A 44508-nucleotide genomic window follows, 5' to 3' on the forward strand; every position below is an offset into this window, starting at 1 on the left:
GTCGTGGTGTTTCTTGTCGTCGTGGTCGTGGTGCTTGTCGTGGTGTTTCTTGTCGTCGTAGTCGTGGTGCTTGTCGTGGTGTTTTCGGTCTTTGTCGTGTTTATCGTCGTGCGCTGCCGCGACTCCCGCAAAGCCGCTGAAAAGGAGTGTGGCAACGACGAACACGACGAGCACCTGTCTTGCAAATTTTCTTGACATTGTCATTCTCAGTCGGCTGTTGTCCGACAGACAGAAAATCGGGGATATCCTCCTTAGTTACTCGTCATATTCCTGTAATTAAAAACAGATTTCGACGTAATATCGGCGAGCGGGGAATCTCACGTCAGATAGTCTGTCTGACGCGGACGTTGTTGAGCGACGACACCGATCCGACCGTCCTCGGGCGATTAAACTCCAGTTTAACCGTACATTTCGTATCGAGCGAATCGGAGACGCGGCAGAAACAGTCGTTCTGTCCGGACAGAACGGATTGGAAACGAAACCCGGCGGGCTACTCGTCGCTACCGTTCAGCGTGATGCGTTTGACGTCTGTGATACGATCGTCGCCGAGCAGTTGTTCGACCACCTCGTCGGAGACGGGCGCGTCGAGGTTGTAGACGGTCAACGCCTCGCCGGCACTCTCGGTGCCGGAGCGGCGGGCGTTGAACATCCCCGCGATGTTGACGCCGTGGTCGCCGAGTACCGTTCCGATGAGACCGATGACGCCCGGTTTGTCGTAGTTGCGGGCGACGAGCATGTGACCGTGGGGAATCGCGTCGACGCGGTAGCCGTCGAGGCGGACGATACGCGGGTCCTCACCCGCGAACAGCGTCCCGCAGACGCCGAGGGACCCCTCGTCGTTGCCGACGCGGACGGTGATGAGACTCTGGAAGTCCTCCGCCTGATGGGTCTTCGTCTCGCTGACTTCGATGCCACGTTCCTCGGCAATGCGCGGCGCGTTGACCGAGTTGACCTGCCACTCCAGCGGTTCGAAGACGCCCTTCAGGGCGCTGGCGGTGACGAGGTCGATCTCCTCGCCGGCGATGTCGCCCTCGTAGAGCACTTCGACCTCGGAGATGCGGCCGTCGAACACCTGTGCGGCGATCTTCCCGGCCGTCTCGGCGAGGCCGATGTACGGACGGATACGCGGGAAGGCGCTCTCGTCGACCGAGGGCGCGTTCAGTGCGTTCATCACCGGCTCCTGGTTGAACGCGGCGACGATCTGGTCGGCGATGCTGGTCGCGACGTTCTCTTGGGCGGCAGACGTCGACGCGCCGAGATGCGGCGTGACGACGACGTCGTCGACCGAGAGCAGCGGGTTGTCGTCGGAGACTGGTTCGTCGGCGAACACGTCGACTGCGGCTCCGTCGAGGATTCCGGCGTCGACTGCCTCGGCGAGCGCGCCCTCGTCGACGACGCCGCCGCGGGCGCAGTTGACGAGGTAGCCGCCACCCATCAGTTCGAGCTCGTCCAGCGAGATCATCCCCTCCGTCTCCGGCGTCAGCGGCGTGTGGACGGTGAGGAAGTCGGCGCGTTCGAGACACTCCTCGAAGCCGACGAGTTCTGCGCCGAGCTGGTCGGCGCGATCCTCGCTGATGTAGGGGTCGAACGCGACGAGGTCCATCCCGAGGTTGCCGAGCTTCTTGGCGACCTCCTGGCCGACGCGACCGAGGCCGACGACGCCGAGCGTCTTCCCGTTGACCTCGGTGCCGAGGTAGTCCGACTTCGCCCACTCGCCGTTCTTGAGGCGGGTGTGCGCCTGCGGGATCGATCGGGCGGCGGCGAACGCCATCGCGACGGTGTGCTCGGCGGCGGCGCGGACGTTCCCCTCGGGGGCGTTGGCGACGATGACCCCGTGGTCGGTCGCGGCGTCGATGTCGATGTTGTCGACGCCGATGCCGGCGCGTCCGACGATGACGAGGTGGGGAGCGGCCTCGAAGACCTCCTCCGTGACTTCGGTCCCCGAACGAACGATGAGTGCGTTCGCGTCGGCGACGGCTTCCAGGAGCGCCTCACCCTCGACGTCGTAGGCTGTCTCTACCTCGTGGCCCGACTCGCGCAACCGGCCGAGGCCGGCGTCGGCGATGGGATCCGTGACGAGTACTTTCATATCTCGACTGAACCATGCCCGGCGGATAATGCTTTCTTCCTGTGCCGAACATGCCGCCTTCTCGGGTCTGTCACACAGGTTCTATACACTTCTATGTATATATTCTCTGCGACCACCGCCAAAACCGACGAACTCGTGTGGCTCCCCGAACTCGCGTCGCGGCCCCGTCGAGTGGCCGACGGGGACCAACATCTGACTGCTTCAGGTGGTTTGAAATCGGGCCACGACGAGTGTGAGATGTGAAACTCGTTGCCTTCGACTTCGACGGAACGCTCTCGGACTCGGAGATGACCGTCCTGCTCGGCGAGCGGATGGGCGTCGCCGACGAGATGGCCGACATCACCGAACGTGCGATGAACGACGAGATCAGCTACGCGGAGAGCCTCCGCGAGCGGGCCTCGCTCCTGGAGGGACTCGAAGAGGAACGCGCCGAGGAGGCCTACGGCGAGGTCGAACTCCGCCCCGGCGCGGCCGACCTCATCGAGCGACTGAACGACTACGGCCACCACACCGCCGTTCTCACCGGCGGGTTCGACCGCGGCGTCGAGCGTGCACTCGAAGCTGGGGGGGTCGAGGTCGACCACGTCGTCTCCAACAGCCTCCCCGTAAAGGACGGGCGACTCACCGGCGACGTCGAGGGACCGCTCATCGAGGGAACCAAGGACCGCGAACTGGAGCGTCTCGCCGCCGAACTCGACGTGAAGATGGACCACACGGTCGCCGTCGGCGACGGCGCGAACGACCTGCCGATGCTCGAAGTGGCCGGCTTCTCGGTCGGCTTCGCCCCGAAGGACGCCGTCCGTCCGGCCTGCGACGTCGTCGTCGCCTCGATGGACCGCCTCGGTCGCGTCTTCGAGGAGCGGAACCTGCTGCGAGCGCCCGACAGCTAACCCCTCGCGTCGACGTACGGCGGTCTGTACGGACACCGTCTCGTTCGGGTGACCGCTCTCGCCTTCGGAACGGCTTTCACCCCGGAACGTGCAACAGGACGTAATGAAGCTATTCGGGTCAAGCGGCACGCGCGGTGTCGCGGGTGAACAGCTCACCCCCGAGTTCGTTCTCCGCGTCGCGAAGGCCGCCGGCACGGTGTGGGACACCGACCGGGCAGTGGTGGCACGCGACACCCGGACGACCGGTGAGATGTTCACCAACGCGGCCGCCAGCGGACTGGCGAGCGTCGGGATCGACGTCGACCGACTCGGCGTCACCCCGACCCCCGCGGTGGTTCGGTACTGTGACGCCGAGAGCGTCCCGGCCGTGCTCATCACGGCTTCGCACAACCCGCCGGAGTACAACGGCGTCAAGCTCGTCGGAGCCGACGGGGTCGAACTCCCGGTTCACCGACTCGAACGCATCGAAGAGCACATCCTCGCCGAGGAGTTCGACGTCGCGCCGTGGGACCGCGTCGGTCGCACGCGCCGCGTCGAGTCGGCCAACCGCGACTACGTCGAGGAGATGCTCGCGACGGTCGACCGCGAGACGATCGCCGCCGCCGACCTGACGGTCGCACTTGACCCCGGCCACGGTGCGGGTGCGCTCACCAGCCCCGAGTTCTACCGCGAACTCGGCTGTCGGGTCGTCACCGTCAACGGCCAACCCGACGGCCACTTCCCCGGCCGCGAGCCCGAACCGGTCGAGAGCAACCTCGCCGACCTCGGCCGTCTCGTCCGCGCCGCAGACGCCGACGTCGGTATCGCCCACGACGGCGACGCCGACCGCGCCATCTTCTTCGACGAGAACGGCCAGTACGTCGAGGGCGACACGTCGTTGGCCGCGCTCGCAGCCGCTCAACTGGACGACGGCGACACCACCGTCGCCGCCGTCAACGTCTCACAACGGCTGGTCGACGTCTGCGACGAGGTCGGTGCGACGCTCGAACTCACGCCTATCGGGTCGACGAACATCATCACCCGCATCCGCGAACTGTGGGCCGAGGGCGCCACCATCCCCGTCGCCGGTGAGGGCAACGGCGGCATCTTCTTCCCCAACTATCGACTCGTCCGCGACGGCGCGTTCATCGGCGCGAAGTTCCTCGAACTCGTCGCCGAGCGCCCCACGAGCGACGTCGTCGCTCCGTACACCGACTACCACAACGTCCGGGTCAACCTGAGCTACGAGACGGAGGCCGAACTCGACGCGATGCTCGAGGCGGCCGCCGCCTACGCCGATGCTGCGGACGCCGACCCGAACACGAAAGACGGCTACCGACTCGACTACGGCGACGCGTGGGTGCTCGTCCGCCCCAGCGGGACCGAACCGAAAGTCCGAATCTACGCCGAGGCACACGACGCCGCCCGTGCGGAGGAACTCGCCGAAGACGCGCGCGCGGCGCTGGAAGCCGCCCGCTCGTAGCCCGCGAGCGTCCGTCGGTCACCGCCGTCCGTGATCGCCGTCGACATCCGACCGGCCAGTTCCTTTTTCGAGCCTGCAGTCCATCGCTCCGGTATGGACGTTCGTCCAGCGCAGAGCCACGCCGACGTCCGCGGCGCCATCGAGGTCAACCGCACCGCGTGGCGCGAGGCGTACGCCGACATCCTGCCCGAATCGACGCTCCCCGACCCCGAGGCACCGCTGTCGGCCGAGTCGGTCGAGGGACGCTTCGACGACATCGAGAACCGGGCGGAGACCACCTTCCTCGTCGCCTGCGACGGCGACGAGACGTCCGACATCTGCGGGTTCGCGGAGTTCGTCTGGGGAGACGGGACCAAGGAGTTCGTCTCCGAGGACGCCGTCGAACTTCGAGCCGTCTACGTCGACCCCACTTGCTGGGACGAGGGAGTCGGCACCGCGCTCCTCGCCGCCGCGGCCGACCATCTTCCCTCCGAGAAACGGTCGCTCGTCACCGAGACGTTCGCGGAGAACGAGGTTGCCAGACGGTTCTACGAGGCTCGCGGGTTCGACGCCGTCGACGAGCACGCCTTCGACATCGACGGCGAGTCGTATCCGACGGTCGTCTACGAGAAGTCGCTGTAGGGTCCGCTCACAGACTCGGATACGTCTCCAGCGCCTCGGCGAGTCGCTCGCGTTCTTCTCGCAGTTCGGCCAACTCCGTCGCGACGTCGCCGCTCGTCACCCGCTCGCGCTCCTCATCGCTCAGTTCCGTCCGGGCCGCCGCGGCCGTCCGCAGTCGCTCGTAGTCCGCACGGTCGGTCAACCCGCGAAGCTCCCGTGCCAGCGCCACCGTCTCCTCCGCGGCGAACCGTCCGACGACGGCGACGAGCTCCTCGCTCCGGTGCCGGAGTACGTCGGCCGGTTCGGGTGGCCACGCGACGGTCAACGGGTCGGCGTCCAGCCGCTCGAGGTAGGTACGGTGGACCGCGACGTTCGTCTGGAGCGCACTCGCGTCGTCGACGTAGTGTGAGAGCTTCGACACCGAGTAGTCGGCGTACTCGAGCAACTGCGCCACCGACTCCTCGCCTGCGGCGTGGTCGTCGACGTACTCGCGGAGGTCGCTCGGCGGCGTCTCGAAGGTGACGAGCGGGTAGTGGTCGGTTGTCTCGACGAGGTCGAAGAACTTCCGGGCGTTCGCCTCCCGACGGAACCGTCGGAACTCCGCTCGGACGGCCCGATTGTACGCCTCGATGGGGTCGCGGAGCTCCTCGACCGGCGCGTCGAGGTCGACCTCGCCGAGCCGTTGGAGGCGTTCGAGCTTGTCGAGTCGGTCGTCCACCTCGCCCAGTCGCCGCTTGACCGCCCGTCGGGCGTCGCGGTAGGCGCTCCGCGCGTCCTCGCGTTCCGAGAAAAGTCCGGCCGTCTCGGCCGCCGGTTCGAGTGTTTCTCGGGCGAACGCGAAGTCGCCGTCGTTGAGGCGGCGCTTGTCCATCCGGTCGCTGGCCGCCTCGAACGCCTCGTGGTGGGGGACGTCCTCGGGCAACTCGTCGACGAGACCGATGAACTCGTTTTGGAACTGGAGGTAGGCTTTGAAATCGCCGCTTCCGGTCGCCGAGTCGGCGTAGCGGTCGAGCAGACGGGTCGCCGCGCGGTAGGCCTCGACGACGGTCTCGATCCGGTCTTCGCCGACGTCGTCGATCTCGGACTCTACCGTCCGCAGTCGGTCGTGTGCCGTCTGGAGCTCCGATACGGGGTCGCTCATGGGTTCACTCGTAGACGTCGTCGGGGTCGAACACCTTCTCGCCCACCACCTCGCCGTCGACGGTGCGGTAGAAACACGAGCGGTGGCCGGTGTGACAGGCCCCGCCCTCCTGGTCGACGAGGTACAGCAGCGTGTCGGCGTCGCAGTCGACGCGGACCTCCCGAACCGGCTGGAGGTGACCGCTCGACCCGCCTTTCTTCCAGAGTTCGTCGCGACTGCGCGAGTAGTAGTGGGCGTAGCCCGTCTCGCGCGTGCGGTCCAGCGCCTCCGGGGAGACGTACGCGAGCATCAGCACCTCGCCCGTCTCGGCGTCCTGTGCGACGGCCGGCACGAGGCCGTCGTCGCCGAAGTCGACGTCGACTGTCATCGTCGGAACGAGGTGGCTCCGGCCGATAGGCTTTGTGTCTACGGACCGAGAAGCGCCAGCAGACCGAACAGGAGGTCGCCGTAGGCGAGCGCGACGACGAGACCGACGAACATCGGGACGACGAACGGGAGACCGGGTGAGATCCACACCCGGTCGCGCGCGACGATCAGTTCGAGTCCCTCGCGGAGCGACTCGGGGGAGGTGCCGTAGGCGCTGCCCTCGATGTCGTCGAGGAACCGCGCTGCGGCCCACGGGTCGTCGTGTTCGCGGTCGTGGTCGCTCGCCGTCGCTCGACGTTCGGTGGCGACGCCGCCGTCGGTCGTCGGCCCGTCGTGGACCGCGCCGTCGGTCGGGTCGAACGTGCGACCGACGCTCGCGGGGTCGCGGTAATCGGCCGGACGGGCGCGGAGCTCCGCGAGCGTGCTCCCGCGCCACCGGAGATACATCCGGAGGGCGTCGAGGTCGACGCCGCCGCGAGTGAACCCCTCGCGCGTCTCCAGCAGCCGTCCGTGCTCCGTCCGGAGGTCGTCGACGACCGTCCGTCGCCCGAGGAACATCACGGGGGCGACGTCGCCGGTCAGGAGATTCCGGACCAGCAGTCCGAGCGGGTAGGCGAGTGCGACGACGACGGTGTTGGTGAGCACCGTCATCGAGAAGACGCCGAGCAGCGGTTCGACGAGCGGCATCCGGAGCGTGCCGACGGTGTAGGTCGGGAAGGTGGGGAAGACGACCGCGAGCGTCATCAGCGCCTTCGCGTCGGCCCCGCCGAAGCCGCCGAGCCACCAGAAGGCGTAGCTCAGGGGGACGACGAAGCCGAGGCTGAACGCGACGCGGATCAGAAAGAGGCGGTCGGTGACGCCGGAGAGCGGCCAGCGGGCGGCGACGTCCCAGAGGAGCACCCCGACTCCGAGGAGGGCGAGCGGATACCACAGTGCGTTCGGGAGCCGCCTGGTCTGGACGTCACGGTAGGCAGCCCAGGCGAAGACGGGGACGACGAGGAGACGGAGGAGATCGGAGAGCGAACCGAACATACAGACGACGTGCGGGGGAATGTGTTCAACCTTTGGGATACCGGTGCTGCCGCTGGGAGCGTGGGCGCAAAAAAACTCGGGTGTACTCGACTTAGATGACGCGGTTCTGGAGGTAGTCGAGATGCTTCGCGTTGTAGACGATGCGGACGGTGTCGGCTGCCGGCGAACCGATGCAGGTCAGGCGCACGCCCTTGTCGTCGACTTCCTCGTCCGAGAGGATCTGCTGCATGTCCATCTCGATCTCGCCCTCCTTGAGGATGGCTGCGCAGTTCGCACAGGCACCAGCGCGGCACGAGAACGGCCAGTCGTAACCCTGTGCCTCCGCGGCTTCCAGGATGTACTCGCCTTCGTTGACGTCGAGAGTACCGTAGTCCTCTTCGTCGAGACCGGCGTCTGCGGCCGTGTCGAAGAGGTCGTCGTCGTTGATATCCCAACCCTGATCGTCGAGCACTTCGTAATTGAGGTATTCTACCGTGGGCATCACCTTCCGGTTCGATTCCCTCCTCATTAGGCTTTGCTGTTCGTTCGGAACTATCTCCTTCTCGTCCCGGCATCTGTCCCGCTGTCGACCACGGAAACGGCCGAACGTTTGATTAGAGGGGGGCGAACGCGAACAGGAGATAGGACGCCAACGCCGACAGCGACGGTGTCAGAATCCAGAAGAAGATGACGCGCCCGGTCGTCCCGGGGTCGAACAGGTCGTCCGCCAGCAGGTCGTCCTCGCGTTCGCCGACCGGCCGCACCTCGCGAGTTTCGGCGGCCAGCGCGTTGACGGAGATCTCGGGTCCCTCACCGCGAACGGCGTCGCCGATCTTGACCGTCCGCGTCGCCCGTCCCCACCCGAGACCGACGATGCACATGGTCGCGCTCACGGCGAGACTCGCCGGGATGCCGAGATACGACAGGAAGGTGATGATGCTCGCGCTGACGATCTCGACGATGAGCGCCGCGAGGATAGGGAGGTCGGTGAGGTCGTTGCCGACGGTGTCGAGTGTCCGTCGGGCGATCGTGAACGCGCCGACGCCGATGGCGGCGCTGGCGAGCAGCACCCCGGTCTCGACGTCGATCGCGCCGTTACCGACGAGCGGAGCGACTGCGTTCGCGGCGTTCGACGCCCCCGCGGAGAACGCCATGTAGCAGGCGATGACGACGACGAGGGTCATCCCGATCAGCTCTCGACGGTTCGTCGACTGCGCGATCCGTGGACGCGGGAACCCGCCGTCGGCACGGAGTTCCACCAGCGCCCCCTCCGAGCGGTCGATGGCGAACCGCGCGTCGAGGTAGGGGTAGATGTACCGACCGATGACCGCACACAGCCAGAACGCGAGGATGGGGGCGACGATCCACCACGAGACGATCTCGAGCATCACGCCTTCGTCGAGCGTTCCGGTGGCGACGCCGAGTCCCGCGATCGCGCCGACGGCGGTCATCGACGTCGAGGCGGGGACGCCGAACGTGTTCGAGACGAGGAGCGCGAGGCCGACGAAGAAGAGGACGCCGACGCTCGCGACGAGCGTGAACTCGCTCTTGGGGACGATGTCGCCACCCATCGTCTTGATGACGTTGCGTCCGACGGTCCACCCGCCGAGGAGGGCGAACGTCGTCATCAACACGGCGGCGGTGAGTTTGCTCACGACGTTACTCCCGACCGCTGGTCCGAACGCGACACCGGTCGACGATCCGCCGATGTTGAACCCGACGAACACCGCGACGAGAAGGCCGACGACGAGTAGAAGCGACAGCACGACTCCATCTCGGAGGTCGTCGCACTTATGTTGCTCTGTCTGTCGTCGCCGACGAGTTTGTCGTCGTCACTTCGACCGGCGTGACCTCGTCGGCGCGACCCGCTCCGGCGTCGCCCCGACGGTGTCGACTCGACGTTTCGACCGTCCCTCGCCAGACGTTATTCGGACGGCGGCGCCAGGACAAAAAGTACATAGGTGGCAACGATGTACCTCCGGGCAGATTCGGGCTCTGTCGCTCGAAACGAACACATGGAGCTGAGAACGTTTGGTCTCGTGTCTCTCCTGTTGCTCGCAGCCGTGAGCGGCGTGGTGATGGCGGACCACGGAGGCCTGCACGTAACACAGACGGAATACGGCGGAGACGCTCGCGTCCAGCCGAACGAGGAGACGAATACGATGTATCTCTGGACGACGGAGCGGTTCAACGCCACCGCCACCGTCGAGACGGGGAACGCGAGCGGGAACTACCGGGCCTGTCTGTTCGCTCACCCGACCGACAACAGCAGCGTCGAACCCAAAGAGTTGGCTTGCCAACCTGCGACGTTCGAACCCGGAGAGACGAGGAACTTCACGTTCACTGACCTCTCGTCGCCGACCAACGCGACCACCAAGTACGAACTCCGGTTCGTCGTCGACAACGCCCTCCAGAGCGGCGACCCGGTCGCCGAGCAGACCACGAACGTGACGTTCCTCGAACCCGATAAGGACCTTGACGGTGACAACCTGAACAACCGCGACGAGGTCGCAAACGGGACGGGAATCGACAACGCCGACACCGACAACGACACGCTCGAAGACGGTGAAGAGATAGAGAAGCACGGCACAGACCCCCTCGACGCCGACACCGACGGTGACGGCCTCCGCGACGGTCTCGAGGTCCAACTCGGGATGGACCCGACGTGGTCTGCGGTGCCGCTCTACATCCTTGGCGTCCTGCTCCTCGGCGGACTCGTCGCCGTCGGCTACCGGCTCCTCGCGCCGCGGGTCGGACGCGTCACCTCGAACGCTGGCGGGGCGACCGTCGACGACCCGACGTCGAACGGCGGGACCGGCGGGACGACCACCGTTTCGACGACCGACGACTCGTCGGTCGACACCGAGTTCGTCAGCGACGAGGACCGCATCCTCCAGATCCTCGCGGAGAACGGCGGGCGACTCATGCAGAGCCGTCTCGTCGAACTCACCGACTGGTCGAAGTCGAAGGTCAGCCGTCGACTCTCCACGCTCGAAGAGGAGGGTCGCATCCGGAAGATCACGCTCGGTCGCGAGAACATGGTCGCGCTGCCCGGTCACGAACCCGACGGCGCGCAGTCGCCGTTCGAAGAGGAGCAGTGACCGCATCGCAGTCTCACGGCTCTCTCTGTCGGCGTCTCCCTCCGTCGCCTTCCATCTCTCCGTCTCTGTCGCCGAACAGCCCCTGAACACGTCCTGTTCGTCGTCTATTCGCTCGGTAGCGTCACCCCGTCTGTACTCTCGACCCGTGAACGGACGTCTCGGGTGAGTCGCCGCCGACGAAAAAGAGCGGAGCATCGAACGCGACGGACCGACGACGGCGACGACGGCGACGACTGACTACCGGTTCAGCGTGTGGATCGCCTGTCCCAGCGCGTTCTCGGCGGCCTCCATGACCGCCTCGGCGAGCGTGGGGTGGGTGTGGATCGTCGCCGCGAGGTCTTCGAGCGTCGCCCCCATCTCGACGGCGAGGGCGACCTCCGCGACGAGTTCGGACGCCTCGGGGCCGACGATCTGTCCGCCGAGGACGAACCCGCTCTCCTCGTCGGCGACGAGGCGGACGAAGCCGTCGGTGTGGCCCGTGGTGAGCGCACGACCGCTGGCGTTGAACGGGAATTTGCCGACGACGGGGTCGAACCCGGCCTCCTCGGCCTCCGCCTCGGTCAGCCCGACCGTCCCGATCTCGGGGTCGGTGAACACCGCGGCAGGGATCGCCTGGTAGTCGAGCGCGGCGGGTTCACCGGCGATCACCTCTGCGGCGACGATTCCCTCCTTACTTCCTTTGTGAGCGAGCATCGGTTCGCCGGCGACGTCGCCGACGGCGTGGATATGCTCGACCGCGGTCCGGGTCCGGTCGTCCGTCTCCAGAAAGCCCTTCTCGTTCGGTTCGAGGCCGGCGTTCTCGAGGTCGAGCGTGTCCGTCACCGGCTGGCGACCGACGGCGACGAGCACCTCGTCGGCGGGGTAGGTCGACTCCTCGCCGTCCTCGGTCTCGGTGACGACGACGATGCCGCCGTCGTTGCCCTCACGCCACTCCGAGGCTCCCTCGCCGAAGTGGAAGTCGATGCCCAGCGACTCCGCGCGTTTCCTGACGACGCGGGCGACGTCGTCCTCGTAGCCCGGCAGCACGTCGTCGAGCATCTCGACGACCGTCACGTCGCAGCCGAGTTTGGCGAAGACGGTCGACAGTTCCATTCCGATGTAACCCGCGCCGACGACGACGATGCGGTCGGGGAGATACTCCAGTGCGAGGGCGTCGCGCGACGACAGCACGTGGTCGTCGGCGAACTCGAAGCCGGGGATCTGCATCGGCCTGCTCCCGGTCGCGACGATGCAGTGTTCGAACTCGATGGTCTCCGAGCCCTGTCCCTCGCCGCCGTGGGCGACCCGAACACTCGAATCGTCTTTGAACGACGCCGTCCCCTTCACGAGGTTGACGCCGTTGGCCTTACAGAGCTTCTCGACGCCGCCGGTGAGTTGGCCGACGACGCCGTTCTTCCAGTCGAGCAGCTTCGCCATGTCGACGACGGGGTCGGCGTGGATCCCCATCTCCTCGGCGTGACCCGCCTCGTGGGCGAGGTTCGCGCCGGTGATGTACGCCTTCGAGGGGATACAGCCGTGGTTCAGGCAGGTGCCCCCGTACGCGTCTTTCTCGACGAGCGTCGTGTCGAGGCCGTTCTGTGCGGCGCGGATGGCGGCGACGTAGCCGCCCGGCCCCGCGCCGATGATCAGTACTTCGGTTCCGGTTGAGATGTCTCCGACGACCATTATTCGAGTAGTAGCAGTTTGGGGTGTTGAAGGTACTCCATCACCTGGTTCGCGAACTCCGCGGCCACCGCGCCGTCGAGGATGCGGTGGTCGATGGAGAGCGACAGCGGCAGCGTGTGTCGGGCGACGACCTCGCCGTCTTCGACGACCGGACGCTCCGTCAACTCGCCGAGACCCATGATCCCGACCTCGGGGTAGTTGATGATCGGTGTGGCGTACTCGCCGCCGACGACGCCGAAGTTGGTGATGGTGAACGTGCTGCCGCGGAGTTCGTCATGTCCGATCGAGCGGGCGCGGGCGCGCTCGATCTTGTCGTTCATCTCCTCGGCGATCTGCAAGAGGCCTTTCTTGTCGACGTCCTCGACGACTGGCACCATCAGGCCCGCGTCGGTCGCGGTAGCGACGCCGATGTGGTACTCGTCGCGGAGGACGATCTCCTCGTTCTCCTCGTCGAGCGTCGCGTTCATGTAGGGGTACTGCTTCAGCGCAGCCGCGATGGCCTTCATCACGAACGGCATGTAGCTGAGGCGGACGTCGCGCTCGGCGGCGACCTCCTTCAGTTCGGCGCGGAGTTCGACCAACGCGCTCACGTCCGTACTGTCGTGGTGCGTGACGTGCGGGGCGGTGAACTTCGAGTTCTGCATCGCCTCGCCGATGGTCCGTCGGACGCCCCGGTACGGGATGCGCTCGCCGGAGAGGTCACCCTCGGCGGTCGCGGCCGGGGCGCTCTCGGCCGCTGTCTCTGTCTCGGCGGCACCGGCCTCCGAGACGGCCCGCGCGTCGGCCTCCTGGGCCGCCCGCTGGGCCTCGGCGTACTCCATCACCGCGTCGGCGGAGACGAACGCCTCGCCGTCGCGCATCTCGGTCGCGGGGACGTCGTCGAGGTCGACGCCCTGCTCTTTCGCTGCACGGCGCGTCGCCGGTGCGGCCAGCGTCCGGTCGCGCCCCGCGGCCTCGACGCCGCTTGGCTGCTGGCCGTTGCCGGACTCGCCGCGCTTCGTCACCGAGGACTTCCCGCCGACGTCGACGTCGCGCGGTCCACGCTTCTCTTCTCCCTCGGCGCTCGCACTCGTCTCCTCGGCCGCCTGCCGAACGTCGCTCTCGGTCACTCGGCCGCTCGGGCCGCTGCCACTGACGGAGGCGATGTCGACGCCGAGTTCGCGGGCGAGGCGTCGGGCGCTCGGGGCCGCGAAGACGCGGCCACCCTTCGCGGACGACTCGGACGGTTCGGCCGCGGCTTCCGTCTCCGTCTCTGCCTCCGCCTCTGCGGGCTCCTCGGGTTCGGGCTCGACGTCGGCCGCCGCGGCCTCGTCCGCCTCACCCTCGACTTCGTAGGTGATGATGACGTCGCCGACGGGGACCATCTGCCCCTCCTCGACGTGCAGTTCCTTCACCGTCCCGTTGTACGGGGAGGGGACCTCGACGAGCGCCTTGTCGGTTTCGACCTCGGCGACGGGTTGGTCTTCCTCGACGGTGTCGCCGGGGGCGACCAGCCACGAGACGAGCTCTCCTTCCGCGACTCCTTCGCCGACGTCCGGGAGTTTGAAATCCTTCGTTGTCATGTTAGAACTCCACTGCGTTGCGGATGCTCTCCTCGATGCGTGCGACCGAGGGCAGGTAGTAGTCCTCCAGCGCGTACAGCGGGAACGGGACGTCGAACCCGGTGATGCGCTCGACCGGTGCCTCCTGATAGAGCAGCGCCTCCTCCTGAATGACGGCCGTGATCTCGCCGGCGAGGCCGCCCTTCTTCGGGGCCTCGTGGACGACGGCCGCACGGCCGGTCTTCTCGAACGACTCGACGATCGCGTCTTCGTCCAACGGGGAGACCGTCCGGAGGTCGACGACTTCGACGTCGACGCCGTCCTCGCTCAACTTCTCTGCGGCCTCCAGCGTCGGCCGGGTCATCGCGCCGTAGGTGAACACGGAGACGTCCGTCCCCTCGCGGCGGACGGCGGCCTCGCCGAGAGGGATCTCGTAGTCCTCCTCGGGCACCTCGTCGCGGAACGCGCGGTAGATGAGCTTCGGTTCGAGGAAGATGACCGGGTCGGGGTCGCGGATGGCCGAGATGAGGAGCCCCTTCGTGTCGTACGGCGTCGACGGGACCACCACTTTCAGCCCGGCCTCGTGGGCGTAGAACGCCTCCTTCGACTCCGAGTGGTGCTCCGGGGCGCGGATGCCGCCGCCGTACGGCGCACGGACGACCATCGGACAGGTGAACCGTCCGCGACTCCGGTTGCGCAGGCGTGCGGCGTGCGAGACGATCTGGTCGAATGCGGGGTACATGAAGCCGGAGAACTGCATCTCCGGCACCGGCTTGAGACCGTAGGCGGCCATCCCGATGGAGGTGCCGACGATGCCGGACTCCGCCAGCGGCGTGTCGATGACGCGGTCCTCGCCGAACTCGTCGTACAGCCCCTCGGTGGCGCGGAAGACGCCGCCGTTCTTGCCGACGTCCTCGCCGAGCACGACGACGTCGTCGTCCTGCTTCATTTCGGTGTAGAGACCGTCCCGTACTGCCTGGACCAGGGTGAGATTCTGTGTACTCATTTACTCTCTCAGGAATGCTTCGTCGCCGTACTGTTCGCGGAGGTGTTCGAGGTCCTCCATCTGTTCGCGGAGATGGGCGGGCATATCGTCGTAGACGTGCTCGAACATCTCCGAGGGCTCCGGCCGCGGAATCGACTCGGCCTCCGAGATGGCCTCCGCTACCTCGTCTTCGACCGACTGGGTGATCGCGTCGACGCGCTCGTCGTCGAGTCGACCCGTCTCGCGGAGGAACGTCTCGAGTCGCGGGATGGGGTCTTTCGCCTTCCACTTCTCGACCTCATCGCTGTCGCGGTAGACAGTCGGGTCGTCGGCGGTGGTGTGGGCACCGAAGCGGTACTGGACCGCCTCGATGAGCGTCGGCCGGCGCTTCTCGCCGGGGTGTTTCGCCTTCTCGACGGCCTCGCGCGTCACCTTGTACACCGCGAGCGGGTCCATCCCGTCGACCTGGACGCCTTCGAAGCCGTAGGCGACCGCCTTCTGGGCGATGGTCTTCGAAGCGGTCTGTCGCTCCCGCGGCACCGAGATGGCCCACTGGTTGTTGTTACAGAAGAAGACGTTCGGCGTGTCGAAGACGCCCGCGAAGTTGAGTCCCTCGTGGAAGTCGCCCTCGCTGGTGCCGCCGTCGCCGAAGTAACAGATGAACGCCTTCTCTCCTTCGCCTTTCAGTTTCGACGCCCACGCCGCGCCGGTGGCGTGGAGGATCTGCGTCGAGATGGGGACGGCGACCGGGAACACGTTGACGCCCTCGGCCATCCGGTTGCCGTCCTCGTGACCCATCCAGTAGAGCAGCGTCTGGGTCAGCGGGACGCCGCGGACGACCGCCCCACCGTGCTCCCGATAACTCGGGAACATCCAGTCGTCCTCGTCGAGCGCCATGGCGCTCCCGATCTGGGCCCCTTCCTGCCCAGAGAGCGGCGGATACGTCCCCATCCGTCCCTGCCGTTGGAGACTGACGGCGCGTTTGTCGAAGTGCCGAGCGAGTCGCATCGCCCGGTACATCTCGACGAGTTCGTCGTCGGCGAGATCCGGTAGCTCGCCGACCACACCCCCGTCATCGTCGAGAACCTGTACCTGCTCTTCGGGGTCCCGTTGCAGCGTACTCACAGTCCAACCCTCCGTTGCATGGCCGAACGGTCACTCGCCCGCACTAAATGATTTTCGTAAATAGTTTACTATAGTTGGCAATCTTGCCGTCCTCGACCGGTTCTGTTCGGCTTCGACGCAAAAACTGACCGATTCCACGTCTCTTCTCCTGAAATTGGACGGATCGTTGTGGGAGACCGACTTTCTGCGGACGTTAATGGACGAACGGGAACAACTGGGTGCGGCCGAAGGAGGAGACGAGGGGGCAGAACGGCTGAGTCGGTAGGGCGACGGGCGTCGTCGCGGCGGACGGCCGTCTCAGTGGCCGGCCGCTCGTGCCTCGGTGCGGGCCTGGTCCACGCTCTTCCCGTCGCGGAGCAGCGCGTCGACGAACAGTTCGCCCGCCTTGTACGACGAACGGACCATCGGCCCCGAGGCGCAGTAGAGGAACTCCAACTCGTCTTCGGCGACCCGTCGCCACGTCTCGAAGGCGTCGGGGTGGACGTACTCGAAGACGTCGAGATGCGAGCGCGAGGGCTGGAGATACTGTCCGAGCGTAACGATGTCGACGTCGGCCTCCCGGAGGTCCGAGAGCGTCTGGTAGATCTCGTGGTCGTACTCGCCGAGGCCGAGCATGATGCTCGTCTTCGTGTAGATGTCGGACTCCGCTTCCACCTGTTCGAGCACCGACAGCGACTGGTCGTACCGCGCGCGTCGGTCCCGGACGGGCCACTGGAGGCGCTCGACCGTCTCGATGTTGTGGGCGACGACGTCGGGTTCGGCCTCGATTATCTCCCGGACGCAGTCGGGTCGACCCTGGAAGTCGGGGATGAGCACCTCGACGAGGATCGAGGGGTCGCGCCGCTTGATCTCGCGGATGGTCTCGGCGAAGTGCGCCGCCCCCTGGTCGGGGAGGTCGTCGCGGTCGACGGAGGTGAGCACGACGTAGTCGAGTCCGATCTCGGCGACCGCCTCGGCGACGTTCGCGGGCTCCTCGGGGTCGAGCGGTTCCATCCCGCCCGTCTCGACGTCACAGAAGTTACAGCCGCGCGAACAGCGATCGCCCATCAGCATGAACGTCGCCGTCCCCGGGCCGTCGCGGCCGCTCCAGCACTCGCCGAGGTTCGGGCAGTTGGCCTCCTCACAGACCGTGTGGAGGTCGCGGTCGCGAAGCGTCTGTTTGATCTCCGTGAACCGTTGGCCCGCCGGCGGACGCATCTTCAGCCAGTCCGGCTTGCGCCTGCTGCTCATAGCTCTCCCTTCGTGCGGTGAGGCAAAAACGTGAGGATTACGGCGGATGGGTCGGAGGCGACCCGGGGTCACTCGGGGTCGTCACCACGACCGCCGCCGACGAACGTCTCTCGTCACTCGTTGCGTTCGGCTGGGATCGTCTTGCCAAGCGCGTTGACCGCGCCGAACAGCGATCGGATCCACGAGTCGAGGTCGTCGCCGCAGACCTGCTCGCGTAGCAGACGCATCCGTCGGGTCCGTTCGTCCGGCGACATGGTGAGTGCGGCCTCGATCTGGTCGGCGAACGCGGCGGTGTCGTACGGCTCGACGGTGAGCGCGTGGTCGCCGAGACTCTCGTCGGCGCCGGCGAGATCGCTCAGAAGGAGCACGCCGTCGCCGTCGGTCTGGGCGGCGACATACTCCTTGGCGACGAGGTTCATCCCGTCGCGGATGGGGGTCACGACCGCGAGGTCGCTGTGGCGGTACAGCCCGTACAGCTCCTCGTCGGGGAGCGTCTCGTCGATGTAGACGACCGGGGTCCAGTCGTCGGTGCCGAAGCGGTCGTTGAGGTGAGCGATCTTCTCCTCGACGGTCCCGATCAGCTCTTGATAGGCGGGGATCTCGACTCTGCTCTCGCTGGCCTTCTGGACGTACGTGAGTTTCCCCTGCCACTCGGGGTGTTCTTCCCAGAAGCGTTCGAACGCTTCGAGCCGTTCGGGGATGCCCTTCGTGTAGTCGAGGCGCTCGACGCCGACGGCGACCTTCGTCTCCTCACCGATGCCGTGTTTCCGTTTGAACGCGGGCCAGAAGTCGTCGTCGACCCCGCTCAGCCGCTCGATCCGGTCGGCGTCGACGGTCATCGGGAACGCCGCCACGCGAGTCGTTCGTCCGTCGTAGTGGACCTCTCCCGTCTCCCGGTCGACGGTCGCCCCGTCGAGACAGTTCTCGACGCAGTCGAGGAAGTGCTGGCAGTAGCGCTCGATGTGGAAGCCGAGCAGGTCGTTGCCGAGCAGCCCCTCGAGCAGTTCCTGTCGCTGGGGGCAGACGCGGAACGTGTCCCACGCCGGCCACGGGATGTGCCAGAACTGCAGGAACGTCGCCTTCGGGAGTTTCTCGCGGGCCAGTCGCGGTGCGAGCGCGAGATGATAGTCCTGGAACCAGACGACCGTGTCGTCGTCCGCTCGGTCGGCGACGATGTCGACGAACGTTTCGTTGACCGCCTGATACCGCTTCCAGAACGACCCCTCGAACTTCGCCTTCCCGACGAGGTCGTGACACAGCGGCCAGAGCACCTGGTTGCTAAATCCGTAGTAGTACTCGCGCATCTCCTGTTCGCCCAACCAGACGCGTTTGAGCGTGTACTTGGGGTCGTCCGGCGGAACGCCGACGCAGTTGGCGGTGTTGACGACCTCGGGGTCGGCGTCGCCGTCTCCCCACGCGACCCACGTGCCGCCCGTTCGCTGCATCACGCGGTCGAGGCCGGCAGTCAGTCCGCCGACGGGTTCGTCGACGACGATCCCCTTGCCGTCGTCGCGGTAACGGTGTTGGTACGGCTCCCGGTTGGAGACGACGAGCAGGTTCCGGCCGTCGACGAGATCGTCGTCGAGTGCGGGACGCTCGCTCGCTGGCTGAGAGCTCCGTGACATTCTGCTCGTCACCACCCCAGCTGCCGGTCGTCGATGTCGATGCCCGGCGCGTGTTCGCTCTCGCCACACAGTCTGTCGGCGACCGTTGCGACCGCTACGGTGTCGTCCCAGTCATACTGTTCTCTCAGTCGGTTGTACGTCTGCATCCACTCGTCGAGCTGCTCTCTCGCCCGTTGCTCGGTCGACGCGCGACACAGCGACGCGACCGTCTCCGTCTCCCCGACAGATTTCCGACACCGGAGCCGCCACCGACAGGTGTCACCGACGCACGGCTTCGCCGATGGTCCTTCACACGCTGCTTCGAGATGTAAGCCCGTCTCCCGGTGGGCGAACCGAAGCGTGTCCCCCCACGACGTCTGCACCCAACCGACGGGGACGAGCTCCCGATCGGTCGGTCGAATCGTGCTCATGGTTCGTTCGTTTGGTCGACGCCATCGGGAAAACAGATTGTGCCTGTATATTCAGAACCGCACGACGGCGAAGAGATAGGCTATGCACGAGCTGTCACCAACACCCACGACAGTTCGAAACACATCGACGACGGTGAACCCGGCCCGTCGGCCGCTACATTGAATCCCGTGACTCCCGGTGAGTATGCTATGAGCACCATTGCCGAGATTGAACTCCCGGCCGAGGAGTTCGCCCTCTACGAGACGCTCTCCGCGTTCCCGAACGCCGACTTCGAGGTGGTACGGATGGTCGCCCACCAGGAACAGTTGACGCCGTACGTCCAGGTCTCGGGCGACGACCTGGGCGGGTTGGACGAGGCACTCGAAGCCGACCCCTCCGTCACCGACGCCCGTCTCGTCGACGACCTCGAACAGGAGCGACTCTACCGGATGGAGTGGAGCGACGACGTCGAGGTCATCCTCTACATGGTCTCCGAGGAGTCCGCTGCCGTCGTCGACATGCACGGTCGCGACACCCACTGGCAACTCCGGGTCCTCTTTCCGGACCGGACGTCGCTCTCGGCGACAAGCGAGTTCTGTACGGAGAGCGATCTCACATTCACCGTCCGGAACATCCACGAACTCGAGCAGTCGACCGGGCGGGGCGGGTTCGGTCTGTCGGAAGACCAGTACCAGACGCTCGTCACCGCGGCCGAGGCGGGGTACTTCGACGTCCCGCGGGAGGTGACGATGGACGAACTGGCCGAGCACCTGGGTATCTCCCAGCAGGCCGTCTCCGAGCGACTCCGTCGCGGCCACCGCGCGCTCATCGACAGTGCGCTCCGCCCCGACGAGTCCACCATCGGGGACTGACGTCCGTCGTCGCCGTCAGTGTGAATGGGAAGCACCGACAAACATTTATTATATGTTATCTTGGACGAAAGTACAACCATGTTCGACCTCGCGACAGACGAGATCACCGAGGGCTCTATCCCCCGCGCACTTCTCGTTCTGGCGGCTCCGCTCGTCGCCCAGAACTTCGCGCTGGTCGCCCAGTCGGTCGTCGACATCTTCTGGGTCGGTCGCCTCGGCGAGGAGGCGGTCGCCGCAGTCGGTCTCGTCATCCCCTACACGGCGCTGCTCATGGTCCCGCTCGTCATGTTGTTCGTGGGCAGCCAGATCCTCACCTCCCAACGGGTCGGCGCGGACGATATCGAGTCGGCACGCCGCGTCCCGTTCAACGCCGTCGCGCTCGTCCTCCCCGTCTCGTTGCTCCTCGCCGGCGTCGTCGTCGCTTTCGGTGACGAACTCGTCGCCCTGCTGAACCCCTCGCCCGCGGTCGCCCCGCTGGCCGTCACCTACCTGACGGCGTTCGCCGTCTACGCGCTGCTCCCCTCTGCGCTCAGCGACACCCTCGAGAGCGGGTTCACGGCGTGGGGTGACACCCGTACCGCGTTCATCGTCAACGTCTCTGCTATCGTCGTCAACCTCGTGCTCGACCCCTTTCTCATCCTCGGCTGGTGGGAGTTCCCCCGCTGGGAGATCTTCGGCGCGGCCGTCGCGACGGGCGTCGGCTACGCCGTCGGCACGCTGGTGGCGCTCTGGTACACGACGCGAGACGACACCGGGTTCACGCTCACCCGCGACGCGCTCACGCTCCGCCCGGCCCTCTTCCGCGAACTCGTCGAAGTCGGCTACCCGGTCGCCATCCAGAACACGGGTCGGCAACTCGCTCGTGTGCTCATGGTTTCCGTCGTCTCGATCACCGGTGGGGCGGCGGGACTGGCGGCTTACACCATCGGCGCGCGCGTCTCGACCATCGCGTTCGTCCCCGCGGGGGGTCTCGGCCAAGCAGCGACGAGCGTCATCGGACAGAACCTCGGCGCGGACCACCCCGACCGCGCCGAACGCACGACGTGGGTCGGCGTCGCCGTCGCCGCCGTCGGACTCTCCGCCGTCGGCGTCGTCCAGTATCTCTTCCCGGCGACCATCGCACAGCTGTTCGTCCCCGACATCTCCGGTCCGGCGCTCCAGTCGACCGTGCTCTACCTCCAGATCCTCGTCTTCGGCTACTGGGCGCTCGGCGCGATCTACACGCTCGAAGCAGGGTTCAACGGCGCGAGTCGGACGAACGTGAGCATGTGGTCGACGATGGTCCAGTACTGGGGCGTTCGGCTCCCCATCGCCGCCGGCGGCGCGCTCGTCCTCTCGAGGGGCGTCGAGGCGGCGTTCTGGGCGGTCACCCTCTCGAACGTCGCCGCGGCGGTCTGGCTCGGCGGCTACTACTGGTACTCGACGCGTGACGGGATGCTGGAACGGGCGGCCGAGAGCGCGGGGTCGACGGCGGCGGATTGAACGCCGACCGTCCGTGTCGCTCGCCCCCAACTCTCATCCCTCTCCCAACGGTTTTCTCCCCGTAGAAGATGGTAGGAGGATCTGCCGTCCAACTCGGTGTCGTCGCCGTGACGGTGCTCGGACTGTGGGTCGGAGCGCGACTCCTGGTCGACGCTGTCGTGCGACTCGCCCAGCGCTTCGGTCTCTCGGAGCTCACCATCGGGCTGACTATCGTCGCCGCGGGCACGTCGACGCCGGAACTCGCGGTCACGGCCGACGCCGCTCTCAAGGGGTTGGGCGACATCGCCGTCGGCAACGTCCTCGGATCGAACATCTACAACCTGGCGTTCATCCTCGGCGTCGTCGCGTTCGTCCGGGCCATCCCCATCGCGGAGTCGCTCGTCCGACGAGACGGTCTCGCGCTGCTCGCGAGTACGCTCGCCGGCGGCGCGGTCCTGTTCGACCGCACCGTCACGCGGCTGGAGGGCGGCGTGCTCGTCGGTCTGTTCGTCGCCTACACGGCCTATCTCCTCTCGACTGGGCGCTCAACCGTCGAGGCGGTGGAGTCGAACGGCGGCACGGCCGCCGCGTCGGCCGTAACCACCGACGCGACCGAACGGGTCTCGTTCCGCGGTCGTGACGTCCTCCTCCTGTTCGGGGGGTTGGCCATCGTCCTCGTGAGCGGCGACCTGCTGGTGCAGTCGGCGTCGGCGCTGGCCAGAGGGGCGGGCATCTCCGAGTGGGTCATCGGCGGCACAATCGTCGCGGCGGGGACCTCGACGCCCGAGTTCGCCGTCTCGCTCGTGGCGGTCAGACGGGGGAGTCTCGGCGTCTCCGTCGGCAACGTCGTTGGGAGCAACGTCTTCAACATCGTCGGCATCATGGGTCTCGCGGCCGTGATCCGACCGCTGGCCGTCGGTCCGGCCGCACTGGAGACGGTGGGGTGGCTGCTCGGCGTGTCCGTCGTGATGGTCGCTGCGCTGTGGTCGGGGCGGGTACTCTCCCGCGTCGAGGGGGCGCTGTTCGCGGGGTCGGAACTCGTCCGGTGGGCGTTGAACCTGTTCGGGTGAGCGGCCGTCCGGAGACGGTCACGCCGGACGGAAACGCCTTTGGCTCCGTACCCCCCGTTTGTATCCGATGAGCGTGTCCCCAGTCCGCGGCGGTGATGCCCGGTGAAGGTCGCAGAGGCCGTCCCGGAGTTCGCCGACGCCTTCGGCTTCGAGGAGTTCAACCGGATGCAACGGGAGGCCCTGCCGGCCATCCTCGACGGCGACGACAACATCGTCGCCAGCGCACCCACGGCGAGCGGCAAGACCGCCCTCGCGGAGTTGGCCATCTGTCGCTGTCTGCGCGACGGGGGCACCGCGCTGTTCATCGCGCCGATGCGCGCGCTGACCAACGAGAAAGAGAGCGAGTGGGAGCGCTTCGAGAACCTCGGTTACTCCGTCTACGTCGTCACCGGCGAGCGGGACCTGAACCCCCGGCGCGCCGAGCGCGCGGACATCCTCGTGATGACGCCGGAGAAGACCGACTCCGCGACGCGGAAACACGAGTCGCCGCGCTACTCCTTCATCACGCAGGTCGACTGCTGTGTCATCGACGAGGTCCACCTGCTCGACTCCGAGCAGCGCGGTGGCGTGCTCGAAGTGACCGTCTCGCGGCTGCGCCGTCTCTGCGACCCGCGGGTCGTCGCGCTGTCGGCGACGATGCCGAACATCGAGGACGTCGCCGAGTGGCTCGACGCACCGCCCGAGGCGACGTTCGAGTTCGGCGACGACTACCGACCGGTGGACCTCCACGCCGACGTCAAAACCTACACGCACGGCGAGAACTCCTTCGCCGACAAATACCGACGGCTCTACCGCGCCATCGACCTCGCGGAACCGCACATCCGCGAGGACGGCCAGTCGCTGGTGTTCGTCGCCTCGCGACAGGACTCCGTGATGGCCGCCCAGAAGGCCCGCGACGAGATCGCCGAACGCGACGTCCCCGTCGGGTCGCGCGGCGACTACGACTTCCACAACGAAGCGAAAGAGTTGGCCAACGACACCCTCCGGAAGTCGGTGCTCGACGGCGTGGCGTTCCACCACGCTGGCCTCGGCAAGGACGACCGCGACCGCGTCGAACGCTGGTTCAAGGAGGGGAAGGTGAAACTGCTGTTCTCCACCTCCACGCTCGCGTGGGGGGTCAACCTCCCGGCGCGTTGCGTCGTCATCCGGGACACGAAACACCACGACCCGCTCGAGGGCGACGTCGACATCAGCCCGCTGGACGTGCTGCAGATGCTCGGCCGCGCCGGCCGACCGGGGTACGACGACGTCGGCTACGGCTGGGTCGTCTGCGACCGCTCGGAGGCCGACAAGTACCGCCGGCTCCTTCGGGAGGGCAAAGAGATCGAGTCGCGACTCGCCGAGGATCTGGACTCGCATCTCAACGCCGAGATCGCCATGGGCACCATCGGCGACTTAGACGACGTGATGTCGTGGCTGGAGACGACGTTCTACTACGTCCGCGCCCGCAACAACCCCGACCGCTACGACTTCGAGGACCTCCGCGAGCGCGTCCGCGACACTCTCGAAGGGCTCGTCTCCCAGGAGTTCGTCGCCACCGACGAGAATCTCGGCGTCGACGCCACGCCCCTCGGAAACCTCGCCTCGAAGTACTACCTCCGACTCGACACCGCCCGGCGGTTCCGCGACCTCTGTGAACGCGAGACGATCACCGTCGACGCCGTCCTCGAGACCGTCGCCGCGGCCGCCGAGTTCGACTCCGTCTCCGCGCGACAGTCCGAGAGCGAGGCGGTCGACTCGGTGCTAGCCGGCGAGACGTCGCTCGAAGACGGCCACCGGAAGGTGCTCGCCATCCTCGAGGCCAGCATGACCGGGTCGACCCCCTCGGAACTCCGCAGCGACGCGTGGGTCATCCGGCAGAACGCGCTGCGCCTGCTCGCGGCGCTCGGGGAGTTCCTCGATCGGTTCACCGGTCCGCGCGCCGCCAACCTCGCCTCCCGCGTCGAGGCCCGCGTCGAACACGGCGTCGGCCGCGACGCCGTCGGGCTCACCGCCATCGACGGCGTCGGGTCGGGTCGCGCGAGCACGCTCGCCACCGGCGGTCTCACCTCGCCGACCGACGTCGTCGACGCCGGCGTCTCGGAACTCACTCGCGCGGGGATGTCAGCCGGCGTCGCAGAGCGCGTCGTCGAGGCGGCGACGTCGCTGCCGCGGATCGAGGTCGACTGGGGTGCGTTCCCCACCACGATCGCGACCGGCGAGAACGAGATGTGCGACGTGTCGGTTCGAAACGCCGGCGGCTCCGCGCGAGCGGGCATCCGCGTGACCGTCAACGACGTCGAGATGAGCCAGAAGACGACCTACCTCTCGGACGCCGAGACCGTCCCGGTCGGCGTGTTCGGCGCGAAGGACGAACTGGAGTTCGTCGTCGAGGTGTCGTTCCCCGACCTCCCACTGTTGCCGTACCGTGAGTCGCGGGTCGTCGACGTGGAGTAGTCGGGCTACTCCGCCCGTGCCGGGCACAAAACCGAAGTCGCTGGCGACGACAGCTCTCTGCGATGCCCTCCCTGCTCGAACGACTGCTCGGCAGCGACACGCCGGACGAACAGGTCGACCTCGAATCCCGTCAGCACGACGCCGACGAGGCGCTCCGCGACGCCGTCGACCGCGCGGGCTACGCCGTCGAGGACTGCGGCGTGACCGGCGTCGCGGTCGTCAACGAGGGGCCGGACGGCGAGCCGATCGTCGTCCCGATCGCACGGTTCTCGCTCGGCGAGGACGTCGAGAACCCCGACCCCGACCTCGTCTGGGAGCTCGTCGGCGAGGCGGTCGAGGCGCTTCAGACGCCCTTCGACGACGTGTTCGTCCGCCACTACGACGTCCAGTTCACGTTCGATGGCGACGAACTGTTCGAGGCAGAAGAGTGTCGTCGCGTCGCGCTCACCGACTCGTTGGTCGACCGCTACGCGACCGACGCCGGATTCACTCGTTCCGACCTTCGGGACGCCGTCGACGCGGCACACGACATCGACGACGAGATCGCTCCGGTCGCGTGGGGCGAGTGCAGAGACTACAGTCACACGAACGACGCGGCGATCGTCTTCGGTGGGTCGGCAGCCGCCGCCAGTGCTGGCGCGAGCGCCGCCAGTTGTGCGGGTGCCGGTGCCGCCGGAGGGGCGGGCGGCGGATGCTGAGTAGCCGACGGTGCCCGGTCGCGGCTTCGACCGGTCAGTCCAGCAACTCGGCGCGCAGTTCCTGCGGCCCCTCGACGACGACGTTCGCCATCGACAGATCCGTCTCGGCGTTCGCCTCGGTTCGGTAGCCGACGACGTAGGTGTCGGCGCGGGCGGCCGCCGTCGCGCCGTTCTCGGAGTCCTCGACGACCGTGCAGTCCTCGGGGACCGCGTCGACTTCGCCGGCGGCGTGTTCGTAGATGTGCGGTTCGGGTTTGCCGGGGGCGTCGATGTCCTCGGCACTGAGAACGAGGTCGAACGGACCCAGTTCGAAGCGATCGATCGTCGTCTGGATCCACGACTTGGGTGCCGAGGAGACGACGGCGAGTTTCGTCCCGCGGTCCCGGAGCGTCCCGGTGAGTCGGTCGAACCCGTCCATCAGTTCGACCTGTTCGCCGTAGATCTTCTTCGAGGTCTCGTTGTAGAGGTCGATGAACTCGGCCTTCGAGACGGTCGTCTCGTAGTTCGAGTCGAGATAGTCGTAGATCTCGCGGTAGTTCATCCCCGTGATCTCGTCGTTGTCGGGGCGCTCGTCCGCGAGCGTCTCCGGAAAGAGCGTCTCCTCTTCGAAGACGTGCCAGTAGTCTTCGGAGTTGACGATGACGCCGTCCATGTCGAACAGCACGGCACGTGGTGTGTCCATCGCAGTCATCGTCTGAGTGACCGTCCCGCTCCCACAAAGCGTCTCTGGCGGCGGCGGTTACCGCAGCGAGAGCCAGTTGCCGTCGCCGTCGGCGCGGTACGGCGTCCACGGCGACGTCGAGGTGTCCCAGACAACCGCACCCATGTCGTGAGCGTAGTCGCCGTGACCGTTCCACTCGCCGCTGGAGGCGGGGTTGCCGTCGTTCGTCCCCTCGCCGTTGAACAGCGTCCGGGTCCCGCTGTCGTCGAGCGCCGAGCGCGCGACCCCGGAGACGTTCGCCAGCACGGTCTCGGTCGCCCCGCTGGCGACGTCGATCCCCCAGTCGCGGTCGCCGTGGCCGACGACCCCGTTGAGGACGGTCTCGTTCCCCTCGACGCGGGCGATGGTGTTGCTGTCGTAGCCACCGTCGCGCTGGTCGAGCGTGACGTTCGCGACGTAGACGCCGTCGCCGGCGAGTCTGAGCGCGGCGGTGCCGGTGCTGCCGAAGTTGATGACGTCGACCCCGTTGATCTGGACGCCGTCACCGGGGACGCGGAACGCCTGCTGGCGCGTGTCGCGGACGCCGAAGTTGGTGAACATCGAGTTGTCGCCTGCGGCGTGGACGGCGGTCTTCGAGTCGACGATCGAGAAGTTGGTGTACTTGTTCTCCTGGCTCTTGGCGGCGTCGTGGAGGGCGATCCCCTCGTGGGTTTTCACGATGTAGCCGTCGGAGACCTCCGTGTGTCGGCACTCGAACTCCATCCCCGGCCAGCAGAGGTAGACCGAGACGCCCTCGACGTGGCTGCTGGAGACCTCGAAGTGGAGGCCACCCGCCTTGCAGTTGACGATGTGGAGGTCGGAGGCCTTCGCACGGGTGCCGCCGTCGACCCAGATGGCCCACCCGCCGCTGTTCTCGGCCCAGAGGTTGTGCATCCGCGTCCCGGACGCGGAGGGTTCGATGTGGATGGCGTCCTCCCAGCCGTAGCGGACGATGAGGTTCTCCAGGGTGAGGTCGATGATGTCACCGTTCGAGTAGAGGAGATGTCCCTTGGAGCGCGTCCCGTCCTCCGGGTACTCGCCGTAGACGGACATGTCGGTGACGCCGCCGAAGTTGCCGCTCTCGTCGCCGTTGGCGAACTCGATGAGGTGGCCGTCCTCGCTCCCCTTCGTGAGCGAGGTGGCGCGCGTTCCGGCCCCCCGGAGCCAGATGTTGGTCTCCTCGTGGTCGATGTCGGCGCTCGTCGTCAGCCCGTTCGAGCGGAACTCCCCTTCGTCGAACAGCAGGACGCCCGGCTCTCGCATCGCCGCGTCGTCGATCGTCCACGGGTCGTCGACCGTCCCGCTGCCGCCCGTGGCGAACATCGAGGCGACGCGGCGACCCGCGAGGTCGTCGAACTGTGCCCCGCCGGCGTAGGCGTCCAGCAGTTTCCACTCGTCACCTTGCCAGACGAACAGCGCACCCTCCTGTCGCCCCCGATCGACGAGGTACTCGAACCCCTCCTCGTCGGGTTCGTCGGGGCGACTCGCGAGCGGTCCTTTCGCGCGGGGGGTGTCCTGTATCATCGGGGCGGGCGTGTCGGTCGGAGAGGTGCTGTCGGTGAGGTGGGGCGTCTCGGTGCCGGTATCCGAGTCGTCACTGAGGCCGGAACAGCCGGCGAGTGAGGCGCTCCCGGCCGCCGCCGTCCCTCGGAGGAACCACCGTCGACTCAGGGATGGTTCGCGATCTTCGTCTGACATTGATCTTGTATTCTAACAATACTAACAAGTATCTTGTGGTTATTTTGATACTTCTTTTCACGGAGACACTGTCTAAACCTACAGTGACCGTGTGGGTCGAATTTTAAGACAGAAGACGCGTCCACCCCATTTCGTGACCGAAATGACACGGCTGTTCGCCGGCGACTGCACGACGACGTTCGAAGGAACCCGCGACAGGACCCAACGGGGTCACGTGGTGGTCGTCGTCAAACCCGACAAGACCGTCCTCGTCCACGACGCGGACGGCTACCAGCCCGTCGCGTGGCTGACCCGTGCCGACAGCGTGACCATCGAAGCCGACGACGAGGGGTTCGGCGTGACCGCTCGGGCGGGGGACCAGACGCTCCGCGTCGTCTCACACGCGGTGACGACCCGGCGGGACGTCCCCGTCTCCGCGGCGGGCGTCCCGGTCGGCATCTGTCCCGACTGCGAAGGGGCGCTCGTCCGCACCGGCGGCGACGTCCGCTGTCTCGACTGCGAGGCAAACTACGGCCTCCCGACAGGGGCGACGGTGCTCGACCGGACCTGCGAGGACTGCGGTCTCCCCTTGCTTCGAGTCGCACGCGGCGACGTCTTCGAACTGTGTCCCGACTACCGCTGTGACTCGCTGCCGGAGCACGTCACCGAACGGTTCGACGGCGAGTGGAACTGCCCGGACTGTGGCTCCCCACTCCGTATCGTCCGCGGGAAGGGCGGCCACCTCGTCGCCGGCTGCGACGCCTACCCCGAGTGCGACACGGCGTTCTCGCTGCCGACGGGCGTCGTCGTCGACGACTGCGACTGCGGGCTTCCGGTGTTCGAGACGGCCGCCGGTCGACGGTGTCTCGACGGGACCTGCGAGCAGTATCGGGAGCAGCGTTAGTCGGCCGCCGCCGTCGTCCGTGCGCGGACACAGAGCACCTGCGGCCGTTCGTCGCCCCCCCACTCGGGCGGGGCCTCCTCGACGTAGGCGGCCGGTGGCCGTGGCTCGTCGAGCGTGCCGAGTCGAAAGCCCGTCTCGATGACTGCTTCGACGACGTCGCTCACGGGTCGATGGTACGAGGTGACGGGCGCGTCCTCCCACGCCAGTTCCACTGGCGTCCGGGTCCAGTAGTCCGTGACTGTCTCGTACTGGCGGTAGTAGTGCATCGGGTGGACGATGCTGAAGACGACGACGCCACCGGGTTCGAGCACCCGCTGGAACGCCTCGAACACTGGCTGCCACGTCTCGACGTGGTCGAGGACGAGATGGCTGAGGACGACGTCGAAGCCGCTGTCGGCGGCGAACCCAAGTCCGTCGGTCAGGTCCGCACAGTGGAACGTCGCCCGCTCGCCGAACCGGTCGTGGGCGACTTCGACGGCGCGTTCGCTCGCGTCGACGCCGACGACCCCCGCACCCTCGTCGAGAAGCCACTCAACGTGGTCGCCGATGCCACAGCCAGCGTCGAGGACGCGCTTTCCGTCGATATCTGGAAGGAGTGACGTGGTCGCGGGCCACGAGTAGTACTGCTGGAGCGGGTTCGTCGCCCACGGACTCTCCCATCCCTCTTCACCGCTTGTCGCCCGGTCGGCCAGTCGGTCGTAACTGGTCGGTGCGCGGTCTGCGTCGGGGTCTTCTTCGTCGGAGACCATCGTGGGCTCCGTCCACGACTACCGGAAGAAGCGTGATATACTTTCTACCGGGTGGCAGCTCGCCTGTGAAACACTGACGTCGCCTCACGGCTGTGCCGACGCCGTGGGACACCGACGACCCTTTGTCGCTCTCTCCCGCTCCGTAGACCATGGACGGACATCTACGGGGCGACGTCGTGCGGGTCGGCGGCGACGCTCGCCAGCGGTTCCACGACTCGCGGGGCTACGGCCGACCGGCCGGGGGCAACGAGATCGATCTCTCCCGCGTCGAGGCGGCGCATCTGCTCTTCCGCGGCGACCTCGACGCCATCGACGGGATGGAGTTCGAGGAGTTCTTCGTCGCCTCGACCGGGGCGCGCGAGCGGTTCGCGCTGCGCTTCCTGGTCTACGTCGACCTCCGGGGACGCGGATTCTACCTCTCGCCGACGCGCAAGGGCTGGCCCGGCGCACGCGACGACGACGGCGACCTCCCGCTGTCGGCGTACGACTTCGTCGTCCACCCGCGCGGAACGGGTCCCGGCGAGGACGCGGTCGAACACCGCGTCCGCGTCGTCGGCGAGCGCCAGTCGGTTCCGGCGAGCGAGCTGCTCGCGGAGAACGTCGTGCTCGCCGTCGTCGACGAGGAGAGCGAACTGACCTACCTCGAAGCGACGAGACCGACGCTCGACGGCGCGACCGACTACACTCCCCCAAACTCGCTCTCCGGGGTCCTGCTCGAAGACCGCGTCGTCGTCTGGGACGCGCCCGAGTCGCTGTACGAGTACGGCTTCTACGGCCAGCCGTTGACGGGCCGCGACGCCGACATTGAGGGAGCGATCCAGCTCTCGCTCGTCGAGGCGGCGTCGCTCGCGGCCGACGGCGTGCTCTCGCTCGACGGCGCGGAAGGAGCCGACGCCCACGCCGCCGTCGTCGACTGCGGCCGTGCGGTCGAGGGCGAACGGTTCGACCGTCGACTGGCGGTCTACTCGACGCTGCGTGAGCGACAGATCGTCCCCAAGACGGGCTACAAGTTCGGTGCTGACTTCCGGACGTACGCCGAGGTGGAGTCGGTGTCGAACCTCAGCCACTCGGAGCACTTGATTCGCGTCCTTCCGTCGGAACACGTCTTCGCGCCGCGCGATCTGGCGCTCGACGTCCGCCTCGCCGGCGGGGTACGGAAGCGAATGGTTTTTGCGCTGACCGGCGCCAACGAAGGCATAGACTGGCTTTCGGTCGCCCGACTCACACCATGACCCGAGATACGGACCCCGAGACTGAGGAACCGACGCAGGCGACGACTGACGGTGGCACGGACGCCGACACCGCCGGTGCCGACGAGGTTCAACTCGACCCCTGGGGGTCGTCGACCGTCTCGGACTACCGCAAACTGTTCGACGAGTTCGGTATCGAAGAGTTCGACGAACTGCTCGACGAGGTGCCCCGCCCGCACTACCTGATGCGACGCGGCGTCATCTTCGGCCACCGCGACTACCGGCCCGTCGCCAGGGCGATGCGCGAGGGCGACGACTTTGCAGTTCTCTCCGGGTTCATGCCGACGGGTGACCCCCACATCGGCCACAAACTCGTCTTCGACGAGATCATCTGGCACCAACAGCAGGGCGGCGACGCCTACGGCCTCATCGCCGACCTCGAAGCGCACTCGGCGCGCGGACTGACGTGGGACGAAATCGACGAGCACGCCCGCGACTATCTCCTCTCGCTCATCGCGCTCGGCTTCGACGCCGACGACGGGACGCTCTACCGCCAGAGCCAGAACCGCGAACTCCAAGATCTAGCCTTCGAACTCGGCGGGAAGGCCAACTTCTCGGAGTTCCAGGCCATCTACGGCTTCGACGGCGAGACCACCGTCTCGCACATGCAGTCGGTCGTCACGCAGATGGCGGACATCCTCTACCCGCAGACGGAGAAGCCGAAGCCGACGGTCATCCCCGTGGGACCCGACCAGGACCCCCACGTCCGGTTCGCCCGCGACCTCGCCACTCGGATGCGATTCTTCAAGGTGACCGAGGCGTACCTGAGTCAGGAACTCGACGACGAGGAACGCCCGCTCGTCGCCGGCGCGTACAGCGCGCTCGCGGACGAACTCGACGAGGACGAGACGGTCCGCTGTGAGGATGCCGCCGATTGGCTCGAAGCCGAACTCACTCCCGACAGCGCCCGCGACGGGGCTATCGCCAAACTCCGCTCTGCCGGGAAAGAGCCGCTCCGTCCGCGGACGCGGTTCCTCGACCGCAACGCGACCGAGGGGGCGTTCGAGGCGCTCATCGAGGCCGTCTCCGGCGAGAAGCGCGTCTTCGAGGAGCACGTCGACGCCTTCGATCTGTCGAGAACCGAGGCCGAGGACCTCGCCCGCGAGATCGAACTCGACAACGGCGGCTACGGGTTCGTCCCCCCGTCATCGATCTACCACCGCTTCATGACCGGCCTCACGGGCGGGAAGATGTCCTCGTCGATCCCGGCGAGTCACATCAGCCTGCTCGACGACCCCGAAGACGGCTACGACAAGGTGAAGGCGGCGACGACGGGCGGTCGGAGTACCGCCGAAGAACAGCGCGAACTCGGCGGCGAGGCCGACAAGTGTCCCGTCTACGAACTCTACGCGTACCTGCTGTCGGGCGACGACGACGAGTTCGCCAAGAAGGTCTACGACGAGTGCGTCGGCGGCGAACGCCTCTGCGGTGGCTGCAAGGAGCAGGCGGCCGAGTTGATGCGCGAGTTCCTCGAAGACCACCAGGAGAAACGCGAGGAGGCCGAAGAGCTGCTGGAGGAGCTCGACTTCTCGCTGGAGTCGGAGCGACGCGGCGTCGCGCCGGACGGGGAGTGAGTGCGTCGACTGGCGCGACCGTAGGAGGCCTGCGACGAACTCGCACGGGTTCAGAACGTTTTTGTTACTCAACGGCTTTCTGCCCAGTATGACGTCCGAACCCGACGTTGTGAGGCTAGTTCGCGAACTGCCGACCGCCGGGTTCGGTTTCTTCTTCCGCGCCTGACGAGGACGGTGGACTACGTCGCCGTCGCGGTGCCGGAGTCACTCTCTGCACCGACGACCCGGCGTGCGAACCCGTTCGACTCGGCGCGGCGGTCAGGACGAGACGCCGACGCGACGTCGACGACTGTCCCGGAACTGCTAACTGACGACCACACGGTATCCGAACCAACGACCACATGCGACTCCCGGAATCACAGGTCGCGGTGTTAGAAGCCGCGAGCGCGACGGAGGAACAGACGATCGACCAACTGGCGGAGACAACCAGTCTCAAACCCGAGACGGTGACGGGCGCGGCGTTCGACCTCCGCGACGAGGGGTTGCTGGCCGTCGAAGAACGAACTGAGACCAGCGCCTCCCTCACGGACGAGGGTGCGGAGTACTTGGACGAGGGGCTTCCCGAGGTCCGTCTCTACCGCGCCGCCATCGACGCCGGCGCCGACGAGGACCCGGTCGAGATGGGGCAGCTCGTCGGTGCCTCGGGGCTCGGCGGCCCGCAGGTGCAGATCGCCCTCTCGAACTTCGCCCGGAAGGGGTACGGTGTCATCGACAACGGGAACGTCGAGGCGAACGCCGACGCCGACCCCGGAGTGGACGAGGAGGCAGCCGCCCTCGCCGCCGTCGAGGCCGGCGACGTCGGCGACGTCGACGACGACGTGCTCGACCGACTGGAGAGTCGGGGGCTCGTCGAACGCGACGAGCGGACGGTGCGCTCGGTGACGCTGACCGACGACGGCGTGACCGCGCTGATGGAGGGCGTCGAGGCCGCCCAGACCGTCGACCGCCTGACGCCCGAGCTGCTGACGACGGGCGAGTGGCAGGACGTCGAGTTCACCGAGTACAACGTCGAGGCCGACGCGCCCACCGCCCAGGGGGGGAAGACCCACATCCTCCGACAGACCGCAGACCGCGTGAAGGACACGCTCGTCGGGATGGGGTTCAAGGAGATGGAGGGGCCGCACGCCGACGCGGACTTCTGGATCAACGACTGTCTGTTCATGCCGCAGGACCATCCTGCGAGAACGCACTGGGACCGCTTCGCGCTGGACGTCCCGCCGATTCAGGACGTCCCGGAGGATCTCGTCGAAAAGGTGGAAGACGCCCACCGCAACGGCGTCGGCGAGGACGGCGACGGCTACCACTCGCCGTGGTCCGAGGAGTTCGCACGGGCCATCGCGCTCCGCGGGCACACCACGTCGCTGTCGATGCGCTACCTCTCGGGATACGCACAGGGCGACCTCGAACCGCCGCAGCGGTACTTCTCCGTCGAGAAAGTGTACCGCAACGACACGCTCGACCCGACCCACCTGCTCGAATTCTTCCAGATCGAGGGGTGGGTGATGGCCGAGGAGCTCTCGGTGCGCGACCTGATGGGTACCTTCGAGGAGTTCTACCGGCAGTTCGGTATCACGGACATCCAGTTCAAGCCGCACTACAACCCCTACACCGAACCGTCGTTCGAACTGTTCGGGCGACATCCGGAGACGGGCGAGATGATCGAGATCGGCAACTCCGGGATGTTCCGTCCCGAGGTACTGGAACCGCTCGGCGTCGACTGTGACGTGATGGCGTGGGGGCTCGCGCTCGAACGCCTGCTGATGCTGATGTACGGCTTCGAGGACATCCGCGACGTCCACGGGACGCTGTGTGACCTCGAACTGCTGCGGGAGACGGAGGTGCTTCACTGATGCCTGTCGTAGACGTAGACCCCGACGAACTCCGGCGACTCACTGGGAAAGAAGACAAGAGCGACGACCAACTTAAACAGGACCTGTTCGGCCTCGGCCTCGAGTACGAGGGTGAGACGGAGGAGGGGCTGATGCAGTTGGAGTTCGGCCCCGACCGTCTGGACCGCCTCTCCGTCGAGGGGGTCGCCCGGTCGCTGCGCTACCACTACGGCGACGACCGCGGCGTGTACGTCCCCAAGACGAACGACCCCGACTGGACCATCAAAGTCGACGAGTCGGTCCCCGACGAACGGCCGTACGTCACCGGCGCGGTGGTCCGCGGAGCCAACCTCTCGGAGGAGGGGTTAGAGTCCATCATCCAACTGCAGGAGAAACTGCACGCGACGATGGGTCGCAAGCGCGTCAAAGGTGCCATCGGCATCCACGACCTGACGATGCTGAAAGGCGAGATGCTCGGCGAGGAGGGCGGCAACTCCATCACCTACAAGGGTATCTCCCCCGACGAGGACAGCTTCGTCGCGCTCGACTCCGACCGCGAACTGACGCCCGGACAGGTGCTCGACGACCACCCCACTGGCCGCAAGTACGCCGACGTCGTCGCCGACTACGAACGCCTGCCGGCGATCTACGACGAACTCGGTCTGTTCTCGTTCCCGCCGGTCATCAACGGCCGTCGGACCGAGGTGTCGACCGACTCGCGGGACCTGTTCGTCGAACTCACCGGCACCGACCAGTGGACCATCGACCACATGTGCAACATCATCTGCTACGCGCTGGACGCGCGCGGGGCGACCCTCGAGCAGGTGGAGGTCGAGTACCCCGACGGCACCACAGTCAAACCGGACTTCGAGGTGCGGACGAAGACGGTCACCCACGAGCGCATCGAGACGATGCTCGGCATCGACCTCGACGAGCACGAGACGATCGACCTGTTCGAGCGTTCGGGACTGGATGCCGAGTCGGTATCGGACGTCGACGAGGTAGACGCTGAGGCGACATCGGACGTCGCCGAAGTAGATGCAGCTCTCGACGACGAGGCCGACGAACCGGCCTACGAGGTGTCGATACCGCCGTACCGCGTCGACGTGCTGCATCCCGTCGATCTCGTCGACGACGTCGGCCGCGCCTACGGGTTCAACGACCTCGTCCCCCGGTATCCGGACGTCGGCACCGTCGGCGGCCGCCACGAGCGCTCCCAGCTCGAAGACGCCGCGCGGCGCAGTCTGGTGGGACTCGGCTTCGAGGACCTGCTGAACTTCCACATGATCTCCGCCGAGGAGAACTACGACCGGATGGGCGTCGAAGCCGGTTCCGACGTGGTCGGTGGGGGCGAACCGGTCGACATCACCGAACCCTACTCCGAGGACTACACGCAGCTCCGCTCGTGGGCGCTCCCGTCGCTCATGATGGTGCTGGAGAACAACACGCACCGCGCGTACCCGCAAGATCTCGCGGAGATCGGTCTCGCCGCCGAGCGCGACGAGTCGGAGAACACGAACGTCGCCGAACACCGCTCCGTGGCGGGCGTGCTCGCCCGTCACGACGCGACGTACGAGGACGCGAAGGGTCGGCTGCAGGCGCTCTGCCGCGACTTCGACGTCGAGTTGACGACGCCGGCGACGGAGCATCCGTCGTTCATCCCCGGCCGCGTCGCGTCCGTCGTCGTAGAGGGTGAAGCGGTCGGCGTCGTCGGCGAGATTCATCCGAAGGTGCTCGTCGAACACGATCTGGAGCTTCCGGTCGCCGCCTTCGAGTTCCGACTGGACGCGCTGGCCGGCGAGTAGTCGTCCCGCGACGGCGACTCGCTCTCGACTGGCCGTCACTGAACGGTCGGCTACTCTGCCCGGGATAACTGCTGTGTATCTCTAACCGACCGCGGATTCTCATTGATAATTTTTCGCAATACTTGCGAAAACGTTACAACCCGTGTTCCCATCCGATTCTACATGGACGTTCCCGACAGACGGTTCGAGACGCTGAGTGTGACACACGGCGAACACGGATCGACGAGGAGCGACGTCGCCGAGGACGTCGTCGTCCCCATCCATCTCAGTTCGACGTACGCCGTCGACGGACTGAACCCGGACGCGGATCTCGAGTCGCTGGACCCCGACGCGGGCGAGTATCTGTACTCGCGGCTGTCGAACCCGACGCGGAACGCCTTAGAGCACCGACTGGCGGCGATGGAGGGCGGCGAACACGGGATGGCGTTCGCCTCCGGGACCGCTGCCGTCGTCTCGACTATCACCGCCGTCGTCCGCCCGGGCGACCATGTCGTCGCCTTCGAGGATCTCTACGGCGGGACGAAGACGATGCTTTCGCGGTTGTTCGAGGACCGACTGAACGTCTCGGTGACGCTGGTCGACGCCCGCGACCCCGACGCCGTCGCCGACGCGGTCCGCCCGGAGACGACGTTGCTGTGGATGGAGACGCCGACGAACCCGCTGATGCGTCTCTGCGACGTCGAGGCGATGGCCGACGTCGCTCACGACAACGGGGCGGTGCTCGGCGTCGACAACACATTCGTCAGCCCGTACTTCCAGCGACCGCTCGACCTCGGGGCCGACGTCGTCGTCCACAGCACGACCAAGTATCTTAACGGCCACAGCGACTCCGTCGGCGGCGCGGTCGTCACGGACGACACGGACCTCGCCGGCGAGATCCGGTTCCTCCAGCAGGTCGGGATGGGGAACGTGCTCTCGCCGTTCGACGCCTACATGGTACTCCGTGGGACGAAGACGCTCCCGCTGCGGATGCAGCGTCACCAGGAGAACGCGACGGCCATCGCCGAGTATCTGGAGGATCACGACCGGGTTCGGGAGGTCCGCTACCCCGGTCTCGACTCGCACCCACAGCACGACCTCGCCCGGAGACAGATGAGCGGCTACGGCGGCGTGCTCACGTTCGAACTCGACGCCGACCTCGACGGCGTCGAACAGTTCCTCGGCGCGCTCCGCGAGTTCCCGCTGGCGGTGAGTCTCGGCGGCGTCGAGTCGCTCGTCGAACATCCGGCGACGATGACTCACTCCCCGCTGTCGCAGGCCGAACGCGACCGACTCGGAATCTCCGACTCACTGTTGCGGATGTCGGTCGGCGTCGAACACGTCGACGACCTGCTCGCGGATCTCGAGCGTGGGTTCGAGGCGCTTTCGGCGGCGGAGACGACGGCGTCGACGGCCGACTGAGAGGGGTCGTCGGTCGCCGCCGGCAACCACGTTTATCGCGGTCGCACTCGCGTGTTGAAGTGTGACCGACGACGCTACCGACCGGTGGGAGTATCGAGCGGTTCGTCCTCCTCGCGAGGCGACGAAGAAAGAGTCGCGCGACCCGACTGACCAGTTGAACGACCTCGCCGGAGAGGGGTGGCGACTGGTCGAGACCGTCGAGTACGTCGGCGGCGGGACGAAGTACTTCGTCTTCGAGCGACCGTATCGGGGGGACGACGCGACCGAGAGCGAGACTCGTGAGCGGCGAAACCGTGAGTGACGACCGAGACGAAAACTCCGACGGGGGCGACTCGTCTATCAGCACGCAGAACACCATGCGTGCCCGCGCCGACGAGAGTCGGCTGAAGGTCTGGATGCTGCTTGGTGCGAACCGTCTCGTCGTCGCGGCCATCCTCGCAGCCGTCGTCTTCACGAGTCTGATGGTGCTGGCCGTGGTCATCTATCCGTCGCTGCAGGTGAGTCTCCAGCGCGGCGACACCCTCGAGACCGCCTTCACGACGATGGTCAGCGTCATCGTCACCGCGGCCACGCTCGTCGTCAGTATCAACCAACTCGTGCTCTCTCAGGAGAACGGTCCGCTGGGTGACCAGCGGCGACGGATGAGCAACACGGAGGACTTCCGGACGTACACGGAGGAACTGCTCGGGTCGACCGCACCCGCCGACCCCTCTCATCTCCTCCGTGCCCTCGTCGACGAGAGTCGACAGCGTGCGAAACGACTGCGTCGACTCGTCGGCGAGAACGACCGCGACGACGACCTTCAGGACCAGCTCGACGAGTTCGTCGACAGTCTCGAAGGGAACGCAGAGACGGTTCACGACCAACTCGAAGGGTCGAGTTTCGGGACGTTCGACGTGCTCCACGCCGCGCTCGACTACAACTACTCGTGGAAGATATTCCACGTCGACCGGATGAAAAACGAGTTCGAGGACAGCCTCAGCCGCGAGGAGGAAGAGGGGTTCCACGACCTGAAGACGGCGCTGGCGATGTTCGGCCCAGCGCGTGAACACGTCAAGACGCTCTACTTCGAGTGGGCGTTGGTCGACCTCTCGCAGTACATCCTCTTCAGCGCGATCCCGGCGCTCGTCGTCGCCGCGGCGATGTTCCTGTTCGTCGGCGAGGGGACGTTCCCCGGGACGACGCTCGGCGTCGAGGACATCACGTGGGTGACGGTCGCGGCGTTCACGGTGACGCTGCTGCCGTTCCTCATCTTCATCTCCTACATCCTCCGCATCGCGACCGTCGCCAAGCGGACGCTGGCGATCGGTCCGCTCATCCTCCGGGACTCCCAGCGCTGACCGTCGTCACGGACGGAGCGTCCCGGTCGGCGGACCGTCTACTCGGCTCCGGCTAACCGAGGTATTTAACCGCGACGCAGGCAGAGCACAACCCACGAATGCCGAGTGGAGAATACGACCCGGAGACCGTCGAACCCAAGTGGCAACAGCAGTGGGTCGAAGACGACACCTACGCCTATCGGGGCGAGGCCGTCGACCCCAACACCGTCTTCTCTATCGACACGCCGCCGCCGACGGTATCCGGGAGTCTTCACTGGGGACACGTCTACGGCTCGATCCTCCAGGACGTCGTCGCGCGGTTCAACCGGATGCAGGGGAAGGACGTCTTCTTCCCGTTCGGCTACGACGACAACGGCATCGCCTCGGAACGGCTGACCGAGGACGAACTTGACGTCCGGCACCAGGACTACGACCGCCGCGAGTTCCAGCAGATGTGCCGGGAGGTCACCGCCGAGTACGAGGCCGACTTCAACGAGAAGATGCAGGGGATCGGCGTCTCCATCGACTGGGACCAGACCTACCAGACCATCGAGCCGCGCGTCAAGCGCATCTCGCAGCTCTCCTTCCTCGAACTGTACGAGCAAGGGCGCGAGTATCGCCAGCGCGCGCCGGCCATCTGGTGTCCCGAGTGCGAGACGGCCATCTCGCAGGTCGAGACCGAAGACGACGAGCAGGCGTCGCACTTCCACGATATCGAGTTCGCCGTGGCCGACTCGGCCGAGCGGTTCGTCATCTCGACGACGCGACCCGAACTGCTGCCCGCCTGCGTCGCCGTCTTCGTCCACCCCGACGACGACGAGAACTTGCATCTGGTCGGCGAGGAGGCGGAGGTGCCGCTGTTCGGACAGACGGTTCCCATCCTCGAAGACGAACGCGTCGACCTCGACACCGGGACGGGGCTCGTGATGTGCTGTACGTTCGGCGACCAGACTGACATCGAGTGGTACCAGGCGCACGACTTGCCGCTGCGTATCGCCATCGACGAGTCCGGGACGATGACCGAGGTCGCCGGCGAGTACGACGGACTGCACGCCTCGACGGAGGCCCGCGAGGCCATCGTCGAGGACCTCGACGACGCGGGCGTGCTACTCGACGAGCGCGCCATCACCCACACGGTGAACGTCCACGAGCGCTGCGGGACGGGCGTGGAGTTCCTCGTCAAAGACCAGTGGTACATCAAACTGCTCGACAAGACCGACGAGTATCTGGAAGCCGGTCGTCAGATGGAGTGGTTCCCCGAGAAGATGTTCACGCGGTACAAAAACTGGATCGAGGGGCTCCAGTGGGACTGGGCCATCTCCCGACAGCGCTCTTCGGGGATCCCGTTCCCCGTCTGGTACTGTGACGACTGCGACCACCCCGTGATGGCAGACCGAGAGTCACTGCCGGTCGACCCGCTCTCGGACGACCCGCCCGTGGACAGCTGTCCCGAGTGTGGCCACGACGAACTCGTCCCCGAAGACGACGTGTTCGACACGTGGGCGACCTCCTCGCTCACGCCGCTCATCAACGCCGGCTGGGACTGGGACGCGGAGTCCGGCGAGTTCACGATGGAACGGCCGGAGATCTACCCGTTCGACCTGCGCCCGCAGGGACACGACATCATCTCCTTCTGGCTGTTCCACACGGTCGTCAAGTGTTACGAGCACACCGGCGAGGTGCCGTTCGACTCCGTGATGATCAACGGGATGGTGCTCGACGAGAACCGAGTGAAGATGTCGAAGTCGCTGGGGAACATCGTCTCGCCCGACGAGGTGATGGAGAAGTACCCGGTCGACGCCGCCCGCTACTGGGCCGCCGGCAGCGCCATCGGCGACGACCTGCCGTACCAAGAGAAGGGACTCGTCGCGGGCGAGAAACTGATGCGGAAACTGTGGAACGCGTCGAAACTCGTCGAGAGTCTGGCAGACGAGACGCCAGACCGTCCCGACCTGAAGCCCATCGACAAGTGGCTGCTCGCCGAACTCGACGCCGAGATCGAGTTCGTCACCGAGAAACTCGACAACCGGGAGTTCTCGAAGGCCCGCGACAGCCTGCGGAGCTTCTTCTGGCACACGTTCTGTGACGACTACCTCGAGATCGCGAAACAGCGACTCCACGACGGCGGCGACGTGTCGGCCGCGTACACGCTCCGGACGGCCCACGCGACGTTCCTCAAGCTGTTCGCCCCGTTCCTCGCACACGTCACCGAGGAGCTCTGGCGAGACATGCACGACGCCGAGACGAGTATCCACCGCGCCGACTGGCCCGAACCGCTCGGCGTGGAGGCGGACCTCGAAGCCGGCGAGACAGCGATGGCGGTCGTCGCCGCGCTCCGGAAGTACAAGACCGACCACCAGCTGTCGATGAACGCCGAACTCGACACGGTGCAGGTCTACGGCAACGTCTCGGGCCTCGAAGAGGACATCAGCCGCGTGATGCACGTCGACACGCTGGAGACGCTCGAGGAAGAGCCGGAGATCGAGTCGGTCATCACGGGTATCGATCTCGACTACGCACAGGTCGGCCCGCAGTTCGGGAGTAAGGTACCGGAGATCGAGTCGGCCCTCGAAGCGGGCGACTACACCATCGAAGACGGCGTGCTCCACGCCGCCGACGTGGAACTCGGCAACGACCTGTTCGAGGTCGACCGCGAGCGCAAGTACACCGGTGAGGGCGAGATGGTCGAAGCCGAAGGCGCACTCGTCATCGTCCAGAACTGAGCGACCACTCCGTCGACGTTTTCTTTCGATCGATCGTTACCCTCTCCATGAGTTACCAGTTCATCCCTATGAGTCGTGCTGACGCCGACCGGATCGTCGAGTGGTCGTACTCCGGACCCTACTCGTTCTACGACATGGCGAACGACCCCGAGGACCTCGAGCTGTTCCTCGACGAGTCCCGGTGGGAGGACCGGTCGTTCGCCGTCCACGACGACGACGGGCTAGTCGGGTTCTTCACGTTCGACGTCACCGACAGTACGACTGTCGAAGTCGGACTCGGGATGGAACCGAGTCGGACTGGTGAGGGAAGAGGAACCGTTCCACCAGGAGACGAACAGTGAAGAATGCGAGTTCGTGGCGATGTCGCGGTCAGTCGAGCTATAGATCCGCGCCGACGGCGTCCTCGACGCTGTCGAAGCCGTCGCGTTCCAAGAGATCGAGCAGCCCCTCGTTGATGTCGCGGGCGAGTCCCGGCCCCTCGTAGACGAGGGCGGTGTAGAGTTGCACAACGCTGGCTCCCGCGCGGATCTTCGCGTAGGCTCCCTCGGCGTCCGAGATACCGCCGACGCCGACGATAGGGACGTCGGTCCGCTCGGCGATGAACCGAACCATGCCCGTCGCGCGTTTCTCGATGGGCTTGCCGGAGAGGCCGCCGCGCTCTGCCTTCTCGGGACTCTTCAGCGACTCCGGCCGTTCAGTGGTCGTGTTGGTCGCGATGACGCCGTCGAGGTCGAGCTCGTCGACGACGGCGAGTGCGTCCTCGATGGCTCCCTCCGAGAGGTCCGGCGAGAGTTTCACGAGGAGGGGAGATGCCCCGGCGTCCTGCAAGGTTCCGAAGATCTGTTCGAGTGACTCCCGGTTCTGCAGCGAGCGGAGCCCCGGCGTGTTCGGGCTGGAGACGTTGACAACGAAGTAGTCGCCCGCGTCTGCGACGCGTTCGTAGGTGTAGAGATAGTCGTCTGCGGCGTCTTCCAGCGGAGTGACTTTCGACTTTCCCACGTTGATGCCGACGGGGGCGTCCGGGAGCGGTTCGGTGTCGAGACGCCTGCCGACCTCGTCTGCCCCCTCGTTGTTGAACCCCATCCGGTTGATCAGCGCCTCGTCCGCACGGAGGCGGAACATCCGGGGACGAGGATTGCCTGGCTGTCGTTTCGCGGTGACGGCTCCCACCTCGACGTGTCCGAACCCGAGTGCCGTGAGTACCGAGGGAAGTTCGGCGTTCTTGTCGAAGCCGGCGGCGACGCCGACCGGGTTGTCGAAAGAGAGACCGAAGCGGTCGACGGCGAGTCGGTCGTCGTCGACCGTGTACCGACGTCGGAGCAGGTGCTCGACCGGCGTGCGTTGAACGCTACGGAGGAACCGATGAATCGTGAGGTGTGCTGTTTCCGGTGGGAGCGCGAACAGTGCCGGCTTCGCAACGTCGTACAGACTCATTGCACGTGGTGAGTCGCTGGACCCGCATTAACCCGACGGAGCGGCCGCTGTCTCTGGCTGTCGTTCCGCACGAAGGGACGCTCAGAAGTCGTGCTCGACGTCGTCCGAGTCGGCCTTCTGGATGATGATCTTCCCGTCTCGGACGCGAACGAACACCTCGTCGCCGATCTCCATCCCGGCGACGGCGAGTTCGTCCTCGTGGAGGTTGAGGTGAACGTTGTGGTACTCGCCGTTCTCGTCTTTCGCACCACTCGGGCTGAGCTTCTTTTTCCGGACCATCGGGGGTGTCTACCGAAAGTTCGCCGTAGGAAATACATAAGTGTTGTTTACCTACGGCGAGTGTGAGGTCCACGAGCCGACTCTGTACGTCGCTACAGACTGTCGTCCGTAGTTTCACCGTTCGCTCGTCTCGCCGACGAAATCGCCCGAGCGCGGCGTCGTGGTATATAATCGTTTGGTTGAATTGACTTCATTTCGCCGATATATTTATGCTTGGGGATGTGTTCACTTGCCATAGAGGCTGAAACCATGGTACGTGACGACGGTAAACGGAACTTCGCGCTGCGTGAATCGAGCGGTGACGAGTCGAGCGTGTTCTCCGGGAACACACCGCGGCAGGCGGCGCTGAAAGCCGCTCGTCGACTCGAGCCGGGTGACTCCGAAGAGAGCGCACAACGAGTCGAACTCCGACTCCGGGAGAAAGGCACCGACAAGGTTCACATCTACGAGGGCTGGGCGTGGCAGGAGACCTCGCCCGACAACAAACCCGACTGGATGCCCGACACGATCACCGAGGCGAACGTCTCGAAGAAAGGCATCGAACATCTCGAAGCAGAGTGAACGGACGAGAACAGTAACTAATCATTCTTTGCGCGTGGACGCCGCACCCGACAGTGTTTTCCATCGGCTCCGACGACGTTCGGATGCGCAGCCGACACCCGGTCAGACCGTACGCGGGATGCGTGGGATGACCGACCGGCCTCCAGCTGCGCGATATCTCTCCACGTCGACTGCCGAGAGCGTCCCGTCTGACACTCTTCGACGCGCGGGATGAGAGCGTGTGTCTGAGGCGACTTTCTTCGGCACCCTTTTATGAGTCACAGCCATCGGAAGAAATGCGAAGGGCGCCCGGGTCTCCCCGGGCGTCCCGGACGTGCCTCGCCCGGTTCACACTGGTCGACGGCGCGCCCAGTTCGAGTTCGAATCCGAATCCCTTAAGTGGGAAACGGCACTCGTACTGAAGTACGCGGACGTCGGCGAAATCGAACGACGACGCCGACCTCGATTCGGTGCCCTTAAGTGGAAACGGGCACTCGAACACGATACAGACACACCGCGACTGCGGGCCGTTCAACTCGGCCCGCGCTCGGACACCCTGAACCAGA

The 44508-nt window shown here is 66.3% G+C and carries 40 protein-coding genes; 21 read left to right on the plus strand and 19 right to left on the minus strand.

All coding sequences use genetic code 11. The features are described 5' to 3' along the window. Positions 1–195 (plus strand): hypothetical protein (locus BSG17_RS26915; RefSeq protein ID WP_211609085.1); only part of this gene is annotated, 195 nt, incomplete at its 5' end. 295 nt (positions 196–490) lie between these two features. Here BSG17_RS26915 and serA read toward each other — a convergent pair. Then, positions 491–2089, minus strand: a complete 1599-nt coding sequence (gene serA, locus BSG17_RS08430) for a phosphoglycerate dehydrogenase (protein ID WP_089822930.1) — start codon at positions 2087–2089, stop codon at positions 491–493. 239 nt (positions 2090–2328) lie between these two features. Here serA and serB point away from each other — a divergent pair, with 239 nt between their 5' ends. The 3 genes from serB to BSG17_RS08445 all read left to right on the plus strand — a co-directional run bounded on the left by serB (position 2329) and on the right by BSG17_RS08445 (position 5062). Continuing rightward, entirely contained in the window at positions 2329–2979 is a 651-nt protein-coding gene (gene serB, locus BSG17_RS08435; protein WP_089822932.1) for a phosphoserine phosphatase SerB, read from the plus strand. A gap of 103 nt (positions 2980–3082) precedes the next feature. After that, positions 3083–4441 carry a phosphoglucosamine mutase gene (glmM, locus tag BSG17_RS08440; protein ID WP_089822934.1) on the plus strand — a complete coding sequence of 453 codons (1359 nt, stop codon included), beginning with the start codon at positions 3083–3085 and terminating at the stop codon, positions 4439–4441. Positions 4442–4534: 93 nt separating this feature from the next. Continuing rightward, positions 4535–5062, plus strand: coding sequence for a GNAT family N-acetyltransferase (locus BSG17_RS08445; protein WP_139246574.1), 528 nt, complete (start codon positions 4535–4537; stop codon positions 5060–5062). Between the two features lie 7 nt (positions 5063–5069). On the opposite strand, the gene BSG17_RS08450 is transcribed toward BSG17_RS08445, so the two are convergent. From BSG17_RS08450 to BSG17_RS08470, 5 genes are all read right to left on the minus strand, one after another. After that, positions 5070–6182, minus strand: a complete 1113-nt coding sequence (locus BSG17_RS08450) for a DUF7118 family protein (protein WP_089822938.1) — start codon at positions 6180–6182, stop codon at positions 5070–5072. Between the two features lie 4 nt (positions 6183–6186). Beyond that, entirely contained in the window at positions 6187–6549 is a 363-nt protein-coding gene (gene hisI, locus BSG17_RS08455) for a phosphoribosyl-AMP cyclohydrolase (RefSeq protein WP_089822940.1), read from the minus strand. 38 nt (positions 6550–6587) lie between these two features. Continuing rightward, a complete protein-coding gene (locus BSG17_RS08460; protein ID WP_089822942.1) occupies positions 6588–7580 on the minus strand; it encodes an A24 family peptidase in 993 nt (330 codons plus the stop codon). Between the two features lie 91 nt (positions 7581–7671). Further along, positions 7672–8061: a ferredoxin Fer gene (gene fer / locus BSG17_RS08465; RefSeq protein ID WP_089822944.1), complete on the minus strand. Its 390-nt coding sequence runs from the start codon at positions 8059–8061 to the stop codon at positions 7672–7674. A gap of 112 nt (positions 8062–8173) precedes the next feature. Continuing rightward, on the minus strand, positions 8174–9325 hold the full coding sequence (locus BSG17_RS08470) for an inorganic phosphate transporter (protein ID WP_089822946.1): 1152 nt from the start codon (positions 9323–9325) through the stop codon (positions 8174–8176). Between the two features lie 249 nt (positions 9326–9574). Between BSG17_RS08470 and BSG17_RS08475 the strand changes: the two genes are divergently transcribed. After that, complete coding sequence (locus tag BSG17_RS08475; protein ID WP_170864756.1) at positions 9575–10660, plus strand: helix-turn-helix transcriptional regulator; 1086 nt, start codon at positions 9575–9577, stop codon at positions 10658–10660. Positions 10661–10897: 237 nt separating this feature from the next. Here the strand turns inward: BSG17_RS08475 and lpdA are convergent, their stop codons facing one another. The 7 genes from lpdA to BSG17_RS08510 form a co-directional block, all read right to left on the minus strand. Continuing rightward, the gene (lpdA, locus tag BSG17_RS08480) at positions 10898–12325 is read right to left on the minus strand and encodes a dihydrolipoyl dehydrogenase (RefSeq protein ID WP_089822950.1); all 1428 of its coding nucleotides are present in this window, start codon (positions 12323–12325) and stop codon (positions 10898–10900) included. After that, positions 12325–13887: a dihydrolipoamide acetyltransferase family protein gene (locus BSG17_RS08485; protein WP_089822953.1), complete on the minus strand. Its 1563-nt coding sequence runs from the start codon at positions 13885–13887 to the stop codon at positions 12325–12327. The genes lpdA and BSG17_RS08485 overlap by 1 nt, the downstream gene beginning before the upstream one ends. A 1-nt stretch (position 13888) precedes the next feature. After that, on the minus strand, positions 13889–14872 hold the full coding sequence (locus BSG17_RS08490) for an alpha-ketoacid dehydrogenase subunit beta (RefSeq protein WP_089822955.1): 984 nt from the start codon (positions 14870–14872) through the stop codon (positions 13889–13891). Beyond that, positions 14873–15976 carry a pyruvate dehydrogenase (acetyl-transferring) E1 component subunit alpha gene (pdhA, locus tag BSG17_RS08495; RefSeq protein ID WP_089822957.1) on the minus strand — a complete coding sequence of 368 codons (1104 nt, stop codon included), beginning with the start codon at positions 15974–15976 and terminating at the stop codon, positions 14873–14875. Positions 15977–16273: 297 nt separating this feature from the next. Further along, on the minus strand, positions 16274–17206 hold the full coding sequence (gene lipA, locus BSG17_RS08500) for a lipoyl synthase (protein ID WP_089822959.1): 933 nt from the start codon (positions 17204–17206) through the stop codon (positions 16274–16276). Between the two features lie 113 nt (positions 17207–17319). Next, positions 17320–18831, minus strand: coding sequence for an alpha,alpha-trehalose-phosphate synthase (UDP-forming) (locus tag BSG17_RS08505; RefSeq protein WP_089822961.1), 1512 nt, complete (start codon positions 18829–18831; stop codon positions 17320–17322). A gap of 8 nt (positions 18832–18839) precedes the next feature. Further along, positions 18840–19241: a hypothetical protein gene (locus BSG17_RS08510; protein WP_089822963.1), complete on the minus strand. Its 402-nt coding sequence runs from the start codon at positions 19239–19241 to the stop codon at positions 18840–18842. A gap of 189 nt (positions 19242–19430) precedes the next feature. On the opposite strand from BSG17_RS08510, the gene BSG17_RS08515 reads away from it, so the two are divergent. The 5 genes from BSG17_RS08515 to BSG17_RS08535 all read left to right on the plus strand — a co-directional run bounded on the left by BSG17_RS08515 (position 19431) and on the right by BSG17_RS08535 (position 25758). Then, entirely contained in the window at positions 19431–20093 is a 663-nt protein-coding gene (locus BSG17_RS08515) for a helix-turn-helix domain-containing protein (RefSeq protein ID WP_089822965.1), read from the plus strand. A 78-nt stretch (positions 20094–20171) separates the two neighbouring features. Beyond that, complete coding sequence (locus BSG17_RS08520) at positions 20172–21575, plus strand: MATE family efflux transporter (protein ID WP_089822967.1); 1404 nt, start codon at positions 20172–20174, stop codon at positions 21573–21575. Positions 21576–21643: 68 nt separating this feature from the next. After that, positions 21644–22624 carry a calcium/sodium antiporter gene (locus tag BSG17_RS08525; protein WP_089822969.1) on the plus strand — a complete coding sequence of 327 codons (981 nt, stop codon included), beginning with the start codon at positions 21644–21646 and terminating at the stop codon, positions 22622–22624. Positions 22625–22726: 102 nt separating this feature from the next. After that, entirely contained in the window at positions 22727–25060 is a 2334-nt protein-coding gene (locus BSG17_RS08530) for a DEAD/DEAH box helicase (RefSeq protein WP_089822971.1), read from the plus strand. A gap of 62 nt (positions 25061–25122) precedes the next feature. Next, positions 25123–25758 (plus strand): hypothetical protein, encoded by a 636-nt coding sequence (locus tag BSG17_RS08535; protein ID WP_089822973.1) that lies wholly within the window; start codon positions 25123–25125, stop codon positions 25756–25758. Between the two features lie 34 nt (positions 25759–25792). Here BSG17_RS08535 and BSG17_RS08540 read toward each other — a convergent pair whose 3' ends face one another. Together BSG17_RS08540 and BSG17_RS08545 are read right to left on the minus strand one after the other, a co-directional pair. Beyond that, a complete protein-coding gene (locus tag BSG17_RS08540) occupies positions 25793–26440 on the minus strand; it encodes an HAD family hydrolase (protein ID WP_089822975.1) in 648 nt (215 codons plus the stop codon). A gap of 57 nt (positions 26441–26497) precedes the next feature. Then, the gene (locus BSG17_RS08545; protein WP_089822977.1) at positions 26498–28156 is read right to left on the minus strand and encodes a right-handed parallel beta-helix repeat-containing protein; all 1659 of its coding nucleotides are present in this window, start codon (positions 28154–28156) and stop codon (positions 26498–26500) included. A gap of 142 nt (positions 28157–28298) precedes the next feature. Here BSG17_RS08545 and BSG17_RS08550 point away from each other — a divergent pair, with 142 nt between their 5' ends. Next, the gene (locus tag BSG17_RS08550) at positions 28299–29039 is read left to right on the plus strand and encodes a topoisomerase DNA-binding C4 zinc finger domain-containing protein (protein ID WP_089822979.1); all 741 of its coding nucleotides are present in this window, start codon (positions 28299–28301) and stop codon (positions 29037–29039) included. On the opposite strand, the gene BSG17_RS08555 is transcribed toward BSG17_RS08550, so the two are convergent. Beyond that, complete coding sequence (locus tag BSG17_RS08555; RefSeq protein ID WP_089822981.1) at positions 29036–29788, minus strand: class I SAM-dependent methyltransferase; 753 nt, start codon at positions 29786–29788, stop codon at positions 29036–29038. The two genes, BSG17_RS08550 and BSG17_RS08555, sit on opposite strands and share 4 nt — an antisense overlap. A gap of 149 nt (positions 29789–29937) precedes the next feature. Here BSG17_RS08555 and endA point away from each other — a divergent pair, with 149 nt between their 5' ends. From endA to BSG17_RS08600, 9 genes are all read left to right on the plus strand, one after another. Beyond that, positions 29938–31020, plus strand: coding sequence for a tRNA-intron lyase (gene endA, locus BSG17_RS08560; RefSeq protein WP_089822983.1), 1083 nt, complete (start codon positions 29938–29940; stop codon positions 31018–31020). Beyond that, entirely contained in the window at positions 31017–32612 is a 1596-nt protein-coding gene (locus BSG17_RS08565; protein ID WP_089822985.1) for a tryptophan--tRNA ligase, read from the plus strand. Before endA ends, BSG17_RS08565 begins: the two co-directional genes overlap by 4 nt. 341 nt (positions 32613–32953) lie before the next feature. Then, complete coding sequence (pheS, locus tag BSG17_RS08570) at positions 32954–34462, plus strand: phenylalanine--tRNA ligase subunit alpha (RefSeq protein WP_089822987.1); 1509 nt, start codon at positions 32954–32956, stop codon at positions 34460–34462. Then, positions 34462–36246 (plus strand): phenylalanine--tRNA ligase subunit beta, encoded by a 1785-nt coding sequence (gene pheT, locus BSG17_RS08575; RefSeq protein ID WP_089822989.1) that lies wholly within the window; start codon positions 34462–34464, stop codon positions 36244–36246. Before pheS ends, pheT begins: the two co-directional genes overlap by 1 nt. Positions 36247–36408: 162 nt before the next feature. Then, positions 36409–37647: a trans-sulfuration enzyme family protein gene (locus BSG17_RS08580; protein ID WP_089822991.1), complete on the plus strand. Its 1239-nt coding sequence runs from the start codon at positions 36409–36411 to the stop codon at positions 37645–37647. Positions 37648–37708: 61 nt separating this feature from the next. Beyond that, positions 37709–37948: a DUF4177 domain-containing protein gene (locus tag BSG17_RS08585; protein ID WP_089822993.1), complete on the plus strand. Its 240-nt coding sequence runs from the start codon at positions 37709–37711 to the stop codon at positions 37946–37948. A gap of 55 nt (positions 37949–38003) precedes the next feature. Continuing rightward, positions 38004–38987 carry a DUF7972 family membrane protein gene (locus BSG17_RS08590; protein WP_394327960.1) on the plus strand — a complete coding sequence of 328 codons (984 nt, stop codon included), beginning with the start codon at positions 38004–38006 and terminating at the stop codon, positions 38985–38987. Positions 38988–39085: 98 nt separating this feature from the next. After that, positions 39086–41689 (plus strand): valine--tRNA ligase, encoded by a 2604-nt coding sequence (locus BSG17_RS08595; protein ID WP_089822997.1) that lies wholly within the window; start codon positions 39086–39088, stop codon positions 41687–41689. 47 nt (positions 41690–41736) lie between these two features. Then, positions 41737–42030, plus strand: coding sequence for a hypothetical protein (locus BSG17_RS08600; protein WP_089822999.1), 294 nt, complete (start codon positions 41737–41739; stop codon positions 42028–42030). Between the two features lie 37 nt (positions 42031–42067). On the opposite strand, the gene BSG17_RS08605 is transcribed toward BSG17_RS08600, so the two are convergent. Both BSG17_RS08605 and BSG17_RS08610 read right to left on the minus strand, forming a co-directional pair. Next, complete coding sequence (locus BSG17_RS08605; RefSeq protein ID WP_089823002.1) at positions 42068–43123, minus strand: quinone-dependent dihydroorotate dehydrogenase; 1056 nt, start codon at positions 43121–43123, stop codon at positions 42068–42070. 81 nt (positions 43124–43204) lie between these two features. Beyond that, complete coding sequence (locus BSG17_RS08610; RefSeq protein WP_089823004.1) at positions 43205–43402, minus strand: hypothetical protein; 198 nt, start codon at positions 43400–43402, stop codon at positions 43205–43207. Between the two features lie 249 nt (positions 43403–43651). On the opposite strand from BSG17_RS08610, the gene BSG17_RS08615 reads away from it, so the two are divergent. Beyond that, complete coding sequence (locus BSG17_RS08615; protein WP_089823007.1) at positions 43652–43963, plus strand: non-histone chromosomal MC1 family protein; 312 nt, start codon at positions 43652–43654, stop codon at positions 43961–43963. A 250-nt stretch (positions 43964–44213) separates the two neighbouring features. Here BSG17_RS08615 and BSG17_RS27470 read toward each other — a convergent pair. Next, a partial coding sequence (locus BSG17_RS27470) for a hypothetical protein (protein WP_211609088.1) occupies positions 44214–44508 on the minus strand: 295 nt, incomplete at its 5' end.

It is taken from the genome of Halogranum amylolyticum, assembly GCF_900110465.1.
Lineage (GTDB): Archaea > Halobacteriota > Halobacteria > Halobacteriales > Haloferacaceae > Halogranum > Halogranum amylolyticum.

What these genes read in the sequence shown, in the direction of transcription:
- serA (WP_089822930.1), bottom strand. Translation starts at nt 2,089, where the DNA reads ATGAAAGTACTCGTCACGGATCCCATCGCCGACGCCGGCCTCGGCCGG.
- glmM (WP_089822934.1), top strand. Translation starts at nt 3,083, where the DNA reads ATGAAGCTATTCGGGTCAAGCGGCACGCGCGGTGTCGCGGGTGAACAG.
- BSG17_RS08445 (WP_139246574.1), top strand. Translation starts at nt 4,535, where the DNA reads ATGGACGTTCGTCCAGCGCAGAGCCACGCCGACGTCCGCGGCGCCATC.
- BSG17_RS08450 (WP_089822938.1), bottom strand. Translation starts at nt 6,182, where the DNA reads ATGAGCGACCCCGTATCGGAGCTCCAGACGGCACACGACCGACTGCGG.
- hisI (WP_089822940.1), bottom strand. Translation starts at nt 6,549, where the DNA reads ATGACAGTCGACGTCGACTTCGGCGACGACGGCCTCGTGCCGGCCGTC.
- BSG17_RS08460 (WP_089822942.1), bottom strand. Translation starts at nt 7,580, where the DNA reads ATGTTCGGTTCGCTCTCCGATCTCCTCCGTCTCCTCGTCGTCCCCGTC.
- fer (WP_089822944.1), bottom strand. Translation starts at nt 8,061, where the DNA reads ATGCCCACGGTAGAATACCTCAATTACGAAGTGCTCGACGATCAGGGT.
- BSG17_RS08475 (WP_170864756.1), top strand. Translation starts at nt 9,575, where the DNA reads ATGGAGCTGAGAACGTTTGGTCTCGTGTCTCTCCTGTTGCTCGCAGCC.
- lpdA (WP_089822950.1), bottom strand. Translation starts at nt 12,325, where the DNA reads ATGGTCGTCGGAGACATCTCAACCGGAACCGAAGTACTGATCATCGGC.
- BSG17_RS08485 (WP_089822953.1), bottom strand. Translation starts at nt 13,887, where the DNA reads ATGACAACGAAGGATTTCAAACTCCCGGACGTCGGCGAAGGAGTCGCG.
- BSG17_RS08490 (WP_089822955.1), bottom strand. Translation starts at nt 14,872, where the DNA reads ATGAGTACACAGAATCTCACCCTGGTCCAGGCAGTACGGGACGGTCTC.
- lipA (WP_089822959.1), bottom strand. Translation starts at nt 17,206, where the DNA reads ATGAGCAGCAGGCGCAAGCCGGACTGGCTGAAGATGCGTCCGCCGGCG.
- BSG17_RS08505 (WP_089822961.1), bottom strand. Translation starts at nt 18,831, where the DNA reads ATGTCACGGAGCTCTCAGCCAGCGAGCGAGCGTCCCGCACTCGACGAC.
- BSG17_RS08510 (WP_089822963.1), bottom strand. Translation starts at nt 19,241, where the DNA reads ATGAGCACGATTCGACCGACCGATCGGGAGCTCGTCCCCGTCGGTTGG.
- BSG17_RS08515 (WP_089822965.1), top strand. Translation starts at nt 19,431, where the DNA reads ATGAGCACCATTGCCGAGATTGAACTCCCGGCCGAGGAGTTCGCCCTC.
- BSG17_RS08520 (WP_089822967.1), top strand. Translation starts at nt 20,172, where the DNA reads ATGTTCGACCTCGCGACAGACGAGATCACCGAGGGCTCTATCCCCCGC.
- BSG17_RS08525 (WP_089822969.1), top strand. Translation starts at nt 21,644, where the DNA reads ATGGTAGGAGGATCTGCCGTCCAACTCGGTGTCGTCGCCGTGACGGTG.
- BSG17_RS08535 (WP_089822973.1), top strand. Translation starts at nt 25,123, where the DNA reads ATGCCCTCCCTGCTCGAACGACTGCTCGGCAGCGACACGCCGGACGAA.
- BSG17_RS08540 (WP_089822975.1), bottom strand. Translation starts at nt 26,440, where the DNA reads ATGGACACACCACGTGCCGTGCTGTTCGACATGGACGGCGTCATCGTC.
- BSG17_RS08545 (WP_089822977.1), bottom strand. Translation starts at nt 28,156, where the DNA reads ATGTCAGACGAAGATCGCGAACCATCCCTGAGTCGACGGTGGTTCCTC.
- BSG17_RS08550 (WP_089822979.1), top strand. Translation starts at nt 28,299, where the DNA reads ATGACACGGCTGTTCGCCGGCGACTGCACGACGACGTTCGAAGGAACC.
- BSG17_RS08555 (WP_089822981.1), bottom strand. Translation starts at nt 29,788, where the DNA reads ATGGTCTCCGACGAAGAAGACCCCGACGCAGACCGCGCACCGACCAGT.
- endA (WP_089822983.1), top strand. Translation starts at nt 29,938, where the DNA reads ATGGACGGACATCTACGGGGCGACGTCGTGCGGGTCGGCGGCGACGCT.
- BSG17_RS08565 (WP_089822985.1), top strand. Translation starts at nt 31,017, where the DNA reads ATGACCCGAGATACGGACCCCGAGACTGAGGAACCGACGCAGGCGACG.
- pheS (WP_089822987.1), top strand. Translation starts at nt 32,954, where the DNA reads ATGCGACTCCCGGAATCACAGGTCGCGGTGTTAGAAGCCGCGAGCGCG.
- pheT (WP_089822989.1), top strand. Translation starts at nt 34,462, where the DNA reads ATGCCTGTCGTAGACGTAGACCCCGACGAACTCCGGCGACTCACTGGG.
- BSG17_RS08580 (WP_089822991.1), top strand. Translation starts at nt 36,409, where the DNA reads ATGGACGTTCCCGACAGACGGTTCGAGACGCTGAGTGTGACACACGGC.
- BSG17_RS08590 (WP_394327960.1), top strand. Translation starts at nt 38,004, where the DNA reads ATGCGTGCCCGCGCCGACGAGAGTCGGCTGAAGGTCTGGATGCTGCTT.
- BSG17_RS08595 (WP_089822997.1), top strand. Translation starts at nt 39,086, where the DNA reads ATGCCGAGTGGAGAATACGACCCGGAGACCGTCGAACCCAAGTGGCAA.
- BSG17_RS08600 (WP_089822999.1), top strand. Translation starts at nt 41,737, where the DNA reads ATGAGTTACCAGTTCATCCCTATGAGTCGTGCTGACGCCGACCGGATC.
- BSG17_RS08605 (WP_089823002.1), bottom strand. Translation starts at nt 43,123, where the DNA reads ATGAGTCTGTACGACGTTGCGAAGCCGGCACTGTTCGCGCTCCCACCG.
- BSG17_RS08610 (WP_089823004.1), bottom strand. Translation starts at nt 43,402, where the DNA reads ATGGTCCGGAAAAAGAAGCTCAGCCCGAGTGGTGCGAAAGACGAGAAC.
- BSG17_RS08615 (WP_089823007.1), top strand. Translation starts at nt 43,652, where the DNA reads ATGGTACGTGACGACGGTAAACGGAACTTCGCGCTGCGTGAATCGAGC.